This window comes from Chitinophaga sp. (genome assembly GCF_039596155.1).
Taxonomy (GTDB): domain Bacteria; phylum Bacteroidota; class Bacteroidia; order Chitinophagales; family Chitinophagaceae; genus Chitinophaga.
Window position 1 is genome coordinate 1 of record NZ_JBCNKF010000044.1, and the last position, 57,671, is coordinate 57,671.

Below are 57,671 nucleotides of genomic sequence, written 5' to 3' on the forward strand. Positions count from 1 at the left end.
CAGGGATGCGGAGGTACGGGTAAAGTTACCCATAGTGGCATTCAGATGCCCAATTGCTTCCCTGAGGTTCCCCTTGGTGGTGGTGTCAAAGATGGAGTTTACGGTCATAAGCAGAGAGGCTACAGATCCCGGTGTCCCTTCCTGCTTTTGTACCAATGGGTTCGGCTGTTCATTCAGGGCATCTGTTACAGAACCATCGGGGGCTGCATATATCGTATCGCCGTCTTTAAGGTAATCGTTCGCGTTACCAAAATCGATCTGTACGGTCTTTGTGCCCAATACATCACTGGCAATGCGGGCAACAGAATTGCGCGGAATATCAATCTTCTTCCTGATAGTCAGTGTTAAGAGAGTGCGGCCTGCATGCTTATCCATTACTTCCAGCCTGGCTACCTGACCTACCACGAGTCCATCTACCTGTACAGCAATGAAAGGTTGCAGGTCATTTACGCCTTTATATACAACATAAATAGTCTTGCTGTGCGCAGCAGGGTTTTTACCTTTTAAAAAATCACAACCTGAAATCAGCATTGCGATGGCTACTGCAGCCAGGATACCGATCGTAGTTTCGTTTGATGCTTTTAGCATATGAATACATTACGTACTTGCAAAAATAACCAAAAAAGGATGCCGGCAATCAGATCCTGATTGTCAATTGCAAATGCCTCACCGGGTTTAACTAATATTTAAAAAATGTAAATATAATATGAAGTGTTGGAAATGATCGGGTTGGAACAAGTTGGGGGAACGGTACATTGGGTTAAAAACACTAAGGGGCGAGGGGAGGAGTTAACGTTGGGCGAGGGTATTTTGCTCAGGATCCATTATAAAGGCGTTCCAGAATCCAGCTTTCTTGGCAAGGGAGAGTGCGGACCTCGCTTCACTAATAGAAGCAAAAGTGCCCCACACGTATTTGTTCAATGTCTTATTATTAATAGATACGGGCTGTTTTTTAATATAACCGTCTAATTTGCTGAAGATGGGGGCGGAGCGGGTATACTTCTTATCTGTGACCAGGAGTTGTATATTATATTTATAGTCAGGCGGTTTGCTGATCGACTTGGTTTTAGCCAACTGTACCGGAGATGTTGATTTTGAACTACCTACGGACGCATCCTTATTGATAACGAAAGCCTGGCGAAAGCCAAGCTGCTTTGCTTTTTGCAATGCAGCTTTGGCCTCGGCTTCAGTTCTGAAGTTTTCCCAGATGTATTTATTTAACTTCTTACTATCCTTTACATACGAATATTTTCTGATCGTTCCGTGCATACCATTAAATATGGTAGCTCCTCTTGTATAGGTCTTTTCGGTCACAAGCAACTGTACATCAAAAGATTGTTTAGCTGCCTGTGAGGAAGTATTGCGGACGATTTCCCTGCCGGTTGCTGGTTTGTAAATCGACTTATTTTTCGTCGTAGCAGCATTGTTCTGGATCGAAGAAGGCTGTTCGTTGCCGGAACGGCTACCATCATAGCGGTTCAGCTCTTCTTTGTACTTTTTGATCGCCTTAAAGATACACAGCGCCATTTCCTGCTGACCATCTTCTGAGTTCAGGTATTTTTCCTCCTGTGGGTTCGAGATGAAACCCAGTTCGACCAGTACACTCGGCATGGCGGTCGCCTGGAGCACCCAGATCCCTTTTTCATCGCGCTGACGGGCCCCCCGGCTGATTCGTCCTACCTCTGTAAATTGATCTTCGATCAGGGAAGAGAGGCGAAGGCTCTGGTCAAAATAAGCGTTTCTAAGGGTGTTCAGCAAAATGAAGGTCTCCGGATCAGACATATCCAACACGGAATTGGCCCCCTCAGATTCAGCATCCAGCATGATTACAGAGCTTTCACGCAGGGATTCTGTCTTGGCGTTGTTCTTTCCTGTAGCCCATACATAGGTTTCAGTACCTTCAGCAGTGCTTGGGGAAGTTGAATAAATTGGTTTTTTGGTGGCCACTTTCTTTTTTCCCTTCTTCACCATGACTGTCTTGTAGCCGGTTACTTTATGAGTAGGTCCTGCAGAATTACAGTGAATAGAAATAAAAAGGTCTCCCTTTTCCCTGTTGGCAATATTGGCTCTTTCATTCAGGTCTGCTTTTAGCGAGCCTGCCAGTGCCGCCGGTGTTTTTCTCGTGTACACCACACGTACGTCTTTCATGTTAGCTTCGATCAGCTTGCCCAGTTTCAGGGCCACATCCAGCGTTACCTGCTCCTCCGTGGAAAAACTACCCTTTGCTCCGGGCGTAGTAGCACTATGCCCCGGGTCAATAATAATAGTCCTTAAGGGCGGATTTTGTTTTTTGCCTGCTGGTTCAGGCTTGTTCCTGGCATAAAGAAATAAACTTCCAAAAAATGTTGCACAACATAAAAAAATCCAAAATCGGTTCCAGCGCATGACTCAGTTTTTATTTTAATTTAATGGGCGTTAGTCATAATAAAAAAATAATTGCGAATTACAGTCGAATTTTTTCCAATGGGGCCGGGATCCACACAGTCATCTTGTATTGTCCGGTTCCTTCCACAATCACTTGTTTACAGGGAGTTCTTGGTTTTTCTTAAGTAATTCATCGTTTAAAATCCTTCTTTCGTCGTAATATAAGGTGTTAAATAATATCAAGCAGCACTCTTTTTCATTTTACAATTGACAATAATTTGTACAAAAACTTGTAGGTTTGTGCCCACTTAACACATGCACCCGAGTTACAAAAATAATTATAAAAAGTTTTTGAGACAGATATACCTGGTAATTGCAGGAATATTAATTGCCGTTCCTGTAATATTTACCAGTTTAGCCTCGCCGAGGTCCAATCTCACTGTGTCCTACAACATTTTCGCAGATACCGTGCCGAAAGGGGCGGATATCAGTTCCCCTGCATTAAAAACGCCGGAACCTGCAAAAACTGATACACAGCTTCCAGCCCGGACAGACACTGTAGGCATGACGACCGACTCCACCGGAGTGGATAGCCTGCATGGTCCCAAGCTTTCAAAAGATAGCCTGGATGCCCCTGTCGCCTACAAAGCAAAGGACTCTATCATACTCGTAATTCCCGATAAAAAGTTTTATATGTATGGCACCGCCAATACCAAGTATAAAACAATGGAGATTACTGCAGAGCGGATGACTTACCTGCAATCTACAGGTATTATGGAAGCCACCACCGCGCTGGATACTGCCCATAAGCCATTTGGCCGCCCGCATTTCAAGGATGGTGGACAGGAATTCGACTCCGATACCCTGCGCTTCGCCATGGAAACGAAGAAAGCAAAGATCTATAATACCAAGTCCCAATACGGCGAAGGGTATGTGCATAGCGAACAGACCAAACGCCTGCCTGATAATAGCATCTTTGGTTTCAAAAACGGTTATACCACCTGTAACCTCGATACCCCTCACTTCCAGTTCAGAGCCCGTAAGATCAAGGTCATTCCTGATAAACTGGTAATTTCCGGCCCGGCAAACCTGGAAATTGAAGGGATTCCAACCCCGTTATTCATTCCTTTCGCCATCTTCCCCATCACACAGGGGCAGCGTTCCGGTATCCTGGTACCTGGCTATGTGGTAAATGCCCAAAAAGGGATGGGACTGGAGAATGGTGGTTACTACCTAGGGCTGGGAGAACACTTTGACCTCACTATGCGTGGAGATATCTATTCTTATGGTAGCTGGTCGTTCACCGCAAGCCCTACCTACCGCAAGCGTTACCACTACAATGGTGGGATGACCCTGAGCTTTGCCAACACCCGCTTCGGTGACCCATCCGTGAAATCCGAGTTTAGCCGCTCTCGTGACTTCAGGATCACCTGGAACCATAGTATGGACAGCAAAGCCAGACCTGGCGTGAACTTTGGCGCCAACGTAAACTTCGGTACGGCAAGTTATAATACCTACAACGTATACGATTATGCTACCCGCGTAAACAATAATATCGGGTCCTCTATCAGCTTCTCCAAAACCTGGCAGGGCAAACCCTTCAACTTTACATCCGGCCTTACACACTCCCAGAACCTGAGTACACGTGATGTGCAGATTGCCTTCCCCAATGCGACATTCTCCATGAATACGCAGTATCCATTCCAGCCAAAAGAACTGATAGGAAAGTCAAAATGGTATCATAAACTTGGTGTGGGCTACACCGCAACACTGGCTAACAACGTGAGTTTCAAAGATTCCGTATTCGGTAAGCCAAAGATGTGGGACGCGTTGCAGTCAGGCATGAAACAAAATATTCCGATCTCCTTCACCATCCCGGTCTTTAAAAACTTTACCCTGTCTCCGGGCATCAGTTATGCTGAATACTGGTATACCAAGAAGACGGAGCGTAGGTGGAATCCTAACAAACGTGTGAGCATCGATTCGCTGGGCGGTCTGGATACCATCTATACCCAGGGATTCTTTGCAGCCCGTCAGGCAAGTGCAAGTATCTCATTGTCAACGGCAGTTTACGGTATGTATGTGTTCCCGAAAGGATCAAGGGTAAAGGCCATCCGTCACGTGATGCGCCCCACACTGAGTATCAGTGCACAGCCTGATCTGGCCCGTAATGCTTATTATAACCTGTTTTATAACAGAGATAGCGCCTCCCAGCGTGCTTCTTTCTTTACCAGTTCGTCTGTAGGTGTGCCGGCGGAGGGAAGGGCCGGGTCCATTTCCTTTGGCTTGGATAATAACCTGGAAATGAAGGTGTTCTCGGCAAAAGATACGTCTGCAAATAAGGAGAAAAAGGTAAAACTATTGGATGGTTTTGGCTTTAATGGTTCCTATAACATGCTGGCAGACAGCTTCAAACTGTCTACTTTCAGTTTATATGCCCGCACAAACCTGTTTGACAAGATAAACATCACCGCCAGTGGTAATATCGACCCTTATGTATATAACAGGGGGCGGAGAATAGACAAGTATGTATGGAACACCGGTAAGTTCAGCCCGGGTCGTTTATCAAACGCAACCATTGCGCTGAGTACTTCCCTGACTTCTCCCGATAAAAAGGCAAAGGCCAAACAAGACCAGATCAATAATATAGAGAATGCAGAAAGCACCGATGCTGCCTTCCAGGCACAACAACGTCAGCTACAGGCTGTTAAGCGAAATCCGGGCGAGTATGTAGACTTCGATATTCCCTGGAAACTGGATCTGAGCTATAGCCTGACTTACAGTAATACGATCTCTGCGGATTCAGGTGGCGTGGTGAAGACGTTTACACAGTACCTGACCTTTAGCGGTGACTTCAGCCTGACACCGAAATGGAAAGTGGGGGTAAACAGTGGTTATGACTTTATCAATAACCAGCTAGGGTATACAAATATGTATATTTCCCGTGACCTGCACTGTTGGCAAATGTCAATAAATCTGATTCCAATCGGTACCTACCGGCAGTTTAGTATCACGATCAGTCCGAAGGCCGGTATCCTGAGAGACCTGAGGATTAACAGGTCGCGAACCTTCTACGATCTCTAGCACAACGTCCGTTACCGGATAAAAAAAGGCAGTCTTTCACACGACTGCCTTTTTGTTTTATACAGGAAAAATGTTTTTTACCTTTTATCCCTGCTGGTAACGCTCCCACATCATGCGGAAAACTTTTTCCTTCAGCTCCTCCACGTCATCCATACTATACCCAATGGAGGAAACCGGCGGCAGGAACTCCATTTTTACCCTATGTGGCCACGCGAAGAAGGGTTTACCGGCGGGCAATATTTCCCTGGTTCCCCATATCACCGTAGGCAAAATAGGTTTTTGCGTTTCAATAGCCAGTGAAAAAGCTCCGTCATAAAATTCCTTCAGGGGCTGCCCCGTTTTGTTCCGGGTGCCCTCCGGATACAGGAGCATGTGGATGCCATTCTCCAGCACTTCCTTCATTTCCACAAAACTTTGTTTTCGGCTGGCCGGATCTTTTCTATCCACCAGCACGCTCCCGATCTTATACATGATCCCAAAAACAGGCGTCTTTACCATTTCCTTTTTTGCAAGACTTTTATGACTACCCGGGATGCCCGCATAGGTAGCCGGAATATCCATGAAGGAGTTGTGGTTACAGACGATGATATAGGCCTGTCCGGGGGCGAAATTTTCGCGTCCTTTGGTACGGACAGGACAACCAACCAATGGCATCATAAGACGGCACCAGAGACGCCCTAATTTGACAAATTTGCGTAAGCGGATTCTAAGGGAATAGAACGATACCAACCACATTGGGAGCAGGAAAATCAGCATAAACAGGATGAAGATAATCAACACGTATACAGCATAGAGTCTGCCCACCAGGTTTTTAAGCCAGTTCATAGAAAATATTTTGTCTCATTTGGTTCAGAATATAAATATAAATTTTTTACAAATGACCTGTTCCGGGTAGAGAGCGGTTTTTCTTATAAAAAACATGAGTCATTATAATCAGTATCCTTCTGTCGGCACTTTTATCATCACACCTGACAGCGACCGGAACATGTTTTTTCTTGCTACTCATTGAGTAAACAAAAATTGCCGGGGTCAATTTTGCGCATGACCAATGTTAATGTTATTTGTTCTGAATCAGCCTAACTTATGACACTAAACATAGTGGTATGATAGGTAAATTATCCGACCAGCAAATGCAGACCATCCTGCAGCAGAACATGATGGGTCGCATAGGATGCGGTAGCAATAGCAGAATATTTGTTGTTCCCGTCTGTTATGCCTACAATGGTAAGGCGATTATCGCCCATTCCGCAGAAGGAATGAAAATAACGATGATGCGTAATAACCCCCAGGTCTGTTTTGAGGTAGACGTCGTTACCAGCCTTACTCACTGGGAAAGCGTTATTATATGGGGACAATATCAGGAGATCCTGGACGAGAAGGAACGGTTTTATACGATGAAATACCTGATGAGCCGATTGCTGCAATATTCCGAAACGAAAAAGCTACAACATGCAGCCGCCATTGAAATGGCAGATGATAACGGTCATTTCAATTCAAATATTCGACCAGTAGTCTATAAAATTACGATCGAAGAGATGACAGGGCGGTACGAATACGGAGATCCTTAAATACAGCTGCTGTGCCTGCGAAAATATCGTTTTCGACGCAGGCCGTCAGGGAAGTTACCTGCACCTTGCCACCGCATTCCATTGCTGAAATTACTGCAGGTGTAGGTATTGCATGGATGGGTGCTTACAGGCAATCGCATTAATTATAAGCATGTGAAAACCTCTTGTCAATTGCTTTTTGAAGATCTGATACCGACCACTTACCAGACACCAGGATACGCCTGATCGTAAAATTGGTATCTATAAATTGATGCCGGTTATCCAGCTGAAAAGCGGCAATATAGTTTGCCTGTTTTAGATCTTTAATAGCCTGTTCACTCCAGGCGCCATAAGGGAACGCAAAATAACTTACCGTTCTGCCGGTTATATTCTCCAGGTATTGCTTCGGTTTTATCAGCTCTACCTCACTGTTGTAATCAGGATGTAATGCCAGGTTGGGATGATCCCAGGTATGACAAGCTATAATTTGCCCCTGCATCGACATATCCTTTATTTCACTGGTAGTGAGCCAGCCTGGTTTGTTCAAACACACTGTCATGATGAAGAATACGCCCCTGAAATGAAATTTGTTCAATGCAGGCAGGGCTATCGAATAATGTTCCGAATGGCTGTCATCAAACGTGATCATGATCGGTTTGGCCGGCAGAGGTGCCCCGCCGTTTTTATAAGCATATATTTCGTCAGGGGTAATGGAGACGTATCCGTTGTCATAGAGATATTGCAGCTGTTCATATAAATGCTGCTCACTGATATGCAGTAAATCTTCTTTGCCGCCATTGCCTTTGCTGATATTATGGTAGCACAATATCGGAACTTCCTGGAATGACAGGTAATAAGTAAATAAAAAGTAGATGATTGTATAGCCCATTGTTATTGGTATTGTATGTAAACCGGTCTTGGATACAATCTCAGTATTTCATCCGGCTGCATGATCGTTTGTCTGATCGGAGTAATATCATTTTTGTAGAAAAGCTTAAACCCGGTGTACTGAACAGGTTCTTTTGCCACGAAATATTTATATGAATCTTTTTTCTTCGCAGGAAATCCAAATCCATCCATATTGATCACTATCTGTACCTGGTCACTGATTTTTATTTCCTTGTAGCGGGTAACCATGGCCTGCGTGAATCGATGTACTATAAGGATCTTAGAGGGTAGCTGATATTTTACAACCAGCGCCTGCAGAAAGTTGCATGCATAATTGATATCCGATGCGTCAAAGGTCCCTATCTCCGAACAGGGTACTGCATTATCTTTCATCGAATACTCGGGATCTATACCCAGGTGTACATCCGGCAATTGCAGGTACTTTTCCAGTGTGATTAACTCCTCCTGCAGGGAACTATGTCCTACCTGCACATCCAGGAATGTAATAGCATGGATGTCACGCGCCATTTTGATGATACTGTCTATTTGCTGGTCCGGCATCCTGAGCCGGTACTTCTTATCTTTCCCCGGGTTTCTTTGCGCTGTTATAGCAATGTAATGTAATGCCGGTTGTACCGGAAACAGTGGGTCAGCTTCTTCCCATTTCCTGGCTTCGGCTAATAGGAGCGCCTTCATTTTGTCAGGCGGTAACGCTCCAAGTATGCCCATATTGGGAGAATACAGGTTGCCATAGAATGCAACAATTCTTTTATAAGGTAAGATTGAACCCCGTAGCGGCGGAATAGGCTTAAATTGCCAGGCAATTGTAGGAGTGTCATGCAGTAAACTCATGGCATGACGATAATAGCCTGATGTGTCAATAAAACGTTGCGCTTGCTGTTCGCCCGGGAATAATATAAGTAGTAAAGGGAGAACAATTGCCAGGGGTACCGGTCTCCTAAAACTCCATTTGATGAAAAATATTTGACTGAAATTTTTCATGCGAATTATTTAAGCGTGACAGGCTCAATGGATGGTAAAACCAGCTTTACTGTTGCAATTCAATAATGAAATTTTAAGGTGAATGAAACTACCTGTACGGCAGCCTGTCTCTTCCCTGTATATAAAATTTTGAGGAGAAAGATAGCAATTACCGTTGCTATCTTTCCGGTGTGTCGGTTATTAAACAGCACTTATTCTTATATATAAGGATAGCACAAGCAGAGATGAAATAATAATAACATTCCAATTTCATTATATGCTACATGAAGTTACCCTTCATTATCATTGTAAATCAATGATATCAGTCATCCTTTTTGTTGATATTCTTCCCGGTAGTCATTGAGGGTCAAAACGCTGCATGATGAAAGTCATTTTTGATGGTTGCTGTTCTTCGGAAATTTAATTATTCCCCATTAGTCAGTGTAGAATTCAAACGCCATAAGAAATCAGTAGAATGTGATTCGCTAATAAATATAAAACCTGTGTTATGAATCGTATTATCACCTTTACTTTCAATCCTGCTATTGATAAAAGTACCACCATTGGTCACCTGGTACCTGAAAAGAAATTAGCCTGTTCTCCTCCGGTATTTGAACCGGGTGGTGGCGGTATTAATGTATCAAGAGCAATTAAGAATCTTGGTGATCATTCTACAGCCGTTTATTTGTCTGGTGGCTATTCAGGCCGCTTTTTTTCATCTCTTGTCGACAAAGAACGCCTGGACGCTATCAATGTAACCATTAGCGGAAGGACCCGGGAGAATCTTGTTGTACTGGATGTGTCAACGGGGCAGCAATATCGCTTTGGTATGCCTGGTCCTACAGTAAGTGAAAAGGAATGGCAGCCATGCCTTGATATTATCAGCAAATGTAAAGATGACGATTATATAGTAGTGAGTGGAAGTCTTCCCCCTGGTATGCCTCCTGCTGTGATAGGTGAAATTGCCGGTATTGTGAAAAAGAGAAGAGCTAAACTGGTAATAGACCTGGCGGGTGAAGCGCTGGAATGCGCGTTAAAAGAGGGCGTGTATCTTATTAAGCCTAACCTCTCCGAATTGGGTGCGCTAACAGGAAATGCGCACATTACCGAACCAGATGTATACCTGGCTGCCAGGCAAATCATCAATAGAGGACAAAGTGCTGCTGTCGTAGTATCGCTGGGGGCTTCCGGCTGTATACTGGTGACCAGAGATGAGCAGGTGATGATTCCGGCTCCGCTTGTCAAAGCCATTAGTACAGTGGGGGCGGGCGATTCTATGTTAGCCGGTATTGTGCTTAAGTTATCAAAAGGTGCTGGATTTCTTGGCGCAGTTCGCTATGGCATTGCCTGTGGAACCGCCGCGACCCTGCATGCCGGTACAGGACTATGTCACAAAGAAGATGTCGAGAAATTGTTTCAGCAAGTGCTGAACAATGCCTCAGTAACAATGGCAACATGGTAAGGTAAATCAATTTTTCTCCGGTCCGGGTCATTGATGGTATTTGTATGAAGCTGAAATTTTAGCATTAGCATCCCGCTTTTCTTCACATAAAAAGTCCTGTCCCGGTAGAACCAGGAATACCATTACCCTTGATAGACCGGCATAGCAGTACTCGCAGTGTAATGAATAGATTTTTTTTATGCTGTTTCAATTTTATCATTGGAACAGCTTTTCTTTAATGAATAATTTCTATGCGCCTTAAGCGGAAGGAAAACAAAAAGATAAAAAAGCCCACTCCAAAGAAAGCCAGACCTGTAAACATACCAATACTAAGGCCCGCAATGTCCGGATCCCATATCATTAATACTGAAAGGAGGAGAGATAAAATACTCGTAGCAAATAGCCAGAGCCAGCCAATCCCGTCATATAACCTCAGACTAAAGGATAATCCCATCATGATGATCGAACGAAACATCAGCGAGAAAGCAAGCAGGTAAGAAAGCCCGAAGATGGAGAACCCCGGGTAGAGTATTACACCAAGGAAAAGGTCTGTAATTCCACCGGCAATTCGCCAGATTTTGCTTTCCAAAAATTGCTCTTTTGTAATTCCCATGCTGATTTCTGTTATTCCGCTTACTATAAAGCCGATACTGAAAATTAAGCTGAGGGCGTAATATGTTTTGAAAGGAAGGACTGCCATCCCTGCGCCAGCCAGCATGAAAAGAAGGCCCAGGAGAAATGGCAATCCCCAGTAAGTCCTGAAATTCTGATGCATGGTCTTAATTTTATTGTTATGAAGTTTTTTTTATTCCTAACAGCGCATATAATGGACACCAGCCTATAAGCCCTGTTATTATTAAAATGCCGGCGATGATCATCAGCGCATATGCTGAGGGTCCTGTCAATTTATTGGCATAAAAAAGTACTACTATTGCGGCACCTATAAAAATCCGGACACCTCTGTCAATTTTTCCAACGTTCGTTTTCATGAGAATGTGTTTTAATTGAATACTAAATCAGATAGCTGTTATTTGATCAGCATTGACTGCTGTTATATGCATGGCTATGCCCACAACACGTAAGGAGCTTCTGTTTTAAACATGAGAAGATAATTCCGGGCATACACTCTGAAAGTTAAATTGTATTCTCCGTTCGTAAGCAGTGAAAACTGTGCTGAAAATGTCGCACAGGCTTCATGTCGCTGCGTTAGCAATAACTCTTTTTTGAATACCTGTTGTTGATCTCCATGTTTAGGGGTAAATATTACATCGGCCCCGATATCATCTGGCGAAAGTGTACCGGGATCTACAGTAATGGCTGTGTAGATGCTGTCTCCCGCCTTGGATGAAAGGCATTTCCCTTTTTCAGGATCTGCATGCAGGATCTTTAAACTATGCCAGCCTTTACTGATTTTTTCCTGCCATGCCACGATAGATCTCGTGCGTTGATAGTTTTCAATCCGCAATGCCAGCGTATGCTCATACAGTTTTTTATAATAGCGAAAATATTCATCCATCATCCTTGTTGATGAAAGAATGGGGCCACTGTGTATAAGCGCATTTCTTATCATCGTCGTCCATCCTGTGGGAATCCTATGTTGATCCCTGTTGAAGAAGAGCGGAACAATGTGGTGCTCCAGCAGATTGTATAACTCTTCTGCATCCACTTTATGCTGTTCCGGCGCGTCTTCATCCCCCGATACGGAGTGAGGAGAAAGTGTCCAGCCTGTTTCCGGAGAATACAATTCCGCCCACCAGCCGTCAGGTGTACTGAGATTCAGCACGCCATTCATGAGCGCTTTCATGCCACTGGTTCCACATGCTTCAGTACCTCTGATAGGCAGGTTCAGCCAGCAGTCGACTCCCTGTGTCATCAACTGTGCTGTCTGCAGGTCGTAGTCTTCCAGGAACAGGATATGAGGATTGCTTGTCAAACTATAGATCTTTTCCAGTATTTTTTGTCCTTCAATATCTGCCGGATGCGCCTTTCCTGCTATTATGAGTACCACCGGCTGACCGGGGGAGGAGAGCAGTTGCGTGAGCCTATCAACATCATAGTATAACAGGTTGGGCCGTTTGTAATGTGTTATCCTCCGTGCAAACCCAATAAACATAGTATCTGGTTGCAAAAGAGCCAGTACATTGTTAATCTTTTCAGGGGAATCGTGATGTCTGTTAGATTGTTCGGATAGACGTAATTTCAATTGAGTGATACATCTTTTTTTTATGGCAATCCTGGTCGACCATATTTCTTCATCAGAAAGATCTTTTAATCGTTCCCAGTTCCCGTTTCCCCTGACCAGTTCTATATCTTTACGCCGGAATAGTTGTTGCCATTCAGCTGCGATCCAGGTAGGCAGGTGAATACCATTTGTTATAGCTGTCAAAGGCAGGTCCATTGCCAGGTAGTCTTTCCAGAGGGGCGTCAATAACCGGGCAGTTACTTCTTTGTGTTTACAACTGACTGCATTGATCAGCTGCGAAGTTCTGGCAGCGAGGCAGAACATAGAAAATGCTTTATCGTTGTTGGCCGTACCTAATGAAAAAAGCTGTTCCCACGATATGAAGCATTCCTTTGCTATATGCGCCAGGTAGTTATGCAGCAGGGTTTCATCATACATGTCCATCGCTGCTGTAGCAGATGTATGCGTAGTGAACAACTGGGATGACCTCACGAGTTCAGCAGCCTCCGCAAAAGATAAATGTGAGTTGGCGATCAGCTGACTGATACGGGCCAGGCTAAGGAAGGCGGCATGTCCTTCATTGCAATGAAAGATATCAATGGATAATCCTAATGCCTTCAGCAAATGAACACCGCCTATACCCAGTACGATTTCCTGTTGCAACCGGTATTCTTTTTCTGCGGGATAAAGCTGGGCAGTGATAAGCCGGTCATCAGGTAAATTGTTATTTGTGTCGGAATCAAGCAGGTAAAGTGTACTATTGCCTATCTGTGCTTTCCACGCCTTGATATATACCTGTCGTCCCGGAAAACTTAAACTGATCTGTAATGGATCTCCGCAGTGATGCCTGACTTCCTCCAGAGGTAAACTGGTTGGATCTATCTGCTCTCTCAGCAGGAGTTGTTGTCCGCTATCGGTAATCTGCTGTTTGAAATATCCCTGCCTGTAGAACAATCCGATGGCGATAACGGGGATGTTCAAATCACTGGCGGTTTTCAGATAATCACCTGCAAGTATACCCAGACCACCGGCATATATTCTCAACGCAGGATGAATACCATATTCCATGCAGAAATAGGCGATAGACGGGTAACTCTTCGCAGCCACATTTTCAGCATGATAGAATTCATGTAAATGTTGCGGCGTGGCTGCCAGTATATTTACTTCCCGCCAGGCTGGCTCAGGGTTACGTGAAGCCTGAATTTCAGGTGGCATCGTAGCTGGCTTGTCATGAAAAAGATATTCGCGGTGCCCGCTTTTGCTCAATGCCAGTTGCCAGGCACTTTTGTATGTATGAATGCTTCTTTCCCACGTAAACTGCGAACTGATATAGCGGGCACTTGCTGAGAGTGTCGCGTGCTCTTCTTTTGGTAGCTCCAGGTAGCGGGCAATGCAGTTGGCAATATCCTCGGTAGCCTGCGTATCTTTAGTATGACGACGTTTTATGATACAAAGCCCTTTCTTGTCTGCTATTGGCATGCTGCCCACTGCCTGTGCAAAACCGGCCATATCACTGCTGATGGTAAATATCCCGTTTGCCAGCGTTTCCATAGGGGTATAACCCCATGGTTCGTAATAGGAAGGGAATACAGCCAGATCGAAGGCAGGTAGAAGCCCATAATAGGTGTGGTTGAAAATACCGTCATTTCCATCCAGGTACACAGGGGCATAAATAACCCGTACACCCGGAGTGTCCGTATTGTTTAGCGCCTGCAAAAGTAACCTTTGGCAAATGGGATCCTTATCAGGAGCATATAAATTGTGTGTCAGGATTTTTGAGAGTGGTCCTGACTCATCAGAAAGAAGGTTCCTGGGACCGGTATGTCCTGCAGGTATAAACAGGAAGAGGATAACAGGATGGGGGAGCTGCCGCTGTTTGAGAGCGCCCATGGCATCCACCAAAATGTCAAGCCCTTTGTTGTGAAATTCATAACGCCCCGCCGAAAGTATGAGCATTGTATCGGGCGCAATCTGTTCCTTCAGCAATGAAGCTGCGATGTGGAGTAGCAGATCGCGTTTTTCCTGTTTGGCTGTATTGGGAATAGGAGGATTAAATCCATTAGGTGTGATTATATCAGGCGGTTTACCCAGGTATGCAAGGCATTCCTGGGCAGTAACTTCGCTGACACAACAGAAACAGTCTGCGTTGCCCGCTGCATTTTTTTCAAGGGAATGTTTTGCGGTAAGGTGAAATGCAGCTGCCTGCTTTTCGGGTTGTAGCACGTCAGGAGCCATACCGCTGCCGGCAATCGCCCTGCCCAGTATAGTTGCATGTGTTGTAAATATAGTTGCTATCTGGGGTACATATTGTTCAATATATAAGATGCCGGCCCCGGTCATCCATTCGTGAAAATGTGCTACAATGTGATCCGTGGCATTAAGATGAAATTTATAATAGCTGTCTATGACAACTCCCGCTGCATAACCAAATAGAGCAGGATCTATATAATCCCATTGACCAGTAATAGAATCCAGCCTGTATCTGTTCCAGAGGGCACCGAATATCTCATTCTTATTACTATAGAAGGTGGAGAAGTCTACCAGAATAGCGATGGGTTTACCTTCAATATCCCATCGGCCGGTTTTAAAATTTAGTCCTTCTTTTGCAGCCTGTAGTTTCCATCGATAAAAGAGGGTATTGTCTTCGATAAACGCGGGCGTTTTTCCTTCTTGTCTGATCAGGTCAGGACCGATCAGTATGTACCTGTCGCCCAGTTGTTGTTGAATCAGGGCGGCTTTGGTACTGATCACTGTATAAATACCTCCTACTTTATTGCATACTTCCCAGCTTACTTCAAACAGATAATCGGGGCTCAGTGTTGCATAATTGGGGGATGTCATGGCCGTGGGTATTTATACAGGACAAGTTATTTCAAGCGAGGAAAAATTAAAATGATAAAGGGCGGGCCGTTTTATTGAGATTGGTCAGCAGGGATATGACGAATGTTAATGTTATTGCGTTTTGAAGAAATTAACTTGCGTATGTAGTCAATTATAGCAATCTGGTATAGGTATCTGTTTGCGGAAGGACTATTCCTTCCGCTTTTTTAAGTAAGCTTGATGTAGACATAAATCGAGGTTTTGTATTGCAGGCGGAATTTTTCTGCCTGCCCTAATCTTTTAGCTATGAACAACACGTATCCGACCGGCAAAATGAGAGCAATGGTACTGCACGAGGTAGGCCATCCGTTGATACCCTGTTCTATAGACATCCCTGTGCCCAATGCAGATCAGGTCTTGCTGAAAGTAATGGCTTGTGGCGTCTGCAGAACAGACCTGCATATTGTGGATGGAGAATTGCCACATCCCAATCTACCGTTAATTCCAGGGCATGAAATCATCGGCACAGTAGTGCGGACCGGATCTAATGTAAATACTTTTAAGGAGAAGGATATTGTGGGTGTACCCTGGTTGGGGTATACCTGTAATAAATGCAGGTATTGCACACACCACCAGGAAAATTTGTGCGAACAGGCACTGTTTACCGGTTATACTATGAATGGTGGGTATGCAGAATACACCATAGCATATGAGCAATATTGTTTCCCCATGCCACCCATGTATGCAAATGCGGCAGGCGCTCCGCTATTATGCGCCGGTTTTATTGGCTACCGGTCCTGGAACAAAATCCGGGACGATGCAGAAAATATAGGTATTTACGGCTTTGGAGCCGCTGCTCATATTTTAACGCAGATCGCAGTTTATAAAAAGAAAAATATCTATGCTTTTACAAAACGGGGCGATACCTTGTCGCAAATGTTTGCATTGGATAACGGTGCAAAATGGGCAGGGGATTCTACAGGACATGCACCTGTAAAACTGGATGCTGCTATCATATTTGCGGCCGACGGCGCCCTCATCCCTATCGCTTTACGCAACCTGCGGAAAGGAGGGCAGGTCATTTGTGGCGGAATTCATATGAGTGATATACCCCCATTTCCTTATAGCCACCTTTGGGAGGAAAGATCTGTTCAGTCAGTCGCTAATTTAACCAGGCAGGATGGAGATTTGCTATTACAGGTAGCACCGCAGGTACCAGTCCGGACCACCATCCGCATGTATACGCTGGAAGAAGCAAACAGCGCATTAAGTGACCTCAGAAAAGGAAACCTGAATGGAGCTGCCGTGCTTGTTTTGTAAGAACAGGTCTGGCAAATCAGATAACCGGCGTGAACTGATCAAGCTCAAAAATATGAAGTGATTTTTCTATATCCGCTACTTTAGCCAGAATATGCTCAAAACCATCCTTACCAAACTTTCGCTCCTCATTTTTTTCAAATTCTTCCCCCAGTGCATCATATTCGTGTGAGGAAACTAATTTCCTGAAAGCTGGGAATAGCACAGTATCTTCCCTCGCTTCATGTGGACGGTACATATTATTAAATGCAGAAAGTAACCGTAGTAGCTCCTGTCTTTCATTGTCAGACAATCGCTGCGAGCGGGTGAGCTGCATTAGTTGTTCAGTAATCGCGCGTCCTGCTTTATGCTGGGTCAGAAGTGTATTTACAAGCGCTGTATGCTGTTGAGCTTTTATAAAGCGCGGAAAGAGGTAATTTTCTTCCTGCTTTTCGTGATAGTCTTCCACGAATGTTCGAATGATGGTGGCTGATTGCTGCAGAGCCTCAATAGGAAACGCCTGGTTTTGTTGTAGTAAATTTCCACAGTGATCATAAATAAGCAGGATTCTGTTGAGCAGCCCATGTTCCTGCATCAGGTCTTCCGGCGGAGATACTTTTTGTCCTTCGTCTTCATGGCTGCCACATGCGGACAGTAAGCCAGTGCCAGCCACAGCACCTATGGCTGCCAGGCTAATAAACTCTCTGCGACTCCTGTGAATAATATTCATGAGAAGGCTTTTTAGATGTGATCAGTTTGTACACCTCGAACCATACAATGCTCACAAAGGCCATGCCTAAGCAAATCAAAATTTGCATCGGGGATAACATCACCTGGTTAAAAAAAACAACCACCGGCGCAATAAAAAGAATGGCCGCTATTGAAGCAGATAGAAACAAAAATAACCAGCCATATAATGGATGCCAGATTTTTAACGTATGCCATATGCTCCTGCTAAATGATCTGTTTGAAAATGTAAGAAGAATATTTGCAAACAGCAATGTAGTAAATGCCATAGTACGAACCTCGGCCAGCGGCTTTTGCGGAAGATAATGATAGAGCAATATCATGACGCCTGCAGCAATCGTGAGACCAAGCAATGAACTGATCAGGATTTCTTTTGAAGTAAGCAGGGCATTCTTTTTTTTCTGGGGCGGCATCTTCATATATTCCGGGTCTACTGGCTCTTTTTCATAGAATATGGAGCAAATAGGTGTCATCATGAGTTCAAGTGTAATAATATGAATGGGTAAAAGAAGCGGAGTCTTTAAAAATAGTAATGCAGGCAGTGTGGTCGTTAAGATAATAGGAATATGAATGGAGATAATATACCGGATGGCTTTCCGGAGATTGATATTGATTTTTCGTCCCTGTTCTACTGCCAGCGGCAATTTCCCCAGGTTATCGTCGGTAATCACGAGGTCGGCAGCTTGCCTGGCAGTGTCGCTTCCTTTTTGTCCCATAGCGATGCCGATATGCGCCGCCTTCAGCGCAGGCGCATCATTCACGCCATCTCCCGTCATACCGGTAATTTCATCAAAATCTCTCAACGTTTCAATGATCTTTAATTTTGCATCCGGAAACATCCTGTAGTATACACTGGTTTGCTGCAGGTGTTGATAGATGTCTTTTTTATCCAGGTTCATGATTTCACGGCCTGATAAAGCCCATCCATTATTACTGATACCAGCTTCTCTGGCTATACAGCAGGCAGTAGCCTGGTGATCTCCTGTGAGAAGCAATGATTTGATGCCCGCGGCTGATAATGTTTTTATCACATCGCGGGCTTCCTTCCTGATGGGGTCCTCAAAAGCGATCAAACCTTCAAACCGCCAGTTCCAGTGATCCTGCAATTCCGGAAAGGGAGCATTTCCATCCGCTAACGCACTGGCTATTCCCAGTACCCTGTATCCCATATTGCCCATTTCAGCGAGATAATTGGTCACCCTGGCATCAGTGGTTCCCGTAATCTTTAAAATTCTTTCTGCCGCGCCTTTTGCCGCGGCTATTACCTCTTGATTGATGCTGTAGACATGGGTCATCATAGGTGGGGTGCCCTCCAGGTTATATTCATGTACCATTCCCGGGAACTGGTATTGCGCTGAACTAAAGCGAGCGAAATATTGGTGAATGACTTTTTCCATCTGGTCATAGGGAGTTGTTTCGCTGGCTAAGCGCGCAAAATAAAACAGGTCGTAGTTAGCAGGAGTTATATCCGGATGGAGTTGAGAGAGCAGCCCTGTTCTATGATTATAGACCATGGCTATTGCCATTTTGTTTTCGGTGAGGGTGCCAGTTTTATCCAGGCAGAGGAAAGTCATAATACCAAGATCTTCTATCACCTGGGGATTTTTGCAGATAATGCCAGACCGGCTCATTTGCCAGGCACCCAGCGCCATAAAAGACGAGAACGCAAGCGGTATTTCTTCAGGTATTGCAACCATGGCAATTGTTAGTGCGGACAGCAGACTGGAAACGAGATTACTGGTATCCATGAACTGCGTAATGAAGATAATGACAAAACCTAAGATACCTGCGCTGGCCAGCTTGTACATGATGCGCCTGGTTTGTTGCTGCATGAGCGTCCTCGTATTGTGCGAGGTATGCAGTGATTGCTGCAGTTTGCCCAACTGGGTGTACCTGCCTGTCTTTGTCACCTGGGCTGTGCAGCTACCTGAATTGATGGTGGTACCCTGGTAAAGCAGTTTATCACTATCTGCTGATTTGAATACAGGAAATGATTCACCCGTCAGCATGGCTTCGTTGGTAGTAAGATCGTTTGAGAAAAGAACAGCTGCATCGGCTGGTATCATATCCCCTTCATATAATAATATGATATCCGATGGGAATAATTCAATAACCGGAATTTTAGCCTGCATCCCATTCCTGATCACAGTGACCAGAGGATCTGTATACGCCTTCAGTGCATTGATGGCTTTCTCACTTTTCACATCCTCGTAAATTGAAATAGCTGAGATGATCAGCAGGGCTATCATCATTGTAACAGCATCCCTGACACTATTTAATGCCAGGTATAGAATGCACGCCAGTACAAGGCAGACGAACATCGGTTCTGTAAATAAGTTTGTCAGTAACCTTAGCAACAGGTTTTTTCTTTTGGAGCGGACCTGGTTGAGCCCATATTTCTTTTGTAACGTGGGAAGATCTTCGCTTGAGATACCCGAAATCTGCTGAAATGAAGAAGTGGATTGTTGCATATACAAGGTGTGGATTATGAATGTAGATACCTTACAATGTATTCGTCCGGGAAGTTATCTGTCGCTAATATCTTGCTATTAATACTAACCTGTTGAAATCTTTCAACTCCTCATTCTCTACTATCATTACTTCTCCATCCTTTTTTAGTACCAGGTATATAATCAGGTTGATCATATCAGGAGTCATGTGATGTAAATGCTGAAAAGTGGTAAACTGGGGGTCATCGCTATTATTGTCAGCAAAGAAACCAGGCAGCATATAATCTTTTTCGACCAGCAACCTGAGCCCTCTGTCGTCCATTACAGCCCTCCAGATATTCAGCCCTCCTGTAATGGTTAGCCGTTTCCCATATTGTTCCTGCAAATGTGCAATGATTGCCCGCCTGCTATTGCCAATATATTCCTGCATGTGTTTCCAGGTCAGAACGCCCAGTTTGGATAGATTATAATGCATATAATTTCCGTGTATTTCTTCCGCAATATTAAAAGCACCTTTTGCTACTTTTCTGAAACAACCTAGATCCGGGACCGCTCCTATAATGACGAGTGGAGTATCCTGAGGTATGTATAATGGCAATCGGCTGCTCGCTTCTCTATAGAAACTGGTTAGCCTTATTTCTTCCGTTGCAGATTTATCCTTTTCGAATCGCTGCAACACATTTTCTTCTGCATTTGACTGATCGCTTGCAGGAAAGGGATAGGTATGATCAGGATTGAATTGCAAGGGGAATACGTTGTCTTTTATTTCCGTTAATACTGTTAAAGCAGCATGAAAACACCTTACTTCTTTTTCGCTCAGGAGTAAAACGGCATAGGGAATGTTGTGGTTATATTCATATATTATCTGCCGGATATTAAATACCCGGTCGATCGTTACACTGGTCCTGACCGGAAAATGATAATACCATAGTTTTTTTACATTGGCAGACACAAATAACCCGGCCCCCTGCATATGACTTGCTGTCGCCAATTGCTGGTATAAGTCTTCCAGATTCTGTAGGTATGGATCTACCGTAGCGGCATCATACTTTTCCAGTAACCTGTTTTGAACGATCCGGATGCAATTCTCCGCATCCACATGGGCTGTATTTTGATCTGCAAAATCATGTTGGAGCGGGATAATAATAGAAATACATATATCGCTTTTCTCATGCTGCAATACATCAAGATCTTCAGTCAGGAGATGCTTTTTCATAGCGGAAGATTTATTGGTTACTGTACAAAGCTAGCTTCATAGAGGGGATATCTTCAATGATGCGGATCATAGTGAATATTAATATTCAGCGAACGCATCAGGTTGCTTGCTGTGCCCCGCATGCAGCCATTTCCTGTACATAAAGGTGCCGATAGGCATTGGTAACCAGAATGACAGTAACCTGTACACAAGTGTTACAATAATTGCCGGGCTCACTGGTATACCCATGCTGACAAAAAAATAGGTCATGCTACTTTCATATAGAACCAGTGCACCCGGTGCAAATGGAAGCAGGGAAATGATATTGGTAGCTACATACGCTGCCAGGATGAAAAAAGGGGAGATGGTAAATCCAATTCCCAGGAAAATAACATATAATGTAAATATGTCGGCCATACTTACCAGTAATTTAATTACATAAGCTTTTAAAATGACCTGCTTGTGTTGCTTAATAATTTCTCCCAATTCAATACGTTCATTCAGATGAAATTCGCTGGTGTTTAATTTAAATATTTTTTTTAGCCACTTTGTATGCACTGCTTTTTTGTATAGTCGGCTGATGGTTCCAGTACTATTCATTAAAAGTATGAGCACACCCAATACTGGATAGACAAAGAATCCCGAAAGCAGGGTAGTCTTTACGGGAATTGAAGACCATGCATGAAGTTTGAAAATGCACAATAGAAAAATGATAAATAGTTCCATGGAAGCATAGTAAATAAGCAGTTCTTCAATGACAAGGGAGAATATTTTTCCCTTGCTGATGTTAAATCTTTGTAGAAACTGGAAATAGAATAGGTTCCCGCTGATGCCTGCGCTGGGAAGTGTTTGATTAAAGCAAAGGGAGATAACAGCTGCTTTGGATAAATCTCTGATACCAGGATTCTCATTAGTATTAAATACGCTCAGGAGGTACTTATACTCCATGCCTGTTAGTAAATATGTCAAGATCTGTCCCCCGAGAGCGGCAATCAGCCAACCCGGCTGTACCTCTTTCAACAGACCTGCTTCTTTTTTAATTTCCGGGAAAAAAAAGGCAATGAGGACGGAGAGTATGAGCACGAAGAATAAAAACATACTCCAGGACTTTTTTTTCATATGTTCCTATTTAACATTAAAAGTAGGACCAATTGCTGATGTGATCAATGATCCATAGCACATGGTTCATAAGTTATTACCCGGGTTGAATGACTACAAGTGACGGATATCAATGTTTGCAATGATGATTCTTAATTTTTTTTGATAGAGAAAGTCTCAACTTTATTCCAACTTCTAAAACTACCCCAATATGAAAAACTATAAAAAAACCCTTTCAGTGATTGCTTCAGTAGCAATTGCCGGAGCTGCGATCGGTGCGATTCTTACCAGAACAGAAAAAGGTAAACAGCTGCTTGCAGAAATGAAGAAAAAAAAGCATTGTAATAGCCACGAATCCGTTGAATCTATTTTGAAATAATATACAGCAGTGGACTTAAATTCTGCAATAAAGTGCGGCAATAAAACGAAAGTTGATTTACTGCGGGTGGATTATTCCACCCGCGTTTTGTAACGGTTTATTTATTCACCCTAAAAGGATAAATTATGGAAAACGATTATTTAGTACAGCAGAATGTTCAGGACGAACTGCTATGGGAGCCTGCCCTGAATGCTGTTGAAATCGGTGTGTCCGTTAAAAACGGTATTGTAACCCTTAGTGGTACTGTTGATAGCCTAAGCAAAAAGTTAGCTGCAGAACGGGCGGTAAAACGAGTGAAAAATGTGAAAGGAGTAGCGATGGATGTAGAAGTCGTTTATCCCAGCAGTAATAAAAGATCAGATGCAGCTATTGCCCAGGCAGCGGTAGATGCTCTTTCCTGGAGTAATCTGGTGCCCAGTGATCAGGTTCATGTGGAGGTAGAAGATGGATATATTACCCTCGAAGGCGAGGTACAATGGCAGTACCAGCGGGATGCTGCAAAGGATGCTGTCAAAGACCTGCAGGGGGTAAAGGGTATTTCAAACCTCGTTACGGTCAGACCTGCAGCCTCCACTTTCCTCATCAAGGACAACATAAAAAAGGCCTTGCAACGAATGGCCAATATTGAAGCCGACAATATTGCTATTTTAACAGAGGAAAAGACGATTACATTAAAAGGAAAGGTTCGTTCCTGGCGTGAAAAGGAAGAAGTGGAACAGGTGGTTTGGTCTACTCCAGGTGTTTCCGCGGTAAAAGATGAACTTGAAATAGAAATTTAGAAAGAGTCACGGTTTATAGGATTACATTGCGGGCAGACTTTTCTGCCTGCATTTTTATTTGTCCTTTCAGGATAAGTATCATGTTCTCTTATGCCTGGTGGTAAAGGAAATGCGGCCATTTCCGATGTATTTTAAATGTCCATTCAAAGCAAAGAGGAAAAGCTCCTGATACCAGTTCAAAACTTCCATTATGAAAAAGATATTGTATGTGCAGGACGCATTGAATTACAATGCAGTCAATACCGAATTTATCGATTTTATATATGGTCTCACCGGCTGCCGTATCTCGGCGTTTTTTTTTGAAGACAAAGAAACTGCGCGTAAGCTATCTATACAACAGGCTGACTGGGAAGGTATATCGGATCTTAAGGCAACAGCTGTTACACAGCTGCGCGAAATCTGCAATGAAAATGTCAGGCGTTTTACAACAGCCTGTCATGTCAGAGATATACCCTATTCTATATCCAGAATGAGCAGGCAACTGGATGGCATAGTGCAGGAAAGCAGGTATGCGGATCTATTATTGCTAGACGTCGGTGATTATGATGATACAGTGCCAGGCGATTTTGCAAGAGAGCTGTTGTGCTATGTAGAATGCCCGGTAATTATCATGCCGTTGACCTTTCTGGGCGTAGAAGAACTGGTATTCACTTACGATGGGCGGGAATCATCGAGTTATGCTATAAAACAATTTACCTACCTGCTGCCGTTACTGGGAAATTACAAGGCCGTTGTCGTATGCATTAATCCCGGGATGATCGATGAGGCAGAATGGAACAAATTCCGGGAGTGGATAGATGGCTGTTATGCCCGTATCGAATTTTTGTATGCAGAAGGCAATGTAGCAGAGGAACTATTCGAAATACTCCGCAAAAGAGATCATCCATTCATTGTCATGGGCGCTTATGGCAGCGGGTTGGTTTCAGAATTATTAAATCCCAGTCAGGCAGACCCGGTTATTCAATTAACCAGTCATGCAATTTTCATCGCTCACCAGTAGATTAAAATGAAAAGGTTGTTGATAGCTAACAGGTAAATTCAGTCACTATGGAAGGGGAAATATCAGACAATTTTTATCACCTTCCGGCAGCAGAGGTAATGAAGGCATTATGCGCTACGCCAGGCGGTCTTTCTGCGCATGAAGCAGCAATTCGGTTAAGAGCATCTTCTTCCCGTTCACTAAAGACCGCGTCAGTTAGTTCTTCATTTGAGCTTTTCTTATCACAGTTTAAAAGCCCGGTTACTATTCTCCTGATTATAGCTGCGTTCCTTTCTATCCTGCTGCGGGATATATCAGACGCTGGTATCATACTGTTTATTATCCTGGTGAGTAGCCTGCTCAGTTTCTGGCAGGAGAGGGGAGCTACCAGGGCTGTGAAAGAATTGTTGAAGATCGTCCAGACCCGGAGTGTGACACTTCGGGATGGAAAAGAAACGGAGGTGCCTTCAGAAGAGATTGTACCCGGAGATATTATTCTGTTAAGAGCCGGAGACATTGTGCCCGGAGATAGTCTGCTATTAGATTCCGATGGGCTGTACACAGACGAAGCCGCTTTTACGGGCGAGACCTTTCCGGTAGAAAAGAAGGCGGGCATCGTTCCGGTTGATACCCTGATGTCTGCGCGTACAAATACGCTTTTAATGGGATCACACCTGATGAGTGGCAAAGGAAAGGCGTTGGTTGTCATCACCGGGAAAGATACCCAGTTTGGCATGATCTCCGCCCGGTTGAGATCCGGCCCCCCTGAAACAGAATTCGAAAGAGGCATCCAGCAACTTGGCTATATGTTAATGGAAATTACCATGATATTGGTGATGATCATTTTTGGCATCAATGTCTTGTTGCACCGGCCGGCACTTGATTCACTGCTCTTTTCCCTGGCACTGGCGGTTGGCCTTACCCCGCAGCTTTTGCCGGCTATTATCAGTATTAATCTCTCTGCCGGGGCCCGGGAAATGGCAAAGAACAAGGTGATTGTAAAACGGCTTTCTGCTATAGAAAATCTTGGTAGCATGAATATGCTGTGTTCAGATAAAACCGGCACTATTACTACCGGAAAAGTTACCGTGAAGGAGGCCCTGGACATTGAGGGCAATCACTCGGAAAAGGCTTTGCATTATGCATGGCTGAATGCTATCCTGCAGAGAGGTTATGTAAATCCTATTGACCAGGCCATTCAGACATCCTACCAGGGAGATGTGGGTGACTATATTGTTCAGGCTGAAGTATCGTATGATTTTTTCCGGAAAAGACTCTCCATACAGGTCAGACATCACGGGGATAATAAGGTACTGATAAAGGGGGCTTTTAATGCTATTATCGACGTTTGTAGCAGCGTCGAACTACCAGACGGTAGAATTATTGACATAGGTGCGAAACTCGGAAATATCGAAGAGCGGTATAGAAATCTGAGCAGTGCCGGCTACAGGGTACTGGGGCTTGCATGGAAGAATGGAACGAATGATAAGGACTTCACCAGGGAGGATGAAAAGGAAATGATATTTCTGGGCTTTATAGTATTGTTTGATCCACTGAAGCCAGATGTACAGAAAACGATTAAAACACTCCAGGAAACCGGAGTACAACTTAAAATTATCACGGGTGATAACTCAATCATTGCCGTCAACCTTGCCAGGCAAATTGGTATTGAAAAACCCGTGGTAATAACAGGCAGGCAGATCCTGGAGATGAGTAACAATGCCTTGCTGTACCAGGTGCAGCAGGCAGACGTATTTGCCGAAGTGGCACCCAACCAGAAAGAAAAAATTGTGCTCTTCCTGAAGAAATCCGGCAATGTTGTAGGGTTTATGGGGGATGGGATCAATGACGCACCTGCCTTGCATATAGCCGATGTGGGCATTTCTGTAGATACAGCAGTGGATGTAGCAAAAGAAGCTGCAGACATTGTATTGCTGAATCAGAGTCTGGATGTGCTGATTAAGGGGATAGCCTCGGGACGGAAGACATTTACCAATACTATGAAATATATATTCATGGCTACCAGCGCTAATTTTGGTAATATGTTCAGTATGGCCGGCGCTTCCCTGCTCCTGCCGTTTCTGCCATTGTTGCCTAAACAGATCTTACTGAACAATCTGCTGACGGATTTCCCGGAAATGACCATTGCCGGTGATAAAGTCGATGATCTGTCAGTGGCGCAACCCCATAAATGGGAAATAAGATTTCTCAGGCGGTTTATGATCATTTTTGGTTTATTGAGCTCAGTGTTTGATTTCATCACTTTTGGTATCCTGTTGTTTATATTAAAAGCAGATATGATCACCTTCAGAACCTGCTGGTTTGTAGAGTCCGTAATGTCGGCTACGCTCATCGTTTTGGTGATGCGTACCCGCTTACTTTTTTTCAGGAGTTTGCCGGGCAGGGGAATGCTGGTGGCTACAGCGCTGGTGTTGTCTTTTGTAATTATACTACCCTACCTGCCGTTAGCCGGTTATTTAGGTTTTGCCAGACTCGAGTTCCGCTATTATGGTTGGATGTGGCTAATTGTAGCCTGTTATGTTATCAGTGGTGAAGTAGTGAAGAGATGGTTCTTCAGAAAGTCTATCAATAAGTGAATCCTGGCTTTTAAACTAACCTGGGCAATAACATTATTTGTCTTTTTTATCAATTTATCAGGAATCCCTTTTCAAAAAATCAAGGGCTTCTTCATCGTCTATATTTTGAAAATTCTCATAGAAATCAGAAACAGCAGAGAACTCATCGGGGTCCTTCAGCATCACAATGTCATCTACCTCGTGTGATAGTTGCTTCGTTACATCATGCGGACACACCGGTGATGCAACGATAATCTTTTCCGCATTTCCCTTTTTGCATACTGCAACGACAGCAAGAATGGTAGCTCCGGTAGCAATGCCATCATCCACTATAATAACAGTCTTGTTTTTCAATTTAGGGAATAACTGGATATTGCGGTAGAGCTTCCTTCTTTTTTCAATTTCTTTTCTTTTTTGTTGTTCTATCGCATCGATATATTCTCTGGAAAATTTTTCTTTTGTACCCGGATTGTAATAAACTGTACCATCTTCCGTTACTGCGCCAATAGCATATTCCGGGTTGTCAACAGCGCTTAATTTTTTCACAAGAATAAAAGCCAGCTCGGCATGTAGGTGCCTGGCTACATAATAAGCGGTTTCCAGCCCACCGCGGGGAATTCCTATCACGACAGGATGCTCTTTCTTGTATTTTTCGAGAGACTTGGCCAGTTTAACAGCGGCCTGTTTACGATTATGGAACATGGCGAAAAAATTTAAATGACCAGTTTCCTAAATCTAAGGGTGTGCTATTCAAATAACAATGATATCAGTACCTGATTTTTTTGATATTCCTCATAGGGTTAACTTTAAGTAGTTTTCCATTAGATGGAGATATTTTACTGTTTGCTGCAGGTAGTCATTTTGTGAGGCTTCATCATTTATACTCGCCGCCCTGAGGCTATTTACTTTTGCCCGGACATTGGCCCGGTAAGCTTTGTAGTATATAAAGAGCATTTGCTCCTCACGGGATTTTATGACCGGCGAAATTTCATTATAACAGTGAACGAACATATCCGAGAGGTCATGCCTGCCTAATGCATCCAGATCCATGCATAGAAATGCAATTTCGTTGAGAATGTCGATCTGCCTGAAGCTATCATTGAATTCAATACAGTCAAATGGTTGGGGCGAGGGTAACAGAAAAATATTCCTTGTATGGAGGTCCCCATGACAATCGCGGAAGTAACCTAGCTGAACTCTTTTTATCAGCAGAGGACCGTTGTTTTGAATGAAGTGGTTCGAAATACTGATACTTTGATCAATGATTGCACAGTCAGCAGCACCGATCTTTTCCCGTAAAAATACAGTTTCATTGCCGAGGTCATTAAATTGAATCTGCAACTCAAGCGGGTTTACATCGTATATTTTAGTTGTGTATTTATGAAAGTGCGTAATTTTTTCTGCGAGTTGTTTGATATTGTCAGTAGAGACTTTATTGTTTGATAGTAATATATCCATTTGCAGGTTAGTGTCTACTTTTAACATCTTCACTGCATAGTCGATCACTTCCCCTTCATCTGTATCTATAAAGTACCGTTCTGACAATTTGTTGATCGTCACCACACCCAGGTAGATATGCTCAGTAAGTCTCTTGTTAAGAATGACTTCCTGTTCACAGTAATATTTTCGCTGTTCCATTGTCGAAAAATCGAGGAACGAGTAATGCACAGGTTTTTTAATTTTATAGACAAATTCGTTTCCCGCTAGCACCCAGGAAATATGGGTTTCTATCAGCCTGGTTGCATCTTGTGAATGCCTGCTTATGTCGGCGAGTAACTGGTCAATTTGTTCCTTTGTCATTTCTGGATTGAATATATTGGTTAGCAATTTCAAGCATCTCAGCAATATTTTCATCGGTGGAATGAAGTGTTAAATGTGCTTCCTTTAGCGGTTCCCACTGTGTTTTTAATAATTGATAGACTTTGAAATCGGCTTCACTGTCTTTTCGGGACATTTTCAGTCGCTCCCGGATAATTGCTTCGTCTGCGATGACTTCAATAAAGATAATAGTACAGTTGGGTAAGGCGTTCCTGATAAATTTTTGCCTGAGATTGTCTAAATAAAAAGTACCGTCCATTATAATGTTCTTTCCCTCGCTGATAGCGAGCCTCATTCTGTTGATCATTTCATCATATACCTGCTCTTTTTCTTTAGATGAGTATGTTCGGACGGGGAACATAGATTTCCTGATATGGTCGCTACTGGCATACGCTGCGTGAAGCAATGCCGCGAGACGTTCTGCAAAGAAGCTTTTGCCTGATCCTGGTAATCCCATAATGATGATGACCATTTTCCAATTTTCAGAAAGGTAGTTAAAATTACAGTAGCATCATTTGTTATCCGTCAGATGTTGACCAATGCTGGTTACTGGAATGATGAATACTACCATGTTAAAATTGTAGCCGTTGTCATGTAGGGTGACCAGTTATGTTATTTTATTACTCACCCTGAAGAAGAATTGGGGAAAGCGATTTGCTGATAGAATTATGAGATGGTACCATTTACATAGATGATATGCATAATTGCAGACAGTTTTACAAAAGATTAATCGTCGTCATCCCCTTCATGATGAATATCATTTTCCTTCTTCTCTGATTAGGTCAAATTTGGTGGAAAGACATATACATACAATGATGTTTTGCGCCAGTCGGTTTTTTTCCATCCATTGGCGTTTTTCTCTGACAATTTAATCCTATGTTATGAAAAGAATATTGTATGTGGCTAACGCTCTAAAACCCAATACTGGCCGGTTGGATTTTACGCTTTATGTGTGCCGGCTTGCAGAGGCGGGATTGAAGGCTGTATTTTATATTGAGAAGGAAACATATGCAGCAGAGGCAACCTGGATCAACCACGCTGCTGTGCATGCGGGACTGCTTGCAAATGAGCATACCAGCGCTTTAAAAAGACAACTATGTGATGCGCATATGCACGAATTTAAAACCCGTTGTGAACAAGAGGGAATACCTTGTTCCGTACATAAAACGGAAGATGATTTTCTGGATGAGATCATTTTGGAAAGCAGATATGCGGACCTGGTCTTATTAGATATTGCAATTGCATATACGCCCGGACATATATCTATTCCTACACCTGTTGCGGAGGAAATTCTGAGATCGACAGAATGTCCTGTTATAGCCTTACCTGAGACATTTAATAAAATTGATGAACTGGTATTTACCTATGATGGGAAGATCTCCTCAATGTATGCAATAAAGCAATTTACCTATTTGTTCCCCGGGTTTAAAGACATGCGGGTGACTGTCATTAGTGTAAATCCGGATGTTGTTGCCAATGAAGAGCGGTATAAGTTCATGGAATGGATGCATGACAGCTATAGCAATATTAATTTTATGGCTGTAGAAGGAGATGAAAGAAAGGGCCTGCTGGAGATCCTGCTGCAGCGAAGGGATGCATTTATGCTGATGGGAGCTTATGGCAGGAGCCGGTTTTCCACTTATATTCACCCCAGTCATGCTGACAATGTGTTGAAAATGACTAACCAGCCTGTTTTTATAGTCCATCCTTAATCGTGCTCCCTGTCTATTTGGTTACATTGAGTCACATTTTCCCGGCTTGCAGTACCATAGATAGTGTATTGTATATCAGGTTATCGTAATAGCCAATAAGTGGATATTACGATAACCTGAAATTATTAAGGCCTTGGATCAAGTTGAATGTTGATAGGTTCGTAGCCTGTACCAGGCATGATTTCGAACATCATTTCTGCCCACGGGTGTTTTTTATTGCCCTTAGAAGAAATAAATGCCCTGGACAGGAAGAACTTATGTTTGTTTTCAACCCAGGCTGAATAAATTGTTCCATATCTCCAGATATCGGTTCCGTCTTCATGCACGATGTTATACCGATAACTGATATTACCCCTGAATACGGCTGGTGTTTGCCCGTCTTCATCGAAGAACTGTATATACTGATCCCCGGTTTTTACATCACTCCAATAGGAGTCATAATAGAAATGGTTATCGATGTTATCCGCATAAATTTTGGCGTAGATTTTTTGCGCAACCAAACTGGCAGACCTGTCGTTGAGATATTGAATAATATAATCTTTAAGATTCGTCTGTTTAACCGGGTCATCAATCAATTCCCATAATGGTAATAGACCGTTTTCACCAAAATCAATCAACTCTGCATTTGCTTCATTAGAACTGGATTGCCAGCTTGAAATGTCAATTGTAGGGGTGTTTGATCCAATCGGTACCTGCCCGAGGATGCTTTTGGATGGATCACCGCCGATGGTTCTGTAGTAAAGTCGTTGTGAAAAGTTGGCGTTCTTCTCTTCCTCACTGTATGAGAAGTTGAGACCAGCGTTGATATTGAATAGTTTTTTCAATCCTACGTCAATACCAATTTCAGAAGACCGTGATCTTTCGCTGGCGGTCGATTGAGATTGATACATTACCTGCAGTTTTGCCCCAAGAATAATATCGGTGAGTACATGGGTGCCATAGGTGGCTACAATTTGTGCCGGCGTTCTGCTTTGTACATCTGCAAGGAAGGTTGGTTGCAGATAGGTTTTAAGCAGACTGATGTCGGCGTTTAATTTCACTCTTTTTTGCTTGATCACCAGGTCAAAATCACTGTAAATGTACTTTGAGTTGAATGCATCTGAACTATTGAAGGCGCCTGTGATAGAGGCCTTAAATAGTGGAATGTCAACACTGGCATTTACTTTTTGGGATTTTTTGTACAGATAGGACCTGGCATTTTCGCCGGAATTCAGGATACCCACCTGCGTCTTGGAAAGGTCCCATTCCACACGCAGGGGTTGAGCTGCTTTCAATGCATTTACATCAATAACAGAGAATTTAGACGCGCTTGAATTGGCGTATTCACCCGTTACATCATACCCATATCCTAAGAGGTCGTTCTGGCCATCTCCGGCTGAAAGTAGCGTGGGGATGTCACTGGGGTTCAATTTGTCTTTGCTTGAAACGGTTTCTTTTTTACAGCCAACTGCTGCTGAAACTAGTGTACCTGCAACCGCCGCAATTTGAATTGCGCGGGCAATTTGGATTTTCATTTTGTGATGGATTTTTCGTGGGTTATTTATTAGGGATTTTTAAAGAAAGATTTATTGTCAGGGATTTTATAATAAAATGTGGTTATTTTTCGCATATGGTACTTAACAACAGGTTGCGAATATAGATAAATTTTTAAATAAAATTTGCGGCTGAAATTAACCATTAACAACTGTTTTATTACAATTATTAATTAATGCAATTAGTGTTGATCGATTGGCGGAACGGGCTATAGTAATCAAACTGCGAATATATGCAAGTCGGATGGTGTATGTTTTCGCAGAATGACACTGTAGTAATATGAAGAATATTATTCTCACGCCGGGGCCGGTTATTTATTTGCTCCGAAGATAAGTGAGTGACGCGAGCCGGTGATGCTGATAAGAACTCCACGAGTTGGCGCTTTCACTGCGGATTAGTGCTGGTTGAGCTGAGTAAAGTTTCATGATATACAGACTCGGCTGTTATGCAATACCAGCTATACCCTGCAAATGCACATTCATATTCAGAATAAGGAAAAGTTCGCGTCAGGAATCAATTCTAAATTCGTTTTTATTATTTACAATACCGACTTTGTTTGTTGATATATTATTAATCAATAAAAATGAATGAACATCATCACTAGTAAGAATGGCCACCAAAGCAGTTATTAGCCTGCATGTAGTCATATAAACATTACCCGGCTCAAGTAATTAGAGCATTTTATATTCAGTGGTAAATTTTTTTTTTTGAATTTAATTTCTATATTGCAGTGCAGTTTCACACACCGGTTCAAAGAAACTTCTATTACACAAGATCTAAAGTTTAATTTTATTTGGTTTTTTAACGTCCCCAAAATTAAGAAGCACCATTTGTTTGAAAGATTTGTGACCTATGAGCTCTAATAGATGAGATACAATAAAGAAGACGTTAATCCATAATCAAATTGCAATTAAACTAAAAAACAAAACTTAAAATTTGGTTACTCTTTAATTAAGAGCTTCCATAAGAAAAACTGAACTTTTACCCGAACACAATTGATGATTTATTGGCATCCATAATAACCACTTATTTATTGGATTGTCTTTATTTACATCCAATTGTAAAAACTCATCTAATCTTTATGTTAACCAGATGTTGTATGATTAAATCTTTTTCTTGCAGTCATTGCTAAGTGATTACCCTAAGTGTGCGGAATTATGACTTGCTCTTTTCTTTCTTAATTGATTGACTTACTGGTTGACAACAGGAGCCACCTTCACCAGGTGTTGCTAATATAGCTGGCTTCTTTCTAATGCATTGCCATGGATTTGTATGTTAGAGGTGGGGGTTTTGACGGGAGAATAACATCATTATTTCGAAAACGTAAATAGAAATTTATTCAATACAAGCCAAACAGACTTGTTGCAATGATCGCTATACACGTAATCGAAGCTTTATGACTTAATTAAACACTAATTATTACTGTGTTTATCCAAAGCTATTTTGTAAAAAAGGGTATCGTCTCATTATGCCAACAAAATCAGGTGTCAAAGTGAATCATCAGAACTATTATTAGGTGGGGCACAGCATAATGTTGATATCGAGCGCACTGATTAAATCCTTTACAACGCGGCGAAACAGTTGCTATCATTGTTTCGGCTTATATTTTATTTGCCTTACAGGCAAGTACCTTTACAAATAACCCTTTTTTATTTATGATTAGACTTATCCTACTTAGTTTATTCATGTTTTGTACGATGTGCGACGAAGCATATGCACAGATCAAAGTAACCGGAAAAGTGAGAGATGTAGACGGACAACCATTACCAGGTGCGAACGCTTTAATGCTGAAAACGAAAGATTCTTCCCTGCTGAAAGGATATGTCACAAATGGCGATGGTGTATTTACCATTGATCAGATAAAAGCTGACAGCTTTATTATTTCTATCAGGATGACGGGTTATCGCAGAAAAGATACGCTGGTGTTGAGTAGAGACGCGGACTTGAACAGGGAAATAATACTGAAAGATCTTGTAGTGGAAGCGAGTCGTAGCCAGTTAAAACAAGTAGATGTCACAGCGCAGAAACCGCTCTATGAGCAAAAGATAGATAAGCTTGTAGTAAATGTTCAACAGAACATTTCCTCTGCAGGAGGAACTGCACTCGATATACTAGAGCGATCTCCTGGTGTAACGGTAGAAAGACAACAAAATACAATTTCGCTGAACGCAAGGGCAGGAATATTAATAATGATCAACGGAAAAGTATCGCGTTTGCCTATGGATGCTATTATTCAGCAATTAGGTAGTATGAGTTCCGCTAATATTGAAAAAATAGAACTCATCAGTAACCCTTCTGCACAATATGATGCAAGTGGAAACGGTGGTATCATCAATATCGTCCTGAAAAGACCTGCTGAATATGGTACCAATGGTACTTATAATGTTACACTCGGATATGGATTGAAAGAAAAGCTGGGAGCAGGCATCAACATTAATCATCGTGCAGAGAAGGTAAATATTTATGGCGACTTTTCTTTCTATCGCAATCACACCAGCCAGCGTTTTGAGAATGCAAGAACAGTGAAAGATGGTACGGATAATAATTATACCGGTACGGTGAGTAAAAGGGATCCTGTCACTACTAACTTTTCTGCACAGGTTGGGCTTGATTACAATGTTTCACGAAAGACTACTATCGGAGGTTTTGTTACCGGATATAGTAATAAGTGGGTAATGGACGCTAATAACGATGTGACCCTACAAGTCAATAACATCTCTGCGGGTAGTATTGGAATTGTTAACAATGAAACGAATACCTGGAAAAACCTGGGTGGAAATATATATCTGACACACGAGATCAGAAAGGGTAGTAGCGTCAGTGTGGATATTGATTATCTCTACTATGATAATGACAATCCCACCCGGTACCGCAATCGTTACTATGATGCGGGTGGAGTTATGATAATAGATTCAAACCTGATGGCCAGTAAGAAAACGCCTGTAAATATATGGGTTGGTAAATCAGATTATACAGTAGCTTTCAATGACAACATTAACCTGGAAGCTGGTGTGAAAGGATCTTATTCGAAGTTTGAGAATAATGTGCTTTTGAACAAATTGGAAAATCACAACTGGACAGAAGTACCGGACTTTTCCCAGTCTTCTGAATACAAAGAAAAAATAGGCGCGGCATATGTTGCATTGAATACTTCACTAAGCAGTAAAACCAACCTGAATGTAGGAATGCGTTATGAGTATGCAGATATAGATCTGAATATATTAGTGAAGAATAGTGGCATAAAAAGGAACTTCAATAATCTTTTCCCAACATTATTCTTTTCACACGATATCAATAAACAACAAACCATACAGTTTTCTTACGGCAGAAGGATCACACGGCCATCCTTCAGTGACCTGGCTCCCTTTGTCATCTTTATTGATCCAACTGCTTATTACTATGGGAATGCTAACCTGCTTGCTGCTATTACAGATGGGGTGAAACTGGATTACAAGTTTCTCAGGTACCTGCTGTCTTTGCAGTATAGCCACGAGTCTAATGCGTTTGCCCAGAACCAACCGGTTATTGATAGCGCTTCAAACGTAGAAGTGCTGACAACACTTAACCTGAAATACCGGGATACATACAGCTTGATGTTTGCCGCTCCTTTCAAGGTAAACAAATGGTGGAATATACAAGTCAATTGCATCGGCAGTATCCGCAAAGTAATGACCAGCCATCTGGACAACAATGTCAGCATTAATCAGTCTTATTTGCGGCTTAACCTGGTGCAGCGATTTAAGTTGCCTGCGGGAATCTCTATGGAGCTAATGGGTGTATACAGATCACCCGGTATTGCAGGAATCTCTAAAACATCTGCTGCAGGATCAGTAGATGTTGGACTGCAAAAGAAAATCCTTAAAGACAAAGGAGCACTTCGCCTCAACGTGAGTGATCTGTTCTGGACAAACATCGATAAACAGCGGCTGGATATACCTGGCAATAACCTTGATGTGAGAGTTTTATACCGTTACGAACCGAGAATATGCAGATTGAATTTTACTTACAACTTCGGTAGTAACAAAGTTAAGAAACCGGAGGAAAGAGAATCAGGTGCAGAAGAAGTAGGTAACCGCGTTCACTGATCACTGACACACATATGGCAAAGATTGTTATTCTTATGGACGCAGAGGAAGGACACCTCCTTCCTACCTTTGACCTGAGTTATGGGTTGAGAGAGAGAGGTCATGAAGTAATCTATGTAAGTATCTGTGACAATGAGAAGCTTGTCAGAGCGCATGGATTTAGTTTCATACCTGTGCTTGAAGAGGTTTTCCCGCCAGGTTTTAGAGAACAATATAAACGGCGTCATGAAATACAGGGGGCGGAGGGGCCTGAAAGCATAGCAGCATTTCAGGAAATTATCAACGGCGCTTATGATCAGCTAGTCAATGTGATCAGGCCTGACATTTATATCGTTAGTACTTTCCTGCGGTTTGACCTGTTATTACTTTATTACAAATACGGGATCCGGCCAGTAGTGTTCACCACCTATCTTCGGGACCCGGGAGTTACACTTTCTAAAGATTGTGTAGGTGATCTATTGAAGATTCCCCCTGAACTTACGGCCTCCCTTATCACCTACCTGGCTGATATCGGGATAGTAGTGCGTTCACTGGAGCATCTTGCGGCACCTTTGAATAGTTTACGGGAATTAGTAGCCTGCCCCCTGGAGCTGGATCTGGAGCCTGCGGACAGTAAGCTGAATAGCATCAGTATAGGACCGTCCATCAGACAATGGGACAAAGGAGATCCTTTTACAGCTGGTCTCATTGAAGCAGCAGGAGGAAGACCCTTGATATATGCATCTCTGGGATCACAGGTGTTAAGCTATGGAGATAAGAGCAAAACATTTTTCCGTGGATTGTTACAAATGATGGCCACTGAAGAAATGAAAGATAAGTATATGATACTGGCTATTGGCCCCGAGATGCAGTCGTCAGTACTCGGCAATATTCCTTCTAACGTAAAGGTCGTCAACTGGATCTCTCAGCTGGATGTATTGAGCAAAGCTTCATTGGCTATCATTCATGGTGGACTGGGAACAGTAAAAGAGTGTATCTGTTTTGGTGTGCCTATGATCGTAGTGCCCATTGCAAGAGATCAGCCATCCAATGCTGCAAGGGTAGTATACCATGGCTTAGGAAAGAAGATAGATTTTAATCAGTTGGATTGGATATTGCTGAAAGACCAGGTGAATACATTAATGCAGGATGACAATGTTTTCATGAATATAAAAAGAATGCAACAACTATTCCTCGAAGAACAACATTCCCGTAGAGGAGTTGCTGCGATAGATGAACTTGTACGGCCAACCCAAAAAAGAGAGATCAGGATTTAAATTTATAAGTATAAACAGAAGGCAACGTTCTTAATACCCCGAGTATTTATTTCCATTATAACTGAATTTATGCGCCCATATAACCCTACTGCTTCCCAGCAGCTGATCTGGCTCGATCAGCGGATCGCAGGAGCGTCAAGTAAATACAACATTGGAGGATACACAATCCTGGAAGGTGAATTATCTTATGCTCACCTGACTGATACAATCAGGAAGATCTTACATTCACAGGAAGCTTACCGGACACTGTTCTTTGAAACAGATGGTGTATTGCGTTGCCACGTGCTGGATGAGCTGAATGACTGGCACATGGAAGTGCTCGATTTTGAAGGAAATGAAACAGGTGCAGTCGCTTGGATGGAGATGGATTTTTCCAGACCATTCGATAGCGAGGGAAAGTTGCTGTTTACTTTTAAATTATTAAAAGTCGCCAATAATAAACATTTCTGGTATGCCTGTATACATCATCTGATCAGCGATGGATGGTCATTCAGGTTGTTGCTGAACCAGACGGCCCAATTGTACTCAGAACAGCAGGCATTAATACCAGCATATAATTACAGCGATTATGCCAGAGAAGAAAATCAGTATTATCAATCAGAGGCGGCGCTGAATGACAGAAAGTTCTGGCTGGAGCAGTTTGCTGAACTGCCACATGATATTTTTCATAGAAAAGAACAGGAGGGAAACCAGGAGCTGATAGCGGGCACAGAAACCTTAGCCATCGATAAACAGGCAAGGGCGGTGCTACAGCAAATTGCGGATGAGCATAAGGTTTCTTTATTTCAACTGATCATTTCTCTGGTGCTGTTATATTTTTCAAGAGTTTCCTGTCAGCAAAGAATTGCTTTTGGCGTACCTGTACTGAATCGGAGCAGCAGGGCACACCGCAATACTTCTGGTATGTTTATGAACCTGTTATCTCTTCCGTTTGAAATAAATGAAGGGAATACCATTGCTGATATTATGAAGGCTATAAAGAAGAAGATGTCTCTTTTCCTTCGCCATCAGCGCTATCAATATGGGAATTTGATAGGAGATCTGAATTTGAAGCAGCAACAGAAGCATCTGTATCAGCTACGTTTTTCGTATGAAGATTTTGATTTCACACAGACATTTGGAAACCTGAAAGCCACTTCAATAGCATTTTCAAATTTGTCGGAAGTGGATCCGCTGGCCATCTATGTGCGGGATTATAATAGTGACGGCTTTGATGTACGATTGATCTATAATACAGCATTCCTCGACAAGGAAATGGTTAACCAGTTTTGCCGCAGCCTGAACCACCTGATCAACATATTACCAACCATTCAGCATAAGACTGTTAACGAAATTGAACTGCTCAGTGTAGCTGATACTGCACAAGTGTTAGCAGCCGGGAAGGGGCCAGATAAGAAATATGTACATACAGATTTCCTGGACATGTGGCAACAGGCAGTAGCCAGTTATGGCGAGCGGATAGCTGTTTCCTGTGCAGGGCGAAAATATACTTATAACGCATTCAACCTGCTCGCTACCGGCATAGCCAGCCGTTTACAGGCCAGTAGCCGGTGTAAGGAGGGAGGTGTTGTGGGTATTATGCTACCACGGGGAGAACACATGATAGCAGCTATGCTGGCCGCCATGATGAGCAAGCTTACCTATGTGCCGATAGATACCGCATATCCGGAAAGCAGGATCAGGTTTATGCTGGAGAATGCGGGGTGTCAGCTATTGTTGCGCCAGGAGGAAGGAATAGATCGCATTGGGGTAGAGGAATTGAATGGAGAGGGTATTGTGCTGCGTGAGCATCCCTGCTATATCATTTATACATCCGGGTCCACTGGACAGCCCAAGGGGGTGAAAGTGTCCAGAGAGTCGGTCGCTGATTATGTAAATACTTTTAGAGAATATTATGGTTTGAAGGCAGAAGATGTAGTCTTACAGCAGGCATCCAATAGCTTTGATACATCTGTAGAGGAAATATTTCCCGTCCTGTCGGCAGGCGGCCGCTTGCATATACTTACAGATCATAGGGATCTTACAGCATTAAGGACAGCCCTTTTCGAAGAGTCTGTTACATTGCTGAGTACGACCCCAGTTGTGATCAGATGGCTGAACGGACAGGATTTACCCTCTTCCCTGCATACCATCATTGCTGGTGGAGATGTGCTTAGGGTGGAAGACGTGAGGAAGTTCCCTCGGGGAATAGCCTTGTACAATACATATGGGCCTACAGAAAGCACAGTATGCGCCACCTATTACCCCATCACCAGGCAGGAAAGATTAATGCCTATTGGGAAGGCTATTCCTAACAGGCAGATCTATATATTAGACAGGTGCATGCATTTGCAGCCGTTCGGGGCGGAAGGAGAGATCTGGCTCGGGGGAAAAGGATTGGCTATAGGATATACCGGAGACCCATCACTAACAGAAGAAAGATTTGTTGCAAGCCCTTTTATAGCGGCAGAAAGATTATACCGTACCGGGGATGCCGGTATTATGAGTGAAGATGGGACGATACTATTCAGAGGAAGAATAGATGAACAGCTTAGTTTCAGAGGATACAGAATTGAGGCCGGAGAGGTGGAAGCTGCTATTCTTGCACAAGAAGGGGTAGCAGAGGTACTGGTAGCAGTAAAAGAATTACAGCAAACGCCAGTGCTGACCGCTTATATCCGGTATACCGGCGGGCATCAATATACGGCCAAAGACTGGCGTAGGTTATTGCAGGAAAAGTTGCCAGCATATATGATACCTGGGGCATGGGTTGTGCTGCAATCATTTCCACAATTGCCAAGCGGGAAACTGGACAAGGCATCTCTGCCAGCATTGACGATGAACATGTTACAGGACGATTCCCTGAATAAACAGCAACCCGTTTCTTATCTGGAGAAAAAGATCAGTGAGATCTGGAAAGAGTTCCTGCCGGTGAAAGAACCGGGCATAGACGAGTCATTTTTTGACCTGGGCGGAAACAGTTTGAACATCATGCAGCTGGAAAGCAGGTATGAATCTGCTTTCGGGGTAGAAGTATCTGTAGCAGAGCTCTTCCGCAGCACTACTATTGCAGATCATGCATTGCTGATTGAAAGCAAAGCCAGCGGAAATTTCGATACAATACCAGTGGCAAAAGAGGCTGCGCATTATCCACTTTCTGCCGGACAACGGCGTATGTGGTTATTGAGTCAGGTAGAAGCAGCCAGCCGTTCTTATCACCTTGGAGGGAATGTGCTGTTACAGGGAGTATATAACCCCGGAATTTTTGAGAAAGCTATTCAGCAGGTAATTGACCGGCATGACATATTGAGAACCATATTCCTGGAAAATGAATCCGGAATGCCATGTCAGGTAGTACTGGACAAGACAGCCTGCTCTTTCCGGTTGATTTATAACGATCTCAGTACCGCCACTAAGCAGGAGATAAATTTATATGTACGCGAGCTGCGAAGCAAAGCATTTGATCTTTCTACCTGGCCATTGATCAGGGCAGGATTGATAAGACTTGGAGAAGACCGGTATCTCTGCTGGTTTAATATGCATCATATCATCAGTGATGGCTGGTCAATGGAGCTGATGCAACGGGAGATATTTCATTATTATGACGTATTGAAACAGGGGGGAACTGGTTTACCATCATTGCGTCTACAATACAAAGATTATGTATTATGGAAGGAGCAGCAATTGTTGTCAGGCGGGCTTTCTGAGGCAAGGCATTACTGGCTGCGGCAGCTGGGAGGAACTTTGCCGGCACTCAGCTTGCGAAATGCAGCGCCCCGGCCTGTGCTGAAAACGTATAACGGCAAATTGCTGGCAACAACCTTACCACTTAAAAATATTGCCGGCCTGCAGGCTTTATGCCAGAAAGAGGGTGGTACACTGTACATGGGATTAATGAGTGTCCTTTTGATCGTATTATACCGGTATAGTGGCCAGACGGATATTATTATAGGAACACCTATAGCGGGGCGCGATCATGCCGACTTAAGTGATCAGATTGGGTTTTATGTAAATACTCTTGCCCTGCGTACCCGCTTTGAGCAGGATGACAGCTTTCGCTCTTTGTTACTCAAAGTCAGGGAAGTGGCCCTGTCAGGATATGAGCACCAATCTTATCCCTTTGATCTGCTGATGGAGGAGCTTACCCTCAGGCGCGATGTCAGCCGTTCGGCTTTATTTGATGTGATGCTGGTATTGCAGAACCAGCGGAGCGGAGGAAATGCCTTGAGACATGATCATATCCTGAAAGAAGGAGTGGTGGCAGATATGGGCATTACAGCGGCTAAGTTTGATCTTACCATTGATTTTTTTGAATATGGTGAAGGACTCGAGATGTGGGTAGAATATAATACTGATCTTTTCAGTAAATCTGTAGTCAGCGATTTTATTCATCACTTTGGCAATATCATCAATATAGTTACAACACAACCTGATCTATCCCTGTCTGTGATTCCTTATCTCACGGTGGAAGAAAAGACAAAGTTGCTGCAGTTTTCCGGAAAGGATATCCTGACACCGTTACCAATAGAAGATACCCTGGTATCACTTTTCATGGATCAGGTACGGGCGCGGCCGGTAGCTGTTGCGCTTATATTCCGGGATAAGGAATTTACTTTTTCTGATCTGGATGAATGGTCTTCAAAACTTGCCTCCTATCTGGTATCGCATGGAGGAGTTGTACCGGGAGATCTGGTTGGTGTAAGCCTTCACCGTAGTGAATGGCTGATCTTTTCCCTTCTGGCAGTATTAAAAGCGGGTGCAGCTTATGTACCTGTAGATCCATCCCATCCGGCGGAAAGGAAAGATTTTATTGTAAAGGACAGTGATGTTAAGGTGCTGATAGATGAAGCTTTTATACAGTATTTCAAAGAAATACAAGACGGGCTTCCGGTTCATCCCCTTAATGTGCATATCAATCCCGGTCAGCTGGCTTATGTGATCTATACATCAGGATCAACCGGAAAACCAAAGGGATGTATGTTGGAACACAGGAGCGTGGTGAACCGCCTGCATTGGGGAGTCAGGCATTTTGGTTTATCTCCGGCAGATGTAATCTTACAGAAAACGACATATGCATTTGATGTGTCAGTATCCGAGCTGTTTACTCCCTTATGTTTCGGTTGCAGGATGATCCTGTGTGACGATGCGGCTGTTTATTCTACTGAAAAAATCGCAGCCATTATTGCTGCGCACAAGGTGACGTTTATCCATTTTGTGCCTACCATGTTACAGAACTTTCTGAGCATGGAGATGCAGACCGCTGCGCAGCTGGAGAAGCTGGGCTCCTTAAATCGGGTGATCACCAGTGGAGAAGAGCTTCCATTAAAGGTGTTGCAGGACTGGTATGCCAAAGTAGATATACCCGTATCGAATTTATACGGTCCTACCGAAACAACAGTCGAATGTACCTATTATGACACGGTACCCGGTGAAACGGAATTGCCAATAGGAAAAGCGGTATTTAATTCTTCATTGTATGTATTGGATGAACGTGGAGAGCTATTGCCTCCCGGGGCAGCCGGTGAGCTATACGTAGGGGGAGTACAGGTGGCACGGGGATACCTGAAGCGGCCGGCGCTTACTGACGAGAGATTTTTACCGGATCCATTTAGTGATATTCCTGGCGCCAGGATGTATAAGACCGGGGACCTGGTAAGATGGCGACCCGATGGAAACCTTCTTTTCCTGGGCCGTATCGACAACCAGGTGAAGATACGTGGATACCGCGTAGAGCTTGGAGAAGTAGAAGAAATTATCCTTCAGCAAAATGGTATTACAGGTGCAACAGTGGTGCTACATACTACATCCTCTGGCGACAAGCTGCTGGTCGCATATGTAATCTGTGAGGAAGGACTGGATCTGAATAATATACGCCAGATCCTTACAGCAAGTCTGCCCGCATATATGGTGCCCTCCTGGATATTCCGGGTAGACAGTTTCCCGGTTACCACAAATGGAAAGATAGATAGAACAGCTTTTCCGTTACCAGAAAATGTAGATCATCATGATGAATATACAGAACCTTCTACCGAAATAGAAGTACAGTTGTGCAGTATATGGCAGGAGGTATTGAGATATGATAAGCCGATCGGCATCAATACCAGTTTTTTTGATCTGGGAGGGCATAGCCTGAAATTGATGCAATTGATCAATAAGTATCAACGACAGTTTGGGGTGAGGTTACAAATGTCTCAATTATTTCGCCATACAACAGTGGCTACACATGCTGCACTGGTGACAGGCGCACATACAGAAAGCTACCAGGAAATCATGCCTGCTCCTGCTCAACCGGACTATCCTGTTTCCGATGGACAGCGTCGCATATGGTTGCTTAGCCAGCTGGAAGAAGCATCTCGTTCTTATCATCTGCCAGGAGCATTTTACCTGAAAGAGGAGCATGATGCAGCGAGCCTGGAGCAGGCGGTGCAACAGGTGATCAACAGGCATGAGATATTAAGGACCGTGTTCAGGGAGAATGGAATTGGAGAACTGCGACAGTACATACAACCTTCAGAAAGCGCATCATTCAGACTGGAGTTGGCTACAACGGAGCATGAAGATGCTGCTTATGAATACATACATAAATGCTGGAACCAGTTGTTCGATCTAAGTGCAGGGCCATTGTTGCGAGCTGGCCTGGTATATCTGAAATCTGGTGGTTGTATATGCTGGTTTAACATGCACCATATCATTAGTGATGGATGGTCCATGGATATATTCCGCAAAGAGATCTTTACTTTTTATGAGGCCATCAGGAATGGGCGCACACTTTCCTTGCCTTCTTTACGCATTCAATATAAAGATTATGCGCTTTGGCAAATGCAGTACAATGGAAGAGGGTTGGCTAGTGCACGTCATTACTGGCTGCAGTTGTTCAAAGAAGAAGCACCGGTGCTTGCATTGCCGGCCATGAAAATCAGACCTCAGCTGAAGACCTATAATGGACATTCTTTTTCTATACAACTATCCAAAGAATTGGTAGACAGTTTTTCTACCCTATGCCAGCAATATGATTCCACATTATTTATTGGTCTGCTGACCACTTTGAATGTGTTATTATATCGTTACAGTGGACAACAGGATATTGTAACGGGTACAGCGGTGGCAGGCAGACAACATCCTGATCTGGAACCGCAAATAGGGTTTTATGTAAATACATTGCCATTGCGGAACAGGATACTGGGAGAAGATACTTTTATCACCCTGCTGGAGCGCATTCGGGAAAATACACTGGAAGCATTTTCTCATCAGTCTTATCCTTTTGACCGGCTGGTTGAGGAACTGTCCTTGCGGAGGGATAATAGCCGTCATGCTCTTTTTGATATCATGATGGTCTTACAGCATCGTGGAGAACAACCAGCACTTTCAGATGAGCGTCCGGCAGTTAGTGGAATAACGGATAATGGGCCCTGCACAGCGAAATTTGATTATACATTTCAGTTTACAGAAAGGGAAGATGGTATTGATCTTACCCTGGAATTTAATACGGATATCTATAGCCATGAAATGGCAAGCAGGTTACTGCAGCATTACCAGCAATTCACAGCGGCTATTACAGCAGCGCCGGGGCAGCCTATTGACGAGATCTCCTATCTGAGCGATGCCGAAAGGGAGCAATTGCTGGTGGCTTTTAATGATACTCATATAGACTATGCAATTCCTCATTCTATCTGTGATGCATTCAGAGAGCAGGCATTGCTTTTCCCTGATCATCCCGCGGTGATTGATGGAGATAGGATCATCACCTATAATGAATTATATGAGCGAGGCAATCAACTGGCCCATTACCTCCTTTCACAAGGCGTGGAACGGGAAGATAAGATCGGCATCTGTATGGGAAGATCTTTGGAAATGATAGTCAGCATTATAGGAGTACTCAGGGCGGGTGCCGCCTATGTACCCATTGATATTAAATATCCGGAAGAAAGGATCCGGTTTATGCTGGAAGATACCAATGTGAAGCTGTTGCTGGGTACCAGTGATATGGCTGATATGGTTGGTGATTATCCTTTATTCTTTATAGATAGTGATCAGGAAAACCTGTTCCACCTGCCTGTAAGCGAACCTGCTTGTACTATTGCTCCCAATGCACTGGCGTATATTATCTATACTTCAGGATCCACCGGCCGGCCAAAGGGTGTAATGGTAGAGCATAAGGGGATTGTAAGCCTGAGTAAGGCAGATGGGCGCCGCTATGCTATACAAAGGTCAAGCCGTTTCAGCGTGATGGCGTCTGCCAGTTTTGATGGAATTGTATGGGAAATTTATGCAGGGCTGCTTAATGGCGCTACTTTATATATCATACCGGAAGATATCCGTTTCGAAGAGGACCAACTCGCCGATTATTTCCGGGTGGCGGGCATTACCCATTGTTTTGTTACAACAGGGATGGTGCCGGTATTTACGCAAAATGATGCATACAGGAACAGCTCCTTACAATATCTGCTGACAGGTGGCGATCAGTTGAAACTGAACAGGAATGTCAGTCTTACTTATCAGCTGATGAACATGTATGGACCTACAGAGAACACTGTTTTTTCCACTTATTATGCGGTACAACAGGATGAAAAAACAGAGCTTCCTCCAATTGGCAAGCCTATAGCTAATAGCCGTTGTTATATCCTGGACAGGCATCTACAGCTTTGCCCGGTAGGAGTAGCGGGGGAATTGTTCGTAACAGGTCCGGGGCTTGCGCGGGGCTATCTGAATCTTCCTGACCTCACCGCAGAAAAATTCATCGCTGACCCTTTCCATGCCGGAGACAGGCTCTATCGTACAGGAGATCTGGCCCGCTGGCTGGAAGATGGTAATATAGAGTTTATGGGCAGAATAGATCAGCAGGTGAAGATAAGGGGATACAGGGTAGAGCCGGGAGAAATTGCGCATACATTGCTGCAGATAGCAGGAATACGGGATGCGATAGTGGTACCCGCGCAAATGGAGAATGGTCCTCAGTATCTGATTGCTTATATCGTCAGTGACAGTCAATATACTGCTACTGATATCCGGACAATGTTAAGTGCCCGCTTGCCTGAATATATGGTACCTGCCCACTTTGTATTACTGGAGCAGATGCCGCTGACCCTCAATGGAAAAGTAGACAGGGCTATGTTGCCAGCGCCATCACGAGCGCTGCTGGAAACAAGCGTTATCGATGCACCTCCCCGCACGGGTACTGAAGAGAAGCTGGTAGCTATTTTTCAGCAGGTGCTGCAACGCGACAGGATCGGTATAAAAGATAATTTTTTTGACCTCGGAGGAAATAGTATGCTCTTAATGAAAATCCGGACGGCTATCCGGAAAGAGTTTGAAGTACCCTTACAGGCCAAAGATCTCATGCGACTGCTTACAATAGAAGACCTGGCAGTGGCTATAGATAGTCTTGGCTGGCTGCAGCAAAATACATCTATTGCACCTGCAGATGAAATTGAAGAAGTCATCATCTAATCCCAACAAATGTTATGAAACGCATTTTAGTAATTGTTTTGTTATTCGTCCTGACAGGGGTATGGTTATTTTATACCAATATCCACTTCAATGGGATCAATTCTATCCAGGGACTTTCTAATTTTCGCAATGGTATTTTGAATGCTTCCTCTCTGCATGCTGACGAAGCACCAGGTTCCGCTTCTGTTATCGGAGCTTCCAAAGTATATCTTGATACTTTAGGGATACCCCATATTTATGGTAGTGATATTAACAGTACAGGGTATGCACTGGGTTACATGCACGCCCGCGACAGGTATTTCCAGATGGAGTTGCTGGCGTATACAGTAATGGGTCGTCTTTCAGAGATCATTGGAGAACAGGGGATTACGTCGGATAAACACTGGCGGATATTTGACCTGGAGCAGCGTGCGGAACGGATGTTGGACAGCATCACTGTTGCTGCTCCTGAGCTGGCCGCATACCTCAACTCATATGAGAAAGGAGCTAATGATTATTTAAAGCAGGAAGATGAGCGGCACCGCGATCCAATGTTTACTATATGGGGTGTTTCTCCCCGGCCCTGGAAAGCGTCTTATACATTCCTGATGCAATGGTACCTGAGCCATGATCTTACTTATTATGATGATTATTTCAACAGGGAAGAGATCCTTGAAAAGCTTCCTGATACGTTAAGAAATATACTATATCCATTGCATTCAGACGGCCAGCTGGCTATTATTCCTGGTTCCTCAAAAGGACATAAAGAAAAGACGGCAGCAAATAACAGCTCCCGGGCATTGGTAAAGCTGTTTGGACCTGATGATATTAATCAGTACCCCGAAACACCTTCCGATAGAAGTTTGGGAAGTAATAACTGGGTAGTTGGAGGAAAATATACGATTGACGGACAGGTGTTCCTTTGCAATGACCTGCATCTGTTCCTGGCTGCACCAAATATTTTTTATGAAGTAGCGTTAAATGCGCCTGGTTTACATGCATACGGATATACCATACCAGGAGTGCCACTTGTTCTCACAGGGCATAACGAAAGTATTGCCTGGGGCATCACCAACGGTGGTTGGGATGTAACCGAACAATATTTGTTGAAGACAGATGATAGCCATAAGGACCAATATTTTATCGATGGCAAGTGGCAACCGGTAGAAATGAAGAAAGTCGTGATCCAGGTAAAAGATGGCGGACCCAGAGAGTTCACGGTTCAAAACACACTGTTTGGACCTTTGTTAAAAAAGGATAGTATCAAATATGCACTGAGATGGCATCCTCAACGGTCTGCCAATGCTCCGCTCGCATTCTGGAAAATGATGCAGGCGACGGATTGGAATGGGTTCAGGGAGGCGTTGAAAGCGTATGATTATCCTGCACAGAACTTTGTTTTTGCTGATAAGACCGGCGATATAGGAGTGATCTGTGCGGGCAAAATGCCTTTGAAGCCAGCCGGATATAGTGGGGGATTGCTGGATGGTACGAAATCTCCTATAGAGGGTTATATCTCCTTTGACTCCTTGCCGCAGACTTATAATCCGGAACAGGGATATTTGTATACAGCCAACCAGGAGCCACAGACAAACAACTCTTATTTTTCTTCCCGTTGGTTCGATGACCTGTACAGACCTGCAAGAATCCAGCAGATGATTAACAGTGGAAAGCTGCTGGGGGCAGAAGATATGCGCAGGATGCAGCTGGATGTTGTAGATCTCTCAGTGAATGATCTAAAGCAAATGCTTGCTAAGTATAGCGTGGATATCAAGCCCGGAAGTAACCTGGACCGTGTGCGTAAGTGGAATGGAGAACTGGACCCCGGTACCCGTGAAGCTGTATTTTACAGGGCCTATCTCCGTGCTTTAGGAGATGTAGGAAAACAGCTGGCCGGTCAGCTTGGTGTAAAACAGGCGCCTACCCACGACCAGCTCACTCATTTCCTGCTGCAATATGATTCAGTAACGGTGAATGGTCAGTCCATTGCCAGCAGATATTATTTCAATCGGCTGATGAAGGTGGCCGATTCTATTTACAGCGCCCGTTATGGGGATGCTGCCGGTAATCCTATCCCGGGAAGAGCGTATGTCTTTTCTATTCCTCAGATCACACAGCTACCTGGATTTGAAATGAAACAGGCAGGGATTGGAGGTAGTGAGAACACGATTAATGTTAACTATACTGCTCATCCGGTTATTCGTACGCTGATAGAAATAAAAGACGGAACTATTCATTCATGGATGATCAATGCAGTGGGGCAAACAGGCCGTGTAAATGATGAAAATTATGCCCAGCAGTTACCTGCCTGGAGGGAGAACCGCCTGCATCGCACGCAGCTTACAAGAAATCCCCACCAATTGGAGGCCATTGCAGATTCCATTGTATTCTCTCATCATTAATCCTATTATTTTATGAAGTACCTGAAGTATATACTCATACCGGTTTTATTGTTTATTGCTCATTTATTTGCTGATAGCTGGACGATGATCATTATCTGGAGCCTATTAGGCATTGGACTGGCCTTTCTGCCTGCGGTAAAACGTTTCCCTATTTTATTGATCACCCTTTCAGAATTACTCGTATTCTTTTGTTTCTGGTTTTTTATAGCAGATGTAAATGGAAGCCTGAACATATTGGCCCAACATGCCGGTATGGAGATCTTAAAACTGGCGGTAGCGGTAGTACTGGTTAATATTATTACTGCGCTGCTTTGTACTGCTTCCTTTTTCCTGCTGTTGAGAAAGCTCATAAATAGATAAACCTTATAGCCGCAATTATTTGGGTATGGACGTTTTATTGTTATTAGGAAAGTTGAGACAACTGGGAATAGAATTACACCTGGAAGGGGGAGAACTGAAAGTGAAAGCAAGCCAGGGGGTGCTAACCAGTTCACTGATCGCAGAGATCAGGCAACATAAAAGCAGTTTACTGGAGCTGCTCACCGCAAGAGAAGAAAACCAGGATAAGTTTCCTGTAGCCGAAATGGCTGACAGCTATCCTGTTTCATTTGCACAACGAGGCATATGGCTTTTAAGCCAGCATGCAGATGGCTCAAGGGCTTATAATATTCCATTGGTTATTCGCCTTTCTCAAAACGTAGTGCCGGATATTTTATCTGATGTGCTGAAGGAGCTGGTACAGCGACATGAAGCATTGCGTACTGCTTTTTTTGAAGATGAGTATGGGATCGTAAGACAACGTATTTGTAATGTTCCATTTGAAATGGAAATAAGGGAGCAGGAAGGTAGTATCGATGCCATTATTGCCGAAGAGGGTATGCAGGTGTTTGACCTGATGAAACCCCCTCTTATCAGAGCTGCACTCATAAAGGGTACGGAGGCGCATTTCCTGTTATTGACTATTCACCATATCGTTTTTGACGGATTTTCCGGGGCCATTTTTCAGCAGGAATTATTTACGTTGTATGAGCAGCGCAGCAAGGGCCTTCAACCGGCTTTACCCCGGCTTGTAAATACTTACAAGGATTTTGCAGTGTGGGAGCAACAGGCGGTGAACAGTAAGACCTGGGAAGCGCAGCTTGCATATTGGAAAGGTCAGCTGCAAGGTACATTACCTATGTTGCAGCTAAGCCCGGGTCCTCGTCCTGCAATCAGAACTAATCATGGGAGCCGTTTATATTTTACTATTGATAGCACCATACGCGACGCTTTGGCCAGTATCTGTAAAGTTAACAGAGCTTCCCTCTTCTCTGGGCTACTGGCAGGTTTAAATACCCTGTTTTACAGGTACACGGGCGCAGAAGACCTGCTCGTAGGCGTTGTGCTGACAGGCCGGGAGCATATAGCGCTCCAGGCACTGGTCGGTATGTTTGTTAACACCCTACCGATGCGGACGCCGCTTGCAGGCGATAAGGACTTTGTAACAGCTGTGACGAGGCAACAGCTGTTATTGGATGAAATGATGGCCAACCAGCAACTACCTTTAAGTTACCTGGTTGAAAAACTAAATGTGCGGCAGGATACCAGCCATTCCGCCATATTTGATGTAATGGTTGTTTACAATGAAGCTGGAAGCAGTCAGGCCGTGGAGATAGAAAAGGATTTTACGTTGCTGCAACGGGATCTTCGCAGCACCAGTCAGTTTGACCTTTCTTTCTCATTTACAGCCAGCGATGATTCTCTGGCATTGTGCATAGAATTTAATACAGACATATATACGGCAGAGTTTGTTGAACAATTGGGTAAGCATTATATACAATTGCTAAAAGGCGCTACCACCCATATTCATTCGCCCCTGAAGCAATTGGATTATTTAAACCGTGAGGAAAAAGACAGGCTGTTGCATATCTTCAATAAGAAGCCGGAAGCACCTGTAGAAAAGACCCTGATATCTTTATTTATCGAACAGGTAAGGCTGCAACCGGAGCATATTGCATTGCGATTCAATGAAGAATCTTTCTCATTTGCCGAACTGGACAAACTTTCTTCCCAGTTAGCAGCCTATCTGAGCCACCGGTATAGTTTACAACCCGAGCAGCTGATCTGTGTTTCTCTGCTGCGTAATGAGTGGCTGATCATTTCATTGTTGGCTGTGTTAAAAAATGGTTGTGCCTATGTGCCTGTAGACCCGAACTACCCGCAACAACGAAAAGATTATATCATAGCAAATAGCCAGGCAGCTCTTATCATCGACGAGCAGCTGATTAACGATTTTAAGCAGGTGAGGGACCGGTTTGAGGAAATATTCCCGGTAGCGAACAGCGCTGGCGATCAGCTGGCATATGTGATTTATACATCGGGATCAACGGGTAATCCTAAGGGATGTATGGTAGAAAACAGGAGTGTCATCAACCGCCTGAGTTGGCTATGGCATCACTATGGACTGAACAGTCATGATATTATGTTACAGAAGACATCGTTCACATTTGATGTATCTGTAGGAGAGATCTTTACCCCGTTGTGTTTTGGCTGCCAGATGGTATTGTGTGACGAGGAAGCGGTTTATCTGCCCGAAAGAATAGCCGCGCTTATTCAACGGCATAAGATCACCATTGCACATTTTGTACCCGGCATGCTGCAGCGGTTTATAGCCGCACAGTTATCAACATCGGAGAAGGTAGCCGCAATATCTTCCCTGCGAAGGGTTTTTTGTAGCGGGGAGGCCTTATTACCAAACATGGTAGATAGCTGGTACGAGCGGGTGCAAATCCCTGTTTCTAACTTATATGGGCCCACAGAAGCGGCCATAGAGGTGAGTTATTATGATACGAAACCTGGCGATAAAGTTATTCCTATCGGGAAACCTATTGCCAATAATACGCTATACATTCTGGATAACGCTCTGCAGCTGTTGCCGATAGGAGTTGCGGGGGAGCTATGTATTGGAGGGGTGCAGCTGGCAAGAGGCTATCAGCATAATCCGCAACAGACAGCAGAACGGTTTGTTCCTGATCCATTCTCTGAAAGGCCGGATGGCAGACTTTATAGAACAGGCGACCTGGCCAGATGGTTGCCCGACGGGAATATTGAATATCTCGGAAGAATAGATAACCAGGTAAAGATACGAGGGTATAGAATTGAACTGGAAGAGATAGAATATTCGTTGTCGCAACAGGAAGGAGTGACTGCTGCCGCTGTAACGGTGCATCAGACAGTCGGCGGAGAACAGCTGATTATAGGATTTGTAGTGGGCCGGAAAACACTGGATGCCCGGTCCTTACGGGAAGGCCTGTCCGGATCACTGCCTGAATATATGTTACCTGCGGGTATTGTACAGATAGATAGTATACCGATAACTACTAGTGGTAAGATAGATCGTAAATCCCTGCCGGTTTCATTATTCCTGGAAAATGACAGCTCATTGGATTACGTCGCTCCCGAAAATGAAACGGAATTTAAGCTCAGCCAGATCTGGCAGGAGGTACTTAAAAAGGAAACGCCCGTGAGCATTACAACAGATTTCTTCCATGCAGGCGGACATAGTTTGTTGCTTATGCAGGTAGGGAATATGTGTTACCGGATTTTAGGAGTAAAGCTTAATATACAGGAGCTCTTCAGAAATACTACTATCAGGCAGCAATCCCAGCTGATTAGAGAAAAGGCTGGCACTGAAGATGACATCATTCCGCAGGTACTTGTGGCTGCGGATTATCCGGTGAGTGATGGGCAAAAAAGACTTTGGCTGATTTGCCAGCAGGAAAAAGCGGAACCTGCATATCATATGCCGGGGCAAATAGAGCTGGACGCTGGTTATGATATTGTCAGATTGGGGAAAGCGATTGAGCTTGTTATCAACAGCCATGAGATATTGAGAACTGTATTTGTAGAGAATGCAGCGGGAGAGCTTCGGCAGGTGGTACGACCGGCTACTACTTATGATCTTTCGCAACATTACCTGGATATGAGTCATCATTCAGCTACCGATGTCGAAGCTTTCCTGCTTAAACAGGTGCAGATGCCTTTCGATCTGGAGCGGGGACCACTTATCAGAACAGGTTTTATCCGCAAAGCGCAAAACAGTCATCTGCTTTGGTTTAATGTGCATCACATTATATTTGATGGTGTTTCCATGGAGCTATTGAAGAAAGAGATACTACAAATCTATGATCAGTTAGCCCGGGAAGCGCAGTACATACCCACCACCCTGCCTGTTCAATATAAAGATTATGCTTACTGGCAGCAAGAGCTGTTACATGCCGGAAAGCTCAACAGACATCGTGATTACTGGCTACAGCAACTGGCCGCTCCTATTCCCGTTATTAACCTTCCAATAGCCGGCAGAAGACCGTCTCTCTTTACATTCGAAGGAGCTGCATTATCCATGACTATCCGGAGAGAATTAGTGTCAGAATTGAAGCAGGTGTGCAGGGAAGAACATAGTACCTTGTTCATGGGGCTGACGAGCGTATTGTATGCGCTGATCTTTAAGTATACCAGGGAAGAGGATATTATTATCGGTACGCCGGTATCGGGGCGTTTGCATCCTGCCCTACAGCAGCAGATCGGTTTTTATGTAAATACGATTGCTTTACGTAACCGGACCAGTGGAACAGATTCTTTCCGTACACTGTTAAGGAAAGTAAGGGAAGCGGCTATCAGCGGATATGAACATCAGGATCATCCCTTTGACAGGTTGCTGGAAGATATTGAATTGACCAGGGATATGAGCCGGTCACCGTTATTCGATATCATGTTGATCCTGCATAATGAGCAGGAAATGAATAGCACGAATGATTATAATATTCCTGCCGAAGGCATAACATCTTTTGAGGGCAATTGCTATGTAAAGTTTGACCTTAATTTTGATATCAGTGAAGTGGGTGAGCAGCTGTATATAAGGCTCTCATATAACAGAGACATTTATACCCGTGAAGTTATATCCCGATTTCTGCTGCATTTTCAGGGATTGCTACAGTCGCTTGTATCTGCCCCTGATATACCTTTGGATGAGACAGTATACATGGCGCCGGAAGAAGAAAAGCAGCTGCTGGAAGTCTATAACCATGTTGCTGCGGTGGTTCCGAAGGCAGAAGAGACATTGGTCCAATTATTCAATCGCCAGATACATCATGGCAATATTGCCTTATATGACCATGGGAAGGCCATCACTTACGAGACACTGAGCCATAAAAGTGACCACGTGGCCCAACGGATACAAGAGCGGAGAGGAAGAACGGATACATGTGTACTGGTGTGTATGGAGCGATCTTTCGATTTATTGATTTCCTTACTAGGGATACTGAAGACAGGGGCTACCTATATCCCTGTTGATCCGGCAAATGCCGATGATAGAATTGCTTATATTATTAAAGATGCAGCGCCACTCATGATACTGACGGACGATCCGGAACGGCTATCCGGTATTAGCAATATCCCCGTTTTTAGTCCTGCAGCTATTTTAGAGGAAGCAGCACCAATAAATATTGACTTCCTAAAGACAGCTCCTCCGGCGGCCGACCCTATCAGTTGCATTATTTATACATCAGGTTCTACCGGCTACCCTAAGGGAGTAATGATCAGAGAGACTTCTATCATTAACCGTTTATACTGGATGTGGGAGCGCTATCCTTTTGAAACCGGGGAGCGAAGTGCCTGGAAGACAGCCATTGGATTCGTGGACCATATATGGGAAATATTCGGACCCTTGCTCAGGGGGATACCTTCTGTATTGTTCAGGAAGGAAGAAATGCTGGATGAAACTTTTATCGATCTGCTCTCGGCCGAAAGAATTTCACGAATAGTGCTGGTACCTTCTTTACTTGCCAATATTGTTGCTGTTGCAAGGCAAAAAGGAACTGACAGCCTGCCCTATCTTCAATATTGTACCTGCAGCGGCGAAGAGCTGCGAACAGATCTTGCAAAGGCTTTTATCCGGTTATTCCCTAAGAAAAGGTTACTCAATATCTATGGCTCTACAGAAGTGACTGCAGATGTCACCTGTTTTGAAATAACGGGTGATACTGCCTGGGAAGGAAATAGTGTGCCCATAGGAAGACCGATCTCCAATGTCAGGATTTATATCCTGGATGCTGCCCGAAACACTGTTCCGGTAGGTGTTCCAGGAGAAATATATGTAACGGGAGCTGCAGTATCCAAAGGGTACTGGAATAATGAGCAGCTTACGGAGGATAAGTTTATTCATCATGGGCGATTTCCGGGAGAGATATTATTTAGAACAGGAGATGCTGGTAAATGGACGGAAGAGGGACAAATTATTTACTGTGGCCGTATCGATAACCAGTTGAAGGTCCGCGGTTATCGTATTGAGCCTGCAGAAGTGGAGCGCATATTATTGATGCAGGAAGGTGTTGAACAGGCCGTGGTAACGATAAAGGAGGGTACCGACGGTGTAGGGGCACTTGTAGCCTATATTGTTAGTAATATAGCTATTTCCAGGGCTTATCTGCATCGGCAATTAGCGCTTGTACTACCTGCTTATATGCTACCTGCCGCCATTGTGAACCTGGAGAATTTGCCATTGACTTCCAGCGGAAAGATTGACCGTAATAGATTACCAGCTCCTGATTGGGCTGCTGATGGTGAAGATGGTTTTACGGCAGCAGCCAGTGATCTTGAGAATGAAGTTGAAAAGATCTGGCAGGAAGTACTGAAAACAACTGACCCGATCAGTATCCATAATAGTTTCTTCAACATAGGAGGTCACAGCTTACGACTGATGCAGCTGATTAACCGTTATGACAATGCATTTGGTGTCCGGCTTTCTGTTGAGGAGCTGTTCCGTCACACTACTATTGCTGCTCATGCAGGCTTATTAGCAAACAACAATGGGGATATGTATGCCAGCATTCCTGCTATTGCTGTTGCTGCCGATTATCCTGTATCCGATGGGCAGCAAAGGATGTACATGCAAAGCCATCTTGGTAATTCCTCGCGCACCTATCACCTGGAAGGCAGGTATGAGCTAGGTGATATTTTTGACAGCAATGCGCTGGAGCAGGCTATTAAACGGGTGATTGACAGGCATGAGATCCTTCGGACTATTTTCCGGGTAAATGAATCCGGAGAGCTTCGGCAAGTGGTATTGCCAGCAATTGAGTTTAGCCTGGCATATGAGACAATGCCAGCGGAGAGAGTGAATGATCATCTGGCGGTGCTGATGGCGAAGCCATTCCAGTTACATGAAGGGCCGTTGCTCAGAGCGGGTGTGATATCTTCAGGCGCTGAAGTAAATATATTCTGGTTCTGTCTGCATCATATTATTGGAGATGGATGGTCGTCAGAGATCCTGGCAAAGGAGGTAATGTCGTATTATGAGGCTATCAGAGAAGGCCGTGAAATGGAACTGGTGCCTTTGAGGATACAGTATAAAGATTATGCTGTCTGGCTGAAAAGGCTATTAGAAAGCGAAACAGTGCTGGCTCACCGGACTTATTGGATGCAGGAACTGGCAGGGGAATTACCCGTTCTCCGGTTACCGATGGCAGGCACGAGACCGGCCATACAAACTGATAATGGGCATTGTCTGACGATTTTGCTGGAAGACAATTTGACTGACCAGTTGCAAACATGCTGTAATGACGTGAATGCTACGCTGTATATGGGATTTGTGGCTGTGCTGAACGCGCTATTATACCGCTATTCCGGACAGAGTGATATTATTATCGGAAGTCCGGTGGCTGGTCGTGCTCATAAAGAACTGGAAGACCAGATTGGTTTCTATATCAATACGCTGGTATTGCGAACGAGCATAAGTGCTACTGACAATTTTAAGGATTTGTTATTGCAGATAAGAAGGATAAGTCTATCTGCATTTTCCCACCAGTTGTATCCATTTGATCGTCTGATCGAAGATCTTCAGCTGGTGCGTGATAAAAGCAGGTCCCCATTATTCGATGTCATGCTCACTATGCAAAACCAGCGTGATCAGGTGTATGAGGCAAACGATCTGCTGCCCGGGAGAGTAACCGACGGCGGTGATTTTAAAGTGAAGTATGATCTTCTGTTTAATATTGAAAAGGTAAGTGGGGGAGTCCGCCTGGACTTAAGGTATAACAGTGACATCTATGATAAGGATAGTATGATCAGAATGTTATACCATTTCAGGGCAATCCTGGCAAATCTGGTGAGCGATACAAATAAATCATTGAGTGCAGTACAATACCTGACCCCAGCAGAATATGATGAATTGATTGCTTTCGGACGTTCGAATGTGGATGTACCCGCCGGAACGACTTTTACTGGTCTTTTTGAAGGAATGGTAAAAGCGTATCCTGAAGCAGCAGCAGTTCATTATGGAGGTGAAACATGGAGCTATCAACAGTTAGATGAAAAGGCTAACCAGATTGCACAATACCTGATATCGCAGGGAGTAGTGAAAGGTAGCAAGGTGTTATTATGTATGGACCCATCAGGGTACGCTATTGCCAGCCTGCTGGGTATTCTGAAAGCGGGAGGATGTTATGTGCCTATAGATCCTACCTATCCTGTATCTCGTATCCGTCATATTCTGGCAGATTGCAGCGCTGATATTCTTATTACAGATAGTGATGTAGCTAAAAGTTTACCAGCTGATGTAGGCAGGATAATCGTAGCGGATGTATTGGAAGGCGATGGCGGGTCACCGTCAGTCTCTG

At 43.8% G+C, this 57,671-nt stretch carries 31 protein-coding genes (1 of these 31 running past the window's edge); 16 read left to right on the top strand and 15 right to left on the bottom strand.

What is annotated here, in order from left to right:
• Positions 1–588: MlaD family protein (locus ABDW33_RS28955; RefSeq protein ID WP_343693583.1), on the bottom strand; the 588-nt coding region annotated here is incomplete at its 3' end.
• A 201-nt stretch (positions 589–789) separates the two neighbouring features.
• The gene (locus ABDW33_RS28960; protein WP_343693584.1) at positions 790–2,385 is read right to left on the bottom strand and encodes an N-acetylmuramoyl-L-alanine amidase; all 1,596 of its coding nucleotides are present in this window, start codon (positions 2,383–2,385) and stop codon (positions 790–792) included.
• A gap of 330 nt (positions 2,386–2,715) precedes the next feature.
• Here ABDW33_RS28960 and ABDW33_RS28965 point away from each other — a divergent pair, with 330 nt between their 5' ends.
• Complete coding sequence (locus ABDW33_RS28965) at positions 2,716–5,448, top strand: putative LPS assembly protein LptD (RefSeq protein WP_343693585.1); 2,733 nt, start codon at positions 2,716–2,718, stop codon at positions 5,446–5,448.
• A gap of 84 nt (positions 5,449–5,532) precedes the next feature.
• Here the strand turns inward: ABDW33_RS28965 and ABDW33_RS28970 are convergent, their stop codons facing one another.
• Positions 5,533–6,273, bottom strand: coding sequence for a lysophospholipid acyltransferase family protein (locus tag ABDW33_RS28970; RefSeq protein ID WP_343693586.1), 741 nt, complete (start codon positions 6,271–6,273; stop codon positions 5,533–5,535).
• A 278-nt stretch (positions 6,274–6,551) separates the two neighbouring features.
• On the opposite strand from ABDW33_RS28970, the gene ABDW33_RS28975 reads away from it, so the two are divergent.
• Positions 6,552–7,016, top strand: coding sequence for a pyridoxamine 5'-phosphate oxidase family protein (locus ABDW33_RS28975; protein WP_343693587.1), 465 nt, complete (start codon positions 6,552–6,554; stop codon positions 7,014–7,016).
• Between the two features lie 11 nt (positions 7,017–7,027).
• Positions 7,028–7,159 (top strand): hypothetical protein, encoded by a 132-nt coding sequence (locus ABDW33_RS28980; RefSeq protein ID WP_343693588.1) that lies wholly within the window; start codon positions 7,028–7,030, stop codon positions 7,157–7,159.
• Here ABDW33_RS28980 and ABDW33_RS28985 read toward each other — a convergent pair.
• Complete coding sequence (locus tag ABDW33_RS28985) at positions 7,156–7,884, bottom strand: polysaccharide deacetylase family protein (protein WP_343693589.1); 729 nt, start codon at positions 7,882–7,884, stop codon at positions 7,156–7,158. The genes ABDW33_RS28980 and ABDW33_RS28985 overlap by 4 nt on opposite strands.
• 2 nt (positions 7,885–7,886) lie before the next feature.
• Positions 7,887–8,735: a hypothetical protein gene (locus tag ABDW33_RS28990; protein WP_343693590.1), complete on the bottom strand. Its 849-nt coding sequence runs from the start codon at positions 8,733–8,735 to the stop codon at positions 7,887–7,889.
• A 637-nt stretch (positions 8,736–9,372) separates the two neighbouring features.
• On the opposite strand from ABDW33_RS28990, the gene ABDW33_RS28995 reads away from it, so the two are divergent.
• Positions 9,373–10,326: a 1-phosphofructokinase family hexose kinase gene (locus ABDW33_RS28995; protein WP_343693591.1), complete on the top strand. Its 954-nt coding sequence runs from the start codon at positions 9,373–9,375 to the stop codon at positions 10,324–10,326.
• A gap of 214 nt (positions 10,327–10,540) precedes the next feature.
• On the opposite strand, the gene ABDW33_RS29000 is transcribed toward ABDW33_RS28995, so the two are convergent.
• Together ABDW33_RS29000 and glgP are read right to left on the bottom strand one after the other, a co-directional pair.
• Complete coding sequence (locus ABDW33_RS29000; protein WP_343693592.1) at positions 10,541–11,080, bottom strand: DUF308 domain-containing protein; 540 nt, start codon at positions 11,078–11,080, stop codon at positions 10,541–10,543.
• A gap of 288 nt (positions 11,081–11,368) precedes the next feature.
• Positions 11,369–15,328 (bottom strand): alpha-glucan family phosphorylase, encoded by a 3,960-nt coding sequence (glgP, locus tag ABDW33_RS29005; protein ID WP_343693593.1) that lies wholly within the window; start codon positions 15,326–15,328, stop codon positions 11,369–11,371.
• Positions 15,329–15,613: 285 nt separating this feature from the next.
• On the opposite strand from glgP, the gene ABDW33_RS29010 reads away from it, so the two are divergent.
• A complete protein-coding gene (locus ABDW33_RS29010) occupies positions 15,614–16,627 on the top strand; it encodes a zinc-dependent alcohol dehydrogenase family protein (protein ID WP_343693594.1) in 1,014 nt (337 codons plus the stop codon).
• Positions 16,628–16,643: 16 nt separating this feature from the next.
• On the opposite strand, the gene ABDW33_RS29015 is transcribed toward ABDW33_RS29010, so the two are convergent.
• The 4 genes from ABDW33_RS29015 to ABDW33_RS29030 form a co-directional block, all read right to left on the bottom strand.
• Complete coding sequence (locus tag ABDW33_RS29015; RefSeq protein WP_343693595.1) at positions 16,644–17,333, bottom strand: hemerythrin domain-containing protein; 690 nt, start codon at positions 17,331–17,333, stop codon at positions 16,644–16,646.
• Positions 17,296–19,821: a cation-translocating P-type ATPase gene (locus tag ABDW33_RS29020; protein WP_343693596.1), complete on the bottom strand. Its 2,526-nt coding sequence runs from the start codon at positions 19,819–19,821 to the stop codon at positions 17,296–17,298. Before ABDW33_RS29020 ends, ABDW33_RS29015 begins: the two co-directional genes overlap by 38 nt.
• A gap of 64 nt (positions 19,822–19,885) precedes the next feature.
• Positions 19,886–21,016, bottom strand: a complete 1,131-nt coding sequence (locus ABDW33_RS29025) for a hypothetical protein (protein WP_343693597.1) — start codon at positions 21,014–21,016, stop codon at positions 19,886–19,888.
• 78 nt (positions 21,017–21,094) lie between these two features.
• Complete coding sequence (locus ABDW33_RS29030; RefSeq protein ID WP_343693598.1) at positions 21,095–22,114, bottom strand: lysylphosphatidylglycerol synthase transmembrane domain-containing protein; 1,020 nt, start codon at positions 22,112–22,114, stop codon at positions 21,095–21,097.
• A gap of 190 nt (positions 22,115–22,304) precedes the next feature.
• Between ABDW33_RS29030 and ABDW33_RS29035 the strand changes: the two genes are divergently transcribed.
• The 4 genes from ABDW33_RS29035 (at position 22,305) to mgtA (ending at position 26,827) form a co-directional block, all read left to right on the top strand.
• Positions 22,305–22,472 (top strand): hypothetical protein, encoded by a 168-nt coding sequence (locus ABDW33_RS29035; RefSeq protein WP_343693599.1) that lies wholly within the window; start codon positions 22,305–22,307, stop codon positions 22,470–22,472.
• A 125-nt stretch (positions 22,473–22,597) separates the two neighbouring features.
• On the top strand, positions 22,598–23,251 hold the full coding sequence (locus ABDW33_RS29040; RefSeq protein ID WP_343693600.1) for a BON domain-containing protein: 654 nt from the start codon (positions 22,598–22,600) through the stop codon (positions 23,249–23,251).
• 190 nt (positions 23,252–23,441) lie between these two features.
• Positions 23,442–24,251: a hypothetical protein gene (locus ABDW33_RS29045; RefSeq protein WP_343693601.1), complete on the top strand. Its 810-nt coding sequence runs from the start codon at positions 23,442–23,444 to the stop codon at positions 24,249–24,251.
• A 47-nt stretch (positions 24,252–24,298) separates the two neighbouring features.
• The gene (gene mgtA / locus ABDW33_RS29050; protein WP_343693602.1) at positions 24,299–26,827 is read left to right on the top strand and encodes a magnesium-translocating P-type ATPase; all 2,529 of its coding nucleotides are present in this window, start codon (positions 24,299–24,301) and stop codon (positions 26,825–26,827) included.
• A 57-nt stretch (positions 26,828–26,884) separates the two neighbouring features.
• Here mgtA and ABDW33_RS29055 read toward each other — a convergent pair whose 3' ends face one another.
• From ABDW33_RS29055 to ABDW33_RS29065, 3 genes are all read right to left on the bottom strand, one after another.
• Positions 26,885–27,508: a phosphoribosyltransferase family protein gene (locus tag ABDW33_RS29055; protein ID WP_343693603.1), complete on the bottom strand. Its 624-nt coding sequence runs from the start codon at positions 27,506–27,508 to the stop codon at positions 26,885–26,887.
• A 90-nt stretch (positions 27,509–27,598) separates the two neighbouring features.
• Positions 27,599–28,606, bottom strand: coding sequence for a hypothetical protein (locus ABDW33_RS29060; RefSeq protein ID WP_343693604.1), 1,008 nt, complete (start codon positions 28,604–28,606; stop codon positions 27,599–27,601).
• Entirely contained in the window at positions 28,587–29,096 is a 510-nt protein-coding gene (locus ABDW33_RS29065) for an AAA family ATPase (RefSeq protein WP_343693605.1), read from the bottom strand. Before ABDW33_RS29065 ends, ABDW33_RS29060 begins: the two co-directional genes overlap by 20 nt.
• 409 nt (positions 29,097–29,505) lie before the next feature.
• Between ABDW33_RS29065 and ABDW33_RS29070 the strand changes: the two genes are divergently transcribed.
• On the top strand, positions 29,506–30,336 hold the full coding sequence (locus ABDW33_RS29070) for a universal stress protein (RefSeq protein ID WP_343693606.1): 831 nt from the start codon (positions 29,506–29,508) through the stop codon (positions 30,334–30,336).
• A 125-nt stretch (positions 30,337–30,461) separates the two neighbouring features.
• Here ABDW33_RS29070 and ABDW33_RS29075 read toward each other — a convergent pair whose 3' ends face one another.
• Positions 30,462–31,850 (bottom strand): MAC/perforin domain-containing protein, encoded by a 1,389-nt coding sequence (locus tag ABDW33_RS29075; RefSeq protein WP_343693607.1) that lies wholly within the window; start codon positions 31,848–31,850, stop codon positions 30,462–30,464.
• A gap of 1,674 nt (positions 31,851–33,524) precedes the next feature.
• Between ABDW33_RS29075 and ABDW33_RS29080 the strand changes: the two genes are divergently transcribed.
• The 6 genes from ABDW33_RS29080 to ABDW33_RS29105 all read left to right on the top strand — a co-directional run.
• The gene (locus ABDW33_RS29080) at positions 33,525–35,954 is read left to right on the top strand and encodes a TonB dependent receptor (RefSeq protein WP_343693608.1); all 2,430 of its coding nucleotides are present in this window, start codon (positions 33,525–33,527) and stop codon (positions 35,952–35,954) included.
• Positions 35,955–35,968: 14 nt separating this feature from the next.
• On the top strand, positions 35,969–37,210 hold the full coding sequence (locus tag ABDW33_RS29085) for a glycosyltransferase (protein ID WP_343693609.1): 1,242 nt from the start codon (positions 35,969–35,971) through the stop codon (positions 37,208–37,210).
• Between the two features lie 69 nt (positions 37,211–37,279).
• Positions 37,280–46,636, top strand: a complete 9,357-nt coding sequence (locus tag ABDW33_RS29090; RefSeq protein ID WP_343693610.1) for an amino acid adenylation domain-containing protein — start codon at positions 37,280–37,282, stop codon at positions 46,634–46,636.
• A 14-nt stretch (positions 46,637–46,650) separates the two neighbouring features.
• The gene (locus tag ABDW33_RS29095; protein ID WP_343693611.1) at positions 46,651–49,017 is read left to right on the top strand and encodes a penicillin acylase family protein; all 2,367 of its coding nucleotides are present in this window, start codon (positions 46,651–46,653) and stop codon (positions 49,015–49,017) included.
• Positions 49,018–49,029: 12 nt separating this feature from the next.
• Positions 49,030–49,377: a hypothetical protein gene (locus tag ABDW33_RS29100; protein WP_343693612.1), complete on the top strand. Its 348-nt coding sequence runs from the start codon at positions 49,030–49,032 to the stop codon at positions 49,375–49,377.
• Positions 49,378–49,402: 25 nt separating this feature from the next.
• Positions 49,403–57,671: part of an amino acid adenylation domain-containing protein coding region (locus tag ABDW33_RS29105; protein WP_343693613.1), annotated on the top strand (this coding region is incomplete at its 3' end). 527 nt of the annotated region lie beyond the right edge of the window; the window shows 8,269 of its 8,796 annotated nt.

Bases quoted from the DNA above. Each gene is read 5' to 3' on its own strand.
- ABDW33_RS29000 (WP_343693592.1), bottom strand. From the start codon at position 11,080: ATGCATCAGAATTTCAGGACTTACTGGGGATTGCCATTTCTCCTGGGC.
- ABDW33_RS29040 (WP_343693600.1), top strand. From the start codon at position 22,598: ATGGAAAACGATTATTTAGTACAGCAGAATGTTCAGGACGAACTGCTA.
- glgP (WP_343693593.1), bottom strand. From the start codon at position 15,328: ATGACATCCCCCAATTATGCAACACTGAGCCCCGATTATCTGTTTGAA.
- ABDW33_RS28995 (WP_343693591.1), top strand. From the start codon at position 9,373: ATGAATCGTATTATCACCTTTACTTTCAATCCTGCTATTGATAAAAGT.
- ABDW33_RS29025 (WP_343693597.1), bottom strand. From the start codon at position 21,016: ATGAAAAAGCATCTCCTGACTGAAGATCTTGATGTATTGCAGCATGAG.
- ABDW33_RS29055 (WP_343693603.1), bottom strand. From the start codon at position 27,508: ATGTTCCATAATCGTAAACAGGCCGCTGTTAAACTGGCCAAGTCTCTC.
- ABDW33_RS29070 (WP_343693606.1), top strand. From the start codon at position 29,506: ATGAAAAGAATATTGTATGTGGCTAACGCTCTAAAACCCAATACTGGC.
- ABDW33_RS28990 (WP_343693590.1), bottom strand. From the start codon at position 8,735: ATGAGTTTACTGCATGACACTCCTACAATTGCCTGGCAATTTAAGCCT.
- ABDW33_RS29035 (WP_343693599.1), top strand. From the start codon at position 22,305: ATGAAAAACTATAAAAAAACCCTTTCAGTGATTGCTTCAGTAGCAATT.
- ABDW33_RS29065 (WP_343693605.1), bottom strand. From the start codon at position 29,096: ATGGTCATCATCATTATGGGATTACCAGGATCAGGCAAAAGCTTCTTT.
- ABDW33_RS29045 (WP_343693601.1), top strand. From the start codon at position 23,442: ATGAAAAAGATATTGTATGTGCAGGACGCATTGAATTACAATGCAGTC.
- ABDW33_RS29020 (WP_343693596.1), bottom strand. From the start codon at position 19,821: ATGCAACAATCCACTTCTTCATTTCAGCAGATTTCGGGTATCTCAAGC.
- ABDW33_RS29080 (WP_343693608.1), top strand. From the start codon at position 33,525: ATGATTAGACTTATCCTACTTAGTTTATTCATGTTTTGTACGATGTGC.
- ABDW33_RS29085 (WP_343693609.1), top strand. From the start codon at position 35,969: ATGGCAAAGATTGTTATTCTTATGGACGCAGAGGAAGGACACCTCCTT.
- ABDW33_RS28975 (WP_343693587.1), top strand. From the start codon at position 6,552: ATGATAGGTAAATTATCCGACCAGCAAATGCAGACCATCCTGCAGCAG.
- ABDW33_RS29075 (WP_343693607.1), bottom strand. From the start codon at position 31,850: ATGAAAATCCAAATTGCCCGCGCAATTCAAATTGCGGCGGTTGCAGGT.
- mgtA (WP_343693602.1), top strand. From the start codon at position 24,299: ATGGAAGGGGAAATATCAGACAATTTTTATCACCTTCCGGCAGCAGAG.
- ABDW33_RS29090 (WP_343693610.1), top strand. From the start codon at position 37,280: ATGCGCCCATATAACCCTACTGCTTCCCAGCAGCTGATCTGGCTCGAT.
- ABDW33_RS29010 (WP_343693594.1), top strand. From the start codon at position 15,614: ATGAACAACACGTATCCGACCGGCAAAATGAGAGCAATGGTACTGCAC.
- ABDW33_RS29100 (WP_343693612.1), top strand. From the start codon at position 49,030: ATGAAGTACCTGAAGTATATACTCATACCGGTTTTATTGTTTATTGCT.
- ABDW33_RS29095 (WP_343693611.1), top strand. From the start codon at position 46,651: ATGAAACGCATTTTAGTAATTGTTTTGTTATTCGTCCTGACAGGGGTA.
- ABDW33_RS29030 (WP_343693598.1), bottom strand. From the start codon at position 22,114: ATGAAAAAAAAGTCCTGGAGTATGTTTTTATTCTTCGTGCTCATACTC.
- ABDW33_RS28985 (WP_343693589.1), bottom strand. From the start codon at position 7,884: ATGGGCTATACAATCATCTACTTTTTATTTACTTATTACCTGTCATTC.
- ABDW33_RS28970 (WP_343693586.1), bottom strand. From the start codon at position 6,273: ATGAACTGGCTTAAAAACCTGGTGGGCAGACTCTATGCTGTATACGTG.
- ABDW33_RS29060 (WP_343693604.1), bottom strand. From the start codon at position 28,606: ATGACAAAGGAACAAATTGACCAGTTACTCGCCGACATAAGCAGGCAT.
- ABDW33_RS29015 (WP_343693595.1), bottom strand. From the start codon at position 17,333: ATGAATATTATTCACAGGAGTCGCAGAGAGTTTATTAGCCTGGCAGCC.
- ABDW33_RS28960 (WP_343693584.1), bottom strand. From the start codon at position 2,385: ATGCGCTGGAACCGATTTTGGATTTTTTTATGTTGTGCAACATTTTTT.